The sequence below is a fragment of the Nocardia sp. NPDC058658 genome (assembly GCF_042716665.1).
In the GTDB taxonomy this organism is placed as follows: Bacteria; Actinomycetota; Actinomycetes; order Mycobacteriales; family Mycobacteriaceae; genus Nocardia.
In genome coordinates this window covers 1-56,424 of record NZ_JBHXRR010000009.1, presented here as the reverse complement: position 1 = coordinate 56,424, position 56,424 = coordinate 1, and the positions used below count along the sequence as shown (strand labels likewise).

The 56,424-nt window shown below is 66.2% G+C and carries 53 protein-coding genes and 2 tRNA genes; 27 read left to right on the top strand and 28 right to left on the bottom strand.

Translation table 11 applies throughout. The annotated features are described in order from the left end of the window. Window positions 1–63: 63 nt before the first annotated feature. Window positions 64–1,035 (top strand): hypothetical protein, encoded by a 972-nt coding sequence (locus ACFWUP_RS15545; RefSeq protein ID WP_379234688.1) that lies wholly within the window; start codon window positions 64–66, stop codon window positions 1,033–1,035. A gap of 266 nt (window positions 1,036–1,301) precedes the next feature. Here the strand turns inward: ACFWUP_RS15545 and rsmD are convergent, their stop codons facing one another. Together rsmD and ACFWUP_RS15535 are read right to left on the bottom strand one after the other, a co-directional pair. Continuing rightward, window positions 1,302–1,877: a 16S rRNA (guanine(966)-N(2))-methyltransferase RsmD gene (gene rsmD, locus ACFWUP_RS15540; RefSeq protein ID WP_379234686.1), complete on the bottom strand. Its 576-nt coding sequence runs from the start codon at window positions 1,875–1,877 to the stop codon at window positions 1,302–1,304. Continuing rightward, complete coding sequence (locus tag ACFWUP_RS15535; RefSeq protein WP_379234684.1) at window positions 1,874–5,272, bottom strand: pyruvate carboxylase; 3,399 nt, start codon at window positions 5,270–5,272, stop codon at window positions 1,874–1,876. Before ACFWUP_RS15535 ends, rsmD begins: the two co-directional genes overlap by 4 nt. A 425-nt stretch (window positions 5,273–5,697) precedes the next feature. Between ACFWUP_RS15535 and ACFWUP_RS15530 the strand changes: the two genes are divergently transcribed. Then, a complete protein-coding gene (locus tag ACFWUP_RS15530) occupies window positions 5,698–7,158 on the top strand; it encodes a short-chain fatty acyl-CoA regulator family protein (RefSeq protein ID WP_379234683.1) in 1,461 nt (486 codons plus the stop codon). Here ACFWUP_RS15530 and recG read toward each other — a convergent pair. Beyond that, window positions 7,155–9,410: an ATP-dependent DNA helicase RecG gene (recG, locus tag ACFWUP_RS15525; protein ID WP_379234682.1), complete on the bottom strand. Its 2,256-nt coding sequence runs from the start codon at window positions 9,408–9,410 to the stop codon at window positions 7,155–7,157. The two genes, ACFWUP_RS15530 and recG, sit on opposite strands and share 4 nt — an antisense overlap. Next, the gene (locus tag ACFWUP_RS15520) at window positions 9,410–11,887 is read right to left on the bottom strand and encodes a DAK2 domain-containing protein (RefSeq protein ID WP_379234995.1); all 2,478 of its coding nucleotides are present in this window, start codon (window positions 11,885–11,887) and stop codon (window positions 9,410–9,412) included. Before ACFWUP_RS15520 ends, recG begins: the two co-directional genes overlap by 1 nt. Window positions 11,888–12,381: 494 nt before the next feature. On the opposite strand from ACFWUP_RS15520, the gene rpmB reads away from it, so the two are divergent. The 3 genes from rpmB (at window position 12,382) to ACFWUP_RS15505 (ending at window position 14,268) form a co-directional block, all read left to right on the top strand. Beyond that, window positions 12,382–12,573 (top strand): 50S ribosomal protein L28, encoded by a 192-nt coding sequence (rpmB, locus tag ACFWUP_RS15515; protein WP_011210730.1) that lies wholly within the window; start codon window positions 12,382–12,384, stop codon window positions 12,571–12,573. A gap of 84 nt (window positions 12,574–12,657) precedes the next feature. After that, window positions 12,658–13,272, top strand: a complete 615-nt coding sequence (locus ACFWUP_RS15510; RefSeq protein ID WP_379234681.1) for a GNAT family N-acetyltransferase — start codon at window positions 12,658–12,660, stop codon at window positions 13,270–13,272. A gap of 207 nt (window positions 13,273–13,479) precedes the next feature. Continuing rightward, a complete protein-coding gene (locus tag ACFWUP_RS15505; protein WP_379234680.1) occupies window positions 13,480–14,268 on the top strand; it encodes an enoyl-CoA hydratase/isomerase family protein in 789 nt (262 codons plus the stop codon). Between the two features lie 187 nt (window positions 14,269–14,455). Here ACFWUP_RS15505 and ACFWUP_RS15500 read toward each other — a convergent pair whose 3' ends face one another. The 3 genes from ACFWUP_RS15500 to ACFWUP_RS15490 are packed head-to-tail and all read right to left on the bottom strand — an operon-like array spanning window position 14,456 to window position 16,456. Continuing rightward, the gene (locus ACFWUP_RS15500; protein ID WP_379234679.1) at window positions 14,456–14,707 is read right to left on the bottom strand and encodes a hypothetical protein; all 252 of its coding nucleotides are present in this window, start codon (window positions 14,705–14,707) and stop codon (window positions 14,456–14,458) included. A 49-nt stretch (window positions 14,708–14,756) separates the two neighbouring features. Then, window positions 14,757–15,440: a uracil-DNA glycosylase gene (locus ACFWUP_RS15495; protein WP_379234678.1), complete on the bottom strand. Its 684-nt coding sequence runs from the start codon at window positions 15,438–15,440 to the stop codon at window positions 14,757–14,759. 11 nt (window positions 15,441–15,451) lie between these two features. Next, window positions 15,452–16,456 (bottom strand): thiamine-phosphate kinase, encoded by a 1,005-nt coding sequence (locus ACFWUP_RS15490; protein ID WP_379234993.1) that lies wholly within the window; start codon window positions 16,454–16,456, stop codon window positions 15,452–15,454. A 119-nt stretch (window positions 16,457–16,575) separates the two neighbouring features. Here ACFWUP_RS15490 and ACFWUP_RS15485 point away from each other — a divergent pair, with 119 nt between their 5' ends. Then, window positions 16,576–17,424, top strand: coding sequence for a DUF3515 domain-containing protein (locus ACFWUP_RS15485; RefSeq protein WP_379234677.1), 849 nt, complete (start codon window positions 16,576–16,578; stop codon window positions 17,422–17,424). Between the two features lie 66 nt (window positions 17,425–17,490). Here the strand turns inward: ACFWUP_RS15485 and ACFWUP_RS15480 are convergent, their stop codons facing one another. Both ACFWUP_RS15480 and ACFWUP_RS15475 read right to left on the bottom strand, forming a co-directional pair. After that, a complete protein-coding gene (locus tag ACFWUP_RS15480) occupies window positions 17,491–18,582 on the bottom strand; it encodes a D-alanine--D-alanine ligase family protein (protein ID WP_379234676.1) in 1,092 nt (363 codons plus the stop codon). 44 nt (window positions 18,583–18,626) lie between these two features. Next, entirely contained in the window at window positions 18,627–19,622 is a 996-nt protein-coding gene (locus ACFWUP_RS15475; protein ID WP_379234675.1) for an NAD(P)H-dependent glycerol-3-phosphate dehydrogenase, read from the bottom strand. 31 nt (window positions 19,623–19,653) lie between these two features. On the opposite strand from ACFWUP_RS15475, the gene cofC reads away from it, so the two are divergent. From cofC to ACFWUP_RS15460, 3 genes are all read left to right on the top strand, one after another. Then, complete coding sequence (cofC, locus tag ACFWUP_RS15470; protein ID WP_379234674.1) at window positions 19,654–20,328, top strand: 2-phospho-L-lactate guanylyltransferase; 675 nt, start codon at window positions 19,654–19,656, stop codon at window positions 20,326–20,328. Between the two features lie 72 nt (window positions 20,329–20,400). Further along, the gene (locus ACFWUP_RS15465) at window positions 20,401–22,569 is read left to right on the top strand and encodes an RNA degradosome polyphosphate kinase (RefSeq protein WP_379234672.1); all 2,169 of its coding nucleotides are present in this window, start codon (window positions 20,401–20,403) and stop codon (window positions 22,567–22,569) included. Between the two features lie 17 nt (window positions 22,570–22,586). Continuing rightward, window positions 22,587–23,507 (top strand): NUDIX domain-containing protein, encoded by a 921-nt coding sequence (locus ACFWUP_RS15460; protein ID WP_379234670.1) that lies wholly within the window; start codon window positions 22,587–22,589, stop codon window positions 23,505–23,507. A 121-nt stretch (window positions 23,508–23,628) separates the two neighbouring features. On the opposite strand, the gene ACFWUP_RS15455 is transcribed toward ACFWUP_RS15460, so the two are convergent. From ACFWUP_RS15455 to leuC, 3 genes are all read right to left on the bottom strand, one after another. Continuing rightward, the gene (locus ACFWUP_RS15455) at window positions 23,629–24,273 is read right to left on the bottom strand and encodes an HU family DNA-binding protein (RefSeq protein WP_379234668.1); all 645 of its coding nucleotides are present in this window, start codon (window positions 24,271–24,273) and stop codon (window positions 23,629–23,631) included. A gap of 156 nt (window positions 24,274–24,429) precedes the next feature. Further along, window positions 24,430–25,038, bottom strand: coding sequence for a 3-isopropylmalate dehydratase small subunit (gene leuD / locus ACFWUP_RS15450; RefSeq protein WP_379234666.1), 609 nt, complete (start codon window positions 25,036–25,038; stop codon window positions 24,430–24,432). 37 nt (window positions 25,039–25,075) lie between these two features. Further along, window positions 25,076–26,500 carry a 3-isopropylmalate dehydratase large subunit gene (leuC, locus tag ACFWUP_RS15445; RefSeq protein WP_379234664.1) on the bottom strand — a complete coding sequence of 475 codons (1,425 nt, stop codon included), beginning with the start codon at window positions 26,498–26,500 and terminating at the stop codon, window positions 25,076–25,078. Between the two features lie 63 nt (window positions 26,501–26,563). Between leuC and ACFWUP_RS15440 the strand changes: the two genes are divergently transcribed. Then, complete coding sequence (locus ACFWUP_RS15440) at window positions 26,564–27,265, top strand: IclR family transcriptional regulator (protein WP_379234662.1); 702 nt, start codon at window positions 26,564–26,566, stop codon at window positions 27,263–27,265. A 50-nt stretch (window positions 27,266–27,315) separates the two neighbouring features. Here the strand turns inward: ACFWUP_RS15440 and ACFWUP_RS15435 are convergent. The 4 genes from ACFWUP_RS15435 to ACFWUP_RS15420 all read right to left on the bottom strand — a co-directional run bounded on the left by ACFWUP_RS15435 (window position 27,316) and on the right by ACFWUP_RS15420 (window position 29,948). Then, window positions 27,316–27,388, bottom strand: a tRNA-Glu gene (locus ACFWUP_RS15435). Between the two features lie 27 nt (window positions 27,389–27,415). Next, window positions 27,416–27,487: transfer RNA gene (locus tag ACFWUP_RS15430), tRNA-Gln, on the bottom strand. Between the two features lie 190 nt (window positions 27,488–27,677). Beyond that, complete coding sequence (gene gltX, locus ACFWUP_RS15425) at window positions 27,678–29,153, bottom strand: glutamate--tRNA ligase (RefSeq protein ID WP_379234660.1); 1,476 nt, start codon at window positions 29,151–29,153, stop codon at window positions 27,678–27,680. A gap of 21 nt (window positions 29,154–29,174) precedes the next feature. Next, entirely contained in the window at window positions 29,175–29,948 is a 774-nt protein-coding gene (locus tag ACFWUP_RS15420; protein ID WP_379234658.1) for a fumarylacetoacetate hydrolase family protein, read from the bottom strand. 336 nt (window positions 29,949–30,284) lie between these two features. On the opposite strand from ACFWUP_RS15420, the gene ACFWUP_RS15415 reads away from it, so the two are divergent. Then, window positions 30,285–31,418, top strand: a complete 1,134-nt coding sequence (locus tag ACFWUP_RS15415; protein WP_379234991.1) for an MFS transporter — start codon at window positions 30,285–30,287, stop codon at window positions 31,416–31,418. 103 nt (window positions 31,419–31,521) lie between these two features. Then, window positions 31,522–33,921 carry a protein kinase gene (locus ACFWUP_RS15410; RefSeq protein WP_379234656.1) on the top strand — a complete coding sequence of 800 codons (2,400 nt, stop codon included), beginning with the start codon at window positions 31,522–31,524 and terminating at the stop codon, window positions 33,919–33,921. Window positions 33,922–33,950: 29 nt separating this feature from the next. Here ACFWUP_RS15410 and ACFWUP_RS15405 read toward each other — a convergent pair whose 3' ends face one another. Both ACFWUP_RS15405 and serA read right to left on the bottom strand, forming a co-directional pair. Then, on the bottom strand, window positions 33,951–34,958 hold the full coding sequence (locus ACFWUP_RS15405; protein ID WP_379234654.1) for a 3-isopropylmalate dehydrogenase: 1,008 nt from the start codon (window positions 34,956–34,958) through the stop codon (window positions 33,951–33,953). A 400-nt stretch (window positions 34,959–35,358) separates the two neighbouring features. After that, window positions 35,359–36,957, bottom strand: a complete 1,599-nt coding sequence (gene serA, locus ACFWUP_RS15400; protein ID WP_379234652.1) for a phosphoglycerate dehydrogenase — start codon at window positions 36,955–36,957, stop codon at window positions 35,359–35,361. A gap of 131 nt (window positions 36,958–37,088) precedes the next feature. Here serA and ACFWUP_RS15395 point away from each other — a divergent pair, with 131 nt between their 5' ends. Beyond that, complete coding sequence (locus tag ACFWUP_RS15395; protein ID WP_379234650.1) at window positions 37,089–37,892, top strand: DNA polymerase beta superfamily protein; 804 nt, start codon at window positions 37,089–37,091, stop codon at window positions 37,890–37,892. A 73-nt stretch (window positions 37,893–37,965) separates the two neighbouring features. On the opposite strand, the gene ACFWUP_RS15390 is transcribed toward ACFWUP_RS15395, so the two are convergent. Continuing rightward, window positions 37,966–38,169, bottom strand: a complete 204-nt coding sequence (locus tag ACFWUP_RS15390) for a cold-shock protein (protein ID WP_056812000.1) — start codon at window positions 38,167–38,169, stop codon at window positions 37,966–37,968. Window positions 38,170–38,589: 420 nt separating this feature from the next. On the opposite strand from ACFWUP_RS15390, the gene ACFWUP_RS15385 reads away from it, so the two are divergent. Together ACFWUP_RS15385 and ACFWUP_RS15380 are read left to right on the top strand one after the other, a co-directional pair. Continuing rightward, window positions 38,590–39,372: an MHYT domain-containing protein gene (locus tag ACFWUP_RS15385; RefSeq protein ID WP_379234648.1), complete on the top strand. Its 783-nt coding sequence runs from the start codon at window positions 38,590–38,592 to the stop codon at window positions 39,370–39,372. 87 nt (window positions 39,373–39,459) lie between these two features. Further along, window positions 39,460–39,726 carry a hypothetical protein gene (locus ACFWUP_RS15380; protein WP_379234646.1) on the top strand — a complete coding sequence of 89 codons (267 nt, stop codon included), beginning with the start codon at window positions 39,460–39,462 and terminating at the stop codon, window positions 39,724–39,726. Here the strand turns inward: ACFWUP_RS15380 and ACFWUP_RS15375 are convergent, their stop codons facing one another. Beyond that, on the bottom strand, window positions 39,727–39,930 hold the full coding sequence (locus tag ACFWUP_RS15375; protein ID WP_379234644.1) for a cold-shock protein: 204 nt from the start codon (window positions 39,928–39,930) through the stop codon (window positions 39,727–39,729). 174 nt (window positions 39,931–40,104) lie between these two features. Between ACFWUP_RS15375 and ACFWUP_RS15370 the strand changes: the two genes are divergently transcribed. Both ACFWUP_RS15370 and ACFWUP_RS15365 read left to right on the top strand, forming a co-directional pair. Beyond that, a complete protein-coding gene (locus tag ACFWUP_RS15370; RefSeq protein ID WP_379234642.1) occupies window positions 40,105–41,400 on the top strand; it encodes a hypothetical protein in 1,296 nt (431 codons plus the stop codon). An 89-nt stretch (window positions 41,401–41,489) separates the two neighbouring features. Beyond that, window positions 41,490–42,131 (top strand): hypothetical protein, encoded by a 642-nt coding sequence (locus ACFWUP_RS15365; protein ID WP_379234641.1) that lies wholly within the window; start codon window positions 41,490–41,492, stop codon window positions 42,129–42,131. Here ACFWUP_RS15365 and ACFWUP_RS15360 read toward each other — a convergent pair. Next, entirely contained in the window at window positions 42,128–43,018 is an 891-nt protein-coding gene (locus ACFWUP_RS15360; RefSeq protein WP_379234639.1) for a LysR family transcriptional regulator, read from the bottom strand. The genes ACFWUP_RS15365 and ACFWUP_RS15360 overlap by 4 nt on opposite strands. 151 nt (window positions 43,019–43,169) lie before the next feature. Between ACFWUP_RS15360 and ACFWUP_RS15355 the strand changes: the two genes are divergently transcribed. Then, window positions 43,170–44,318: an alpha/beta hydrolase fold domain-containing protein gene (locus tag ACFWUP_RS15355; protein ID WP_379234637.1), complete on the top strand. Its 1,149-nt coding sequence runs from the start codon at window positions 43,170–43,172 to the stop codon at window positions 44,316–44,318. 58 nt (window positions 44,319–44,376) lie between these two features. Beyond that, entirely contained in the window at window positions 44,377–45,519 is a 1,143-nt protein-coding gene (locus tag ACFWUP_RS15350; protein ID WP_379234635.1) for an epoxide hydrolase family protein, read from the top strand. A gap of 10 nt (window positions 45,520–45,529) precedes the next feature. Here ACFWUP_RS15350 and ACFWUP_RS15345 read toward each other — a convergent pair whose 3' ends face one another. Beyond that, entirely contained in the window at window positions 45,530–46,114 is a 585-nt protein-coding gene (locus tag ACFWUP_RS15345; RefSeq protein ID WP_379234633.1) for a CAP domain-containing protein, read from the bottom strand. A 195-nt stretch (window positions 46,115–46,309) separates the two neighbouring features. Between ACFWUP_RS15345 and ACFWUP_RS15340 the strand changes: the two genes are divergently transcribed. From ACFWUP_RS15340 to ACFWUP_RS15325, 4 genes are all read left to right on the top strand, one after another. Then, on the top strand, window positions 46,310–46,825 hold the full coding sequence (locus ACFWUP_RS15340) for a hypothetical protein (protein ID WP_379234631.1): 516 nt from the start codon (window positions 46,310–46,312) through the stop codon (window positions 46,823–46,825). Between the two features lie 219 nt (window positions 46,826–47,044). Then, a complete protein-coding gene (locus ACFWUP_RS15335; protein ID WP_379234629.1) occupies window positions 47,045–47,416 on the top strand; it encodes a hypothetical protein in 372 nt (123 codons plus the stop codon). Next, on the top strand, window positions 47,403–47,885 hold the full coding sequence (locus ACFWUP_RS15330; RefSeq protein WP_379234628.1) for a helix-turn-helix domain-containing protein: 483 nt from the start codon (window positions 47,403–47,405) through the stop codon (window positions 47,883–47,885). The genes ACFWUP_RS15335 and ACFWUP_RS15330 overlap by 14 nt, the downstream gene beginning before the upstream one ends. A 2-nt stretch (window positions 47,886–47,887) precedes the next feature. Beyond that, on the top strand, window positions 47,888–48,310 hold the full coding sequence (locus ACFWUP_RS15325) for a DUF6941 family protein (protein WP_379234626.1): 423 nt from the start codon (window positions 47,888–47,890) through the stop codon (window positions 48,308–48,310). Between the two features lie 39 nt (window positions 48,311–48,349). Here ACFWUP_RS15325 and ACFWUP_RS15320 read toward each other — a convergent pair whose 3' ends face one another. Then, window positions 48,350–48,517 carry a hypothetical protein gene (locus tag ACFWUP_RS15320; protein WP_379234624.1) on the bottom strand — a complete coding sequence of 56 codons (168 nt, stop codon included), beginning with the start codon at window positions 48,515–48,517 and terminating at the stop codon, window positions 48,350–48,352. Window positions 48,518–48,667: 150 nt separating this feature from the next. Here ACFWUP_RS15320 and ACFWUP_RS15315 point away from each other — a divergent pair, with 150 nt between their 5' ends. After that, window positions 48,668–49,186 carry a hemerythrin domain-containing protein gene (locus ACFWUP_RS15315; RefSeq protein WP_379234622.1) on the top strand — a complete coding sequence of 173 codons (519 nt, stop codon included), beginning with the start codon at window positions 48,668–48,670 and terminating at the stop codon, window positions 49,184–49,186. On the opposite strand, the gene ACFWUP_RS15310 is transcribed toward ACFWUP_RS15315, so the two are convergent. The 5 genes from ACFWUP_RS15310 to ACFWUP_RS15290 form a co-directional block, all read right to left on the bottom strand. Then, window positions 49,096–49,689, bottom strand: coding sequence for an ATP phosphoribosyltransferase regulatory subunit (locus tag ACFWUP_RS15310; protein WP_379234620.1), 594 nt, complete (start codon window positions 49,687–49,689; stop codon window positions 49,096–49,098). The two genes, ACFWUP_RS15315 and ACFWUP_RS15310, sit on opposite strands and share 91 nt — an antisense overlap. A 26-nt stretch (window positions 49,690–49,715) precedes the next feature. After that, window positions 49,716–50,519, bottom strand: a complete 804-nt coding sequence (locus ACFWUP_RS15305; protein WP_379234618.1) for an ESX secretion-associated protein EspG — start codon at window positions 50,517–50,519, stop codon at window positions 49,716–49,718. Next, a complete protein-coding gene (locus ACFWUP_RS15300) occupies window positions 50,497–51,693 on the bottom strand; it encodes a WXG100 family type VII secretion target (protein ID WP_379234616.1) in 1,197 nt (398 codons plus the stop codon). The genes ACFWUP_RS15305 and ACFWUP_RS15300 overlap by 23 nt, the downstream gene beginning before the upstream one ends. A 39-nt stretch (window positions 51,694–51,732) precedes the next feature. Then, window positions 51,733–52,134 carry a hypothetical protein gene (locus tag ACFWUP_RS15295; protein WP_379234614.1) on the bottom strand — a complete coding sequence of 134 codons (402 nt, stop codon included), beginning with the start codon at window positions 52,132–52,134 and terminating at the stop codon, window positions 51,733–51,735. Window positions 52,135–52,237: 103 nt separating this feature from the next. Continuing rightward, a complete protein-coding gene (locus ACFWUP_RS15290; RefSeq protein WP_379234989.1) occupies window positions 52,238–52,786 on the bottom strand; it encodes a DUF3558 domain-containing protein in 549 nt (182 codons plus the stop codon). An 800-nt stretch (window positions 52,787–53,586) separates the two neighbouring features. Between ACFWUP_RS15290 and ACFWUP_RS15285 the strand changes: the two genes are divergently transcribed. Genes ACFWUP_RS15285 through ACFWUP_RS15275 form a run of 3 tightly spaced genes read left to right on the top strand, consistent with a single transcriptional unit; the run spans window position 53,587 to window position 55,280 of the window. Beyond that, entirely contained in the window at window positions 53,587–53,763 is a 177-nt protein-coding gene (locus ACFWUP_RS15285; protein ID WP_379234612.1) for a hypothetical protein, read from the top strand. After that, window positions 53,760–54,050, top strand: a complete 291-nt coding sequence (locus tag ACFWUP_RS15280) for a type VII secretion target (protein WP_379234610.1) — start codon at window positions 53,760–53,762, stop codon at window positions 54,048–54,050. Before ACFWUP_RS15285 ends, ACFWUP_RS15280 begins: the two co-directional genes overlap by 4 nt. A 12-nt stretch (window positions 54,051–54,062) precedes the next feature. Beyond that, entirely contained in the window at window positions 54,063–55,280 is a 1,218-nt protein-coding gene (locus ACFWUP_RS15275; protein ID WP_379234608.1) for a DUF6973 domain-containing protein, read from the top strand. The last annotated feature ends 1,144 nt before the right edge of the window (window positions 55,281–56,424 follow it).

Genomic DNA, 56,424 nt, shown 5'->3' with positions numbered 1-56,424 from the left:
ACCGATGAACGAACTGACGTGGCGCGAACTAGAGATGTCAGACCCATCCATGACACTTGAATTATGGATATCGACGAACCGTTCGTATCTGCGGTGCAGAAAGCCGTGACGCCTCGCGAAGCCGACGTGTTGGTGGCGCGCACGGCAATCCTGGCGGCGCTCGCCGATGCGACAGAACCGGTCCTGCTGACCGACTTCGAGGACCGATGGCTAGCCGCAGTCGGCGTTCGGAGGCCAAATGAGCGCTCCACCTTCACGGGCCAGCCGGCGGCAGAAGGAAGGCTGCTCGCGCCGCCGGACCCGTCAGATCCGCATCTGACAGTGTTCCGTGGTCGCCACGCCATTCGCCAAGCGGTGGCGCAGCTTCTCGCCGAAGGCATCCTTGCCCGTAGTGCGGGAAACCAGTACGACCATCAGCCAGAGCTAATCCCGATCACCATCCCAGGCATGGGCACGACCGTGCCGGTGACCGTCCATTCTCCGGATATCGGCAGTGGCAGCGGCAGCGTACCGCGATACATGGCAGTGAGGCCTTCACCCACCGACGGCAGTGACACGCTTCTCCCTGTCGATGAGCTGCTGGCCGACCTGGACGAGATTCTCGGAGTACGCGGCAAAGAACTGGTGCGGGAGAGCCGACATGCTCTCCAGCGCGGTCTGTATCTCGCGTCGTCCAGCCTGCTGGCGGCAGCGTCAGAGGCGGCGTGGTTCAACCTCGCACGGATGGTGCCCTCACCACCGAGTGCGCTCACGAAAAAGGTCGAGGAAGGACGCGAAGTTGCCGCGGTGATCCAGCTGACCAGTGCTGTGATGCGCGAGAGGAGGATCACCAGCACCGTCCGGATCACAGAGGTCGTCGCTCAAGCACACAATTTACGTGATGTCCGGAACTACGCTCTCCATCCCGTAGAGCCGCATGACGCCGACCGCGAGACCTGGAAGACGGAGGTCGGCGCGACGCTACTCACCATTTCTGCGCGGCGCTACTTCGTGAAGCTTTCCGAGCTCGGGAATCGCCTCTCGGAGTCCGCTTGAATCACGAGGGCAGCTTCGCGGCCAGGCCGGTCGCGAGGGCCATCAATGGTAGCGAACAGCGCCCACGCGGCGTTCGCGGTGCCCCGCTTTTCACGGTCTGATCAGCGTGTCCGTCTCGTGTTGGACATCCGTAGGCATTTGTGCGGCCCACATCAATGTCGCCAGCCTTTGGAGGTCGGCTATTATTGCCAGGTCATTGGTCGGCCGTGGTGTTGACGGACGCCGCACCGCTGATCCGGCCCGGCGAAGCTGGATGCCGGGACTATCTAGGTTTCTCGACACGCTGCAGCACCGAACTCTGCCAGTTCGACCCTGGTCTCCCCGTACTTGCGGGTCTTCAAGGCTACATAACCTGCGGGCCAGGTGATTTCGGGTGAGCGACTCGATCGCTCCACCACCACCAGCGCTTCGGGGGCGAGCCATCCGTTGGTCGCCAGGGCGGTGAGGTCGGCGATGACGTCTTCGGTGCTCACGTCGTAGGGCGGATCCGAAAACACCACGTCGTAGGCCTTGGGCGCGGTCTGTTTCAGCACCGAGGAGACGCTGCCGAGGCGCAATTCCGCGCCGGGCAGGCCGAGTTCGGCGATATTGGCGCGCACCACATCGGCCGCCTTGCGGTCGGATTCGACGAGCAGTGCGTGCTGAGCCCCGCGCGAGAGCGCCTCCAAGCCGAGCGCACCCGAGCCCGCGTACAGGTCGAGGACCAGCGTCCCGTCCAGATCCAGGCGGGAGTCGATCGCGCTGAACAGTGCCTCGCGCACGCGATCGGAGGTAGGCCGGGTGCCCGCGGGCGGCACCTTCAAGCGCCGCCCGCCCGCCACACCCGCGACGATGCGTGTCATTCCGACTCGCGGGCGACCAGTTCCACCAACAGGTCGCCGCCCTCGACCTGGGCCACCTTGGTGGTCGCGATCCGGCCGACCACGCCGGCGCGCGGCGCGGTGATGGCCGCTTCCATCTTCATCGCCTCGATGGTGCCGACGGTGTCACCGGCGTGGATCTCGTCGCCCTCGGACACCGCAAGGGTCACCACACCGGCGAACGGCGCCGCGATGTGGCCGGGGTTGTTCTTGTCGGCCTTCTCGGCCGCGGGCACCTCGGAGGCGACGGACCGGTCGCGCACCGCGACCGGGCGCAGTTGCCCGTTCATGATGCACATGACCGTGCGCATGCCCTTCTCGTCGGGCTCGGAGATCGCCTCGAGGCCGATGAGCAGGGTGACGCCCCTCTCCAGCTGCACGCGGTGTTCTTCGCCACGACGAAGGCCGTAGAAGAACTGGTTCTCCGACAACCCCGTCGTGTCGCCGTACTTCTCCCGGTGGGCGTTGAACTCGGAGGTCGGTCCGGGGAACAGCAGCCGGTTGAGAGTTTCGCGCCGCTCGGCGGACGAGCCGTCGAGCAACTTCTGGTCGGCCGGGCTGAGCGGGGTCTCGGGCTTGGGTTCGTTGCGTCCGGCCAGTGCCTTGCTCCGGAACGGCTCGGGCCAGCCGCCCGCGGGGGTGCCGAGTTCGCCGCGCAGGAAGCCGATCACCGAGTCGGGGATGTCGTAGCGGCCCGGATCGGCGGCGAAGTCCTCGATATCGACGCCGGTGCCGACCAGGGCAAGGGCGAGGTCACCGACGACCTTGGACGAAGGGGTCACCTTGATCAGGCGACCCAGCAGCCGGTCGGCGGCCGCGTATTTGGCCTCGACCTCTTCGAACCGGTCGCCCAGGCCGAGCGCGATCGCCTGCTGACGCAGGTTCGACAGCTGACCACCGGGGATCTCGTGGGTGTACACACGACCGGTCGGCGCGGGCAGACCCGACTCGAACGGTGCGTAGACCTTGCGCAGCGCCTCCCAGTACGGCTCGAGATCGCACACGTTCTGCAGGTTCAGACCGGTGTCACGGTCGGTATGCGCGGTGGCCGCCACGATCGCCGACAGCGCGGGCTGGCTCGTGGTGCCCGCCATCGCCGCGGACGCACCGTCGACGGCGTCGGCACCGGCCTGCCAGGCCGCCAGGTAGGTGGCGAGCTGTCCGCCGGGGGTGTCGTGGGTGTGCACGTGCACCGGCAGATCGAAGTTACTGCGAAGGGCCGTAACGAGTTTCGCGGCGGCGGGGGCACGCAGCAGACCGGCCATGTCCTTGATGGCCAGCACGTGGGCGCCCGCGTCGACGATCTGTTCGGCCAGTTTCAGGTAGTAGTCGAGGGTGTAGAGCTGTTCGTTCGGGTCGAGGAGGTCGCCGGTGTAGCTGAGCGCGACTTCGGCTATGGCGGTACCGGTTTCGCGAACCGCGTCGATCGCCGGGCGCATCTGATCGACATTGTTGAGCGCGTCGAAGATGCGGAAGATGTCGATGCCGGTGGTGGCAGCCTCGGAAACGAAAGCGCGCGTTACCTGTTCGGGGTAGGGCGTGTAGCCGACGGTGTTGCGACCGCGCAGCAGCATCTGCAGGCAGATGTTCGGCACGGCTTCGCGCAAGGCGGCCAAGCGTTCCCACGGGTCCTCGTGCAGGAAGCGCAGTGCCACATCGTAAGTCGCGCCACCCCACGCCTCGATCGAGAGCAGCTCGGGAGTCAGTCGCGCGACGTGCCCGGCCACACCGAGCAGACCGTTGGTGCGCACGCGGGTCGCCAGCAGCGACTGGTGCGCGTCACGGAACGTGGTATCGGTGACGCCGAGCGCCTTCTGCTCACGCAGGGACTTCGCGAAACCGTCCGGACCGAGGGTGAGCAGGCGCTGACGCGAACCGTCCGGCGGCGGCAGCGTCAGGTCGACGGCGGGCAGCTTGTCGTAGGGGTACACCGTGGTCGGACGGTCACCGTTGGGCTTGTTGACGGTGACGTCGGCCAGATAGGTCAGGATCTTGGTGCCGCGGTCGGCCGAAGCCCGCGAGGTCAGCAGTTCGGGACGCTCGTCGATGAACGAGGTGGTCACCCGGCCCGCCTGGAAGTCGGGGTCGTCGAGCACCGACATCAGGAACGGGATGTTGGTCGTCACGCCACGGATGCGGAACTCCGCCAGCGCGCGCTGGGCGCGGGCAGCGGCGGCGGGCAGGTCGCGACCACGGCAGGTGAGCTTCACCAGCATCGAGTCGAAGTAGGCGCCGATCTCCGCACCCAGGTTCGCGCCGCCGTCGAGGCGGATGCCCGCGCCGCCGGGGGTGCGGTAGGCGGTGATGCGGCCGGTGTCGGGGCGGAACCCGTTGGCCGGGTCCTCGGTGGTGATGCGGCACTGCAGGGCGGCGCCACGAATTTGCACCGTCTCCTGGCTCAGGCCGAGGTCGGCGAGGGTCTCGCCCGCCGCAATGCGCAGCTGCGACTGGACCAGGTCGACGTCGGTGATCTCCTCGGTGACCGTGTGCTCCACCTGGATGCGCGGGTTCATCTCGATGAACACGTGGTTGCCGCGCTCGTCGAGGAGGAATTCGACGGTGCCCGCGTTGATGTAGCCGATCTGGCGGGCGAACGCCACCGCGTCGGCACAGATGCGCTCGCGCAGTTCCTGCGAGAGGTTCGGCGCGGGCGCGAGCTCGATCACCTTTTGGTGGCGGCGCTGCAGCGAACAGTCCCGCTCGAACAGATGCATCACATTGCCGTGCTGGTCGGCCAGGATCTGTACCTCGATATGGCGCGGGTTCACCACGGCCTGCTCGAGGAACACCGTCGGGTCACCGAACGCCGACTCCGCTTCACGCGACGCGGCTTCGATCGACTCCCGCAGCTGCTCCGGCGCGGCGACCCGGCGCATGCCACGACCACCACCACCGGCGACGGCCTTGACGAAGATCGGGTATTCGAGTTCGGCTGAAGCGGCGAGCAATTCGTCGATATCAGCCGACGGCGCGCTCGACTTCAGTGTGGGCAGCCCGGCCGCCTTGGCCGCGGCGATGGCCGTGGCCTTGTTGCCCGCCATCTCCAGGATCTCGGCGGTGGGGCCGATGAAGGTGATGCCCTCGGCGGCACAGGCCGCGGCGAGGTCGGGGTTCTCGGACAGGAAGCCGTAGCCGGGGTAGATCGCGTCGGCGCCGGCACTCTTGGCGGCCTCGATGATCGCCTCGATCGACAGGTACGCGCGAACCGGATGGCCCTCTTCGCCGATCTGGTAGGACTCGGCCGCCTTGAGGCGATGCACGGAGTTGCGGTCCTCGTACGGGAACACCGCGACCGTTCCGATGCCGAGTTCGTAGGCCGCGCGGAAGGCACGGATAGCGATCTCACCACGATTTGCGACCAAGACTTTCGAGAACATTGGCCTACGGTACCCGGCCACGAACCGGCGCCGGACACGCAAGGTGGGTTCGCCGCATTGTTCACACCGCACACCCACCCACCTGCGAAGTTACGTTCACCCAGCCGTCACATCTCACCGCGGCGAGCGGCCCGCGGTGCGGGTGGCCGACCATGTGACCGGTTTCGCCTCGGCGATCGGGCGAACTCCCGACTGCGATCTCTACCGAAACAGCGGTAACCGGCGTATTTTCATGAGCGGCCCCCTTTGGCTGTGAGATTTCCCGGTGTGCGCGACACACCGGGACGTAACCATGCCGCTCAGGGCACTCTTCGCACATTACGCACGAGTAGCATCGCGTAAAATCCCTTGCAGCACTGGACATTTCCACGCCCATTCGCGACGTTCAGCGAATATTGCGAACAGGTCGCGTTAGGATCTTCGTCGTGCGGAAGATGTACGCGGGGGCCAGGCTACGAAGGCTGCGCGAAGAACGGCGAATGACCCAGGCAGCGCTCGCGAAGTCGCTTGACCTCTCACCGAGCTATCTCAATCAGCTGGAACGCGACCAGCGTCCGCTCACCATTCCCGTTCTGCTGAAACTCAACTCGACCTTCGACCTCGACGTGCAGTTCTTCGCCGCCGATTCCGACGCGCGGCTGGTCTCGGACCTGCACGAGGTGCTGGTGGAAGCCGCGGGCGGCGGCGACACCGCGCCGATCACCGAGGTCGAGGAACTGGCGACGCGGCTGCCCGAGGTGGCGCGGATCGTGATCGCGATGCACCGGCGGCTGCGCGCGGCAACCGATCAGCTCGACCTGTTGTCCTCGCGGGTCGACACCCCGACCGGCGCACCGGGCACCCCCATGCCGTACGAGGATGTGCGCGACTTCTTCTACGACCATCGCAACCACATCTCGACCCTCGATCACGCGGCCGAGCAGTTGTTCGAGGAATCCGGGCTGAGTATCGGTTCGCTGGATCGTCAGCTCGCCCGGATCGCCGAGGAACGGGCCGGTGTGACTGTGCTCGTGCGTGGCGACGGCGCGGATCCGACGATCCCGAAACGCCATTACGACCCCGACACCCGAACCCTCACCCTCGCCAGACGGCTGCGGCCGGGTCAGCGGGCTTTCCAGATCGCGACCACCCTCGGACTGCTGCTCTACGGGCGCGAGATCGACAATGTCCTCGCCGAATCCCGGGCCCTCACAGGCGAATCCCGAACTTTGGCGCGGGTGGGCCTCGCCAACTATTTCGCGGGCGCGCTGATCCTGCCGTACGGGCGGTTCCTGCGGTCGGCCGAAGAACTGCGCTACGACGTCGACCTGCTCGCGCTGCGTTTCGAAGTCGGGTTCGAGACCATCTGCCATCGGCTGGCGACGCTGCAACGACAGGGGCAGCGCGGGGTGCCGTTCTTCCTCGTCCGCACCGACCGGGCCGGGAACATCTCGAAACGCCAGTCGGCCACCGCTTTTCACTTCTCCCGCGTGGGCGGCAGCTGCCCGCTCTGGGTGACCCACGAAGCCTTCGCCCAACCGGGGCGCATCCTCACCCAGATCTCGGAGATGCCCGACGGGCGCCGCTACCTGTGGATCGCGCGCACCACTCCGCCCGCGCCACTCGGCCACGGGACGGCGTCGAAGAACTTCGTCATCGCGCTCGGCTGCGATCTCGAATACGCCGACCGGCTGGTGTATTCGCAGGGTCTCCAGTTGGAGGACCCGCAGGTCGCGGTGCCGATCGGGCCCGGATGCAAGGTGTGCGAGCGGCCCTCGTGCCCGCAGCGCGCGTTTCCGCAGATCGGGCGACCGCTGGCCGTGGTCGAGCACACCAGCACCGACCTGCCGTACCCGCGTCTGCCGCACTCCGCCGCGAACGCCGTCACCCGCGCGGTGCCGACCTAGCTCTTGGCCAGGTACTCGATCCGTTCGCCGTCGACGGCAGCGTGCATCATGCCCGCGAGGCCGGGGTGGTTGACCAGGCCGGGGTCTTCGGCGACGACGTGTCGGGCGAGTTCCTGTGCGGCGGTGATCACTTCCAGGTCGTCGAGCAGCGAGAGCAGGCGCAGCGAGCGAGCGGTGCCGGACTGGGCCGAACCGAGGACGTCACCTTCGCGGCGCTGACGTAGATCGAGCACCGAGAGTTCGAAGCCGTCGGTGGTCGCGGCGACCGCCTCGAGGCGCGCCATCGCGGTCCCGCCGGGCGCGGCATCGGTGACCAGCAGGCACAGGCCGGGATGCTTACCTCGGCCGATGCGTCCGCGAAGCTGGTGCAGCTGACTCACACCGAACCGGTCGGCGTCGACGATCACCATGATGGTCGCGTTCGGCACGTCGACACCGACCTCGACAACGGTGGTGCAGACCAGGACGTCGATAGCGCCGTCATTGAATTGGCGCATCACCTGGTCTTTTTCGTCGGACGGGAGCCGGCCGTGCAGCAGACCGACGCGGACTCCTGCCAGGGGACCCGCGCTCAGCGTCTCGTACATCTCGACGGCGGCCGCGGTGGTGGGGGGCTCCTTCTCCTTCTTACCCTTGGCCGGTGGTGCGTCGGGATCCTCGCCGATGCGCGAGCACACCACATAGGCCTGCCGACCCTGGCCGACCTCTTCGACGATGCGCTCCCAGGCGCGATCCACCCAGCCCGGATGTAGTTTGCGCGGAACGACTTTCGACACGATCGGCGAGCGGCCCTTGGGAAGCTGGGTGAGCGTGGAGGTTTCGAGGTCGCCGAGGGTGGTCATCGCGATGGTGCGCGGGATCGGGGTCGCGGTCATCACCAGCAGGTGCGGGCTGATGCCGTCTTTCGCCTTGGCGCGCAGGGCATCTCGCTGTTCGACACCGAAGCGGTGCTGTTCGTCGACCACGACGAGGCCGAGGTCGTAGAACTCGACGGCGTCCTGGATCAGAGCGTGCGTGCCGATGACGATTCCCGCCTCGCCGGTCATCGCATCCAGCAGGGCTGCCTTCTTCGCCGCCGTCGACATCGAGCCGGTGAGCAGTACGACCTTCGTCGAGTTCTCGGCGGCGCCGAGTTCGCCCGCGTTACCGAGGTCGCCGAGCATGGCGCGTAGTGACCGATAGTGCTGGGCGGCAAGGACTTCGGTCGGTGCGAGCAGTGCGCACTGGCGGCCGGAGTCCACTACTTGGAGCATGGCGTTCAGTGCCACGATCGTCTTGCCGGAGCCGACCTCACCCTGGAGCAGGCGGTGCATAGGGCGGGTGCGCGAGAGGTCCTGCGAGATTTCCTCCAGAACCTGCTGCTGGCCCTCGGTGAGCTCGAACGGCAGGCGCTCGTCGAAGGCGGCGGCGATGCCGTTCGTCGAGGGTGGGCACGCGGGGGCGGTGCGGCCCTCGACCTCGTGGCGGCGTTCGGCCAGCACCAGCTGCAAGGCGAGCGCTTCGTCGAAACGCAGTCTGTCCCTGGCTTTTTCGATGTCGAGTTTGTGTTCGGGCAGGTGGACCAGGCGCAGCGCGTCCGAGACCGGGAGGAGTTGGCGTTCCTCGCGCAGGTCGGCGGGCAGCGGGTCTTCGATGGGGTCGAGCTGGTCGAGGACCTGGCGGATGCAAGCGAGGAGGTCCCAGCTCTGCACCTTCGCGGTCGCCGGATACACGGGCACGAATTCGCGCTCGAAGAACGAGGCATCCACTCCCCCCGCACCTTTCGCGCTCTGCGCCAGGCCGCGCAGGGCACCGCTGCCGCGGACCGAGGTGAGTTCCTCCACGCCGGCTTCCGGCTTGTCGGGCAGGATCAGGTAGTCGGGGTGCGAGAGGTTCCAGCGGTCGGGGCGCCACCAGTGCACGGTGCCCGACATCATCGCTCGCACACCTTCTTTCACCAGATAGCGCACCTTGTCGCCGTTGAAGAAGGTGACCTCCATCGGACGCTGCGCGCCGGTGTCGAGCTGCACCTTCAGCAGCGAGCCGCGGCGGTTCTTCATCGGGCGCAGTTCGGTTTTCGTGACGCGACCGATCACGGTGATGTGCGCGCCCTCCTCGGGCTCCTCCTCGGTGAGGGGCTGTCCCTGGGTGGCGTAGCGCGCCGGATAGTGGCGCAGCAGGTCCTCGACGGTGGTCATGTCGAACGCCTCGGTCAGCCGGTCGGCCGCCTTCACACCGAGCACGTGGTCGAGCCGGTCACTCAACGTCGCCATTACTCGACCCCTATCTGCACCAGATCAGCTTGCTGTCCACCGGAATACACGACCACCTCGACGCCGGGGAAACCGGCCGTCACATGCTCGGCGAGCACCTGCGCCAACTCGGGGCCGCTGTCGGCGCCCATCAGCAAGGTCACCAATTCCCCACCGAGACCGAGCATTCGGTCCAGCAGGATGCGTCCCGCGCCGACCACATCGGGGTCGATCACCACCACATCGTGGCCGACCAGACCCAATCCGTCACCGGGTGAACACATTCCGACCATCGTCAACGCCCGCACCCGCGCCGCCCGCAATGCCCCCCACCGCGTGGTCGCCGCCGCCTCCGACATCGCGAACGCGTCGTCCACCGCGATCCGCCCCCGGTCGTGCACCGCCAGCGCCGCGAGGCCCTGCACCATCGACGAACTCGGCAGCAGCAGCACGTCACGCGAGTCGTCACGCGCGGCCACACCGACCGCGACGAGTTCCTGCGCGGGCAATGCCCCGTTGGGCAGGACCAGCACTTCTCGGTTCGGCATCGCGCGGATCGCGCGCAGCAGGGTGCTCGTATCGACCTGCCGATCGCCCCGCAGCACGGTTGCCCCGGCATCCTCGAACAGTCGCGCGGCGGCCGCGCCCGCGGCCACCGCCAGGACGCCACGATCGGCGAGGACATCGTGATCGCCCGGGTCGCCGCCGGCGACGCGGTGGTCCCGGCCGTCGGACACTTCCTCGGTTGCCTGCGCACGATCTCGGCACCCCGGGCGCGCTGGTTGATCACCGGCGCCGCTGACGTGTGGCACGCGTCGGCTGTCTGCGCCGCCCGCGTGCGGTGCGGAGTTTTCGCGCGCGCCGTCCCGGCCCTCAGCGTCCTGGGTGGTGAGCCCGTCGATGTGGAGCTCGTGGTGGCCGCCGAGTGGCGCTGTCACCGCGAAACTCTCGATTCGGATAGCCGTCACTGTCCCGACCGCGAGCCCCGCCTCGATCGCGGCCCCCGCGTCCCGGCAGTGCACGTGGGCCGACCAGGTGCCCGCACCGTCACCTACCACGACGACCGAGTCGCCGAGCACGGCCAGCCGATCTCGCAGTCGACCGGCGGCGGCATCGTCGGTGCCGGAGATCACGTACATGACCTCGAAGTGCGGATCGGCCGTCTGTTCCCGGCGATCGTGGTCGACCTCGGGATTCCGGCCGCCCCGGTCGGCCGCGTCAGGGTAGCGGCGGGCGCTGGTCGCCACGTCGTGATGGATGTCACCGGGCCGCTTACCGGTGTTTCGCCGCGAGGCGTCTTCGACCAGGAATTCGGGCGCGTGGCCGGTCACGCCGTCCGGTGCGCCTGCCCATGGGCGTGATTCTCCGTCAGCTCTACCGCCTGCGGAGTCGGTGTCGACGGTGCGCCTGTCAGCTACACCGCCCGCCTGCTGGATCGCACTGGTGGACCTGTCAGCTACATCGCCCGCCGGGTGGGTGTCATTGGTGTGCCTGTCAGCTCGGGTGTTCGCGTCGCCGGAACGGCGGTGTGGGCCGTGGGCCGCGCGTTCCCCCCTGGTGTACCTGACTCGCTCCGGCGGTTCACCGCAGACTTCCGCCACGAGGCAGTCGAGCAGCACCAGTAGTCCCCGCGCCCCCGCGTCGACCACGCCCGCCGCGCGGAGCACACCCAACTGGGTCGGTGTCTCGCTCAAGGCGCGTGCGGCACCGTCGGCGGCGGCTCGGGCAACGGTCACCAGGGACTGGTCGGCGGACTCGGCGGCCGCCACCGCAGCCCGGTCCAGAACCGTCAGGATCGTGCCCTCGACCGGCGCACTCAGCCCGGTTCGCACGAGCACCGCCGACCGCCGCAGCGCCTCCCGCAGCCGCTCCCCGGTCAACGGGCCGGTCACCACAGCTTCGGCGACCCCGCGCAGCACCTGCGACAGGATGATCCCCGAGTTCCCGCGCGCACCAGCCGTCGCGCCACGCGCCAAGGCTTGGGCGATGAAGTGCGGCGACGGCTCGTCGGTGACGGCCAGGTCGGCACCCTCGGTTGCCGCACGGTGATCATCGACACAGGGTTCGTCGGCGCGGTGGGCGTCACCACCGTCGGCCTCGACACCGTCGAACTCGACACCGTCGGCCTCGGCACGGTCGAACTCGGCACCATCGAACTCGGCACGATCAGCGTCAGCATCAGCGTCGGCGAGGACTCCCAGCTTTGCGATGGTGACGTCTCGGCCATCCGCCTCCCGGTCTCCCGGCGATGCGAAGGCTCGGGCATCCCCCACCACCTGGTCTCCCGACGCGACAACTCCCGCGGATCGGGCGTCCGTCACCGCACGCTCGGCAGTCGCCACGGCCGCGCGCATGGTGGCGAGGAGGTTGGTGCCGGTGTCGGAGTCGGCGATGGGGAAGACGTTGAGCGCGTCGATCTCGGCGCGGCGCAGTTCCAGGTCGGTGCGGCAATTGCGCGCCCAGACCAGCAGGTCGGGACCGTCGAGGGACTCTCGCACGTACGCCACCGCCACCTCGCTCCCCGTTCTGCGTGCCCGCGCGCCGAGCACGCCCGCCAGATTAGCGGCAGCGACCGACAGCACCCCAATGCGCAACCGCCCCGGCCTGCGACAACCACTGGAGATGCTGTGGGCATGGTCGGGGCTGCGCACCCCGGCGATGGCGTGGGGCCGCGGGCGAGGTCCGATCTGCGACAACCGCGGGCTGGGGTGTGGGTCTGCGGGCGAGGTCCCAGCCTGCGCACGACCGCCGTACAGGCCCGGGTATGCTGTCCTCGGACGGGCCTTCATCCGGGCTGTGTTCGGCGATTCGACCGGGGTGCCCGGTTTGGAACTTCGAGGCCCGGCCCGCTAGTCTTGCAGGGTTGCCTCGTGCGGCCCACGTGGGTCTGCACTGGCCGACGTCAGTCGGCAAGGCATTTTGACGACATCAGTTTCCGGTTCAACGGGCATTCGTGCGCCGTGACCGCTTATGACATGAAGGAGCTCGCGACATGGCTGCCGTTTGCGACGTCTGCGCCAAGGGCCCCGGTTTCGGGAAGTCGGTCTCGCACTCGCACCGGCGCACCAACCGTCGCTGGAACCCGAACATCCAGACCGTGCGTGCGCAGGTTGCCCCTGGCAACACCCGCCGGATGAACGTGTGCACCTCCTGCCTGAAGGCGGGCAAGGTCGTCCGCGGCTGATTTTCAGCCCGTACATTCTGCCGACGACGCCCCGGCACCCCTCGTGGGTGATCCGGGGTTTTGTCGTTCCAGCACAGGCCCGTCGTGTCTGACTGGCGGATCGCGCCGCTGACGGCGAACCGGGTCACCGAACTCGCCGCCTGCCACATCGCCAGCTGGCGCGAGGTCTACGGAACCCTCGTCCCCGCCCACATCCTCGACGGCTTCGACCTGGACCGCTCCGCGATCACCTGGGAACGCCGCCGCGCCGAGGGCACCCATCGCCTGCCGGTCGCGCTGGTCGACGACCGCCTGATCGGCTTCGCCTCAGCCACCGATTCGCCCATATCCGGGCAGCGAGGCGATACGGACGCACACCTGTCGGCGCTCACCGATATCGCCACCTCCGGGCAGCGCGCCGACGCGGGCGCGGGCCAGTTGTTCACCGATTCGTCCTGTCGGCAAGCGCGCGCAGGCAGGCCCGCCGCCGAGACCGAGCTGGAGGCCCTGTACGTCCGCAGCGCCTGGCACGGCACCGGTGTCGCCGACGCGCTGATCGAGGCAGCCGCCCCCGGATCGCCCTGCACCCTCTGGGTCTTCGCCGACTACCCCCGCGCCCACGCCTTCTACCGCAGGCACGGCTTCACCGACACCGGCATCCACCGCGCCGACCCGTTCACCCTGCTCCCCGAACAACTGTGGCGCCGCGACCCGGGCTAGATCCCCCGCGCCGCCCACAATGCGCGGCCAACGATGCTCCGCACCGGCGTAATCGACCACAACGCCTCCGAATAGTCAGAAAACTGATTCTCGAGCGTCGTTTTGTACTATTACGCCGGGTTCAGTTCGCCGCGAGCCGGCGCATACCCGCGCCCGCGTCACTGCCCACGACCGTCGCGCGCCGGAGCCCCGTTTAAGGTGACGCCCATGAGTACCACCGAACCGGTCCCCGCCGCCGAGGTCATCGACGGCGTGCTGCAGCTGACCATCGCCACCTCCGCCGCGGGCACCTCGATGGATTTCGACCTGATCAACGCGGGCACCGCGGCCCTGCACGCCCTCGACCCGTCGGTCGGCGCGATCCTGCTCACCGGCGCGGGCGCGAATTTCTGCGCGGGCGGCAATGTCCGCGACTTCGCCGGTGCCGACGACCGCGGCGCCTACCTGCACGACAAGGCCACCGAACTCCACGATTTCGTCCGCGCGCTGGCGGCCACACCCGTCCCCGTGGTCGCGGCCGTGCAGGGCTGGGCGGCGGGCGCGGGCATGAGCCTGGTCTGCGCCGCCGATATCGCCATCGGCGGCCCCTCGACGAAACTGCGCCCCGCCTACCCTGGCATCGGCCTTTCCCCCGACGGCGGCATGTCCTGGCTGCTCCCCCGCATCGTCGGCCTGAGCCGCGCCCGCGAGATCCTGCTCACCGATGCCGTCCTCGGCGCCGAAGAGGCTGTCCGCCTTGGCATCCTGAGCCGCACCGTCGAAGACGAGAACATCCGCACCGAAGCCCTGCGCGTCGCGCACAGCTTCGTCACCGGCCCCCGCGCCACCTACACGGCCATGAAAAAGCTGCTGGCCCAGTCGCCGACAGCGACCTTGGACCAGCAGCTCGACGCCGAACGCGACAGCATCGCCGCCGCCGCGAACAGCACAACCGGCTACGAAGGTGTAGACGCCTTCGTAGCCAAGCGAAAGCCGAACTACGTCAACCTCGCTTAGAGGTCACCCACTCCCGCGAGTGGAACCAACTCACCCGACGCGACCAACGCCACACCGGGACTGAACCACCACGGATTTTCGGCCGCCTCGCATCCGAAGGGCGAGACGGAACGCCGCAGGCGCAGTATCGCCCTTCGGATGTGAGGCCCTCAGGGCCGAAAATCCCGCGGCGCCAGCCGCTAATGACTCAGCACGCAGCGCCGAGCGCGCTGAAGGTGTTCTGCAGCAGGCAGGTCACCTTCGCGTTCACGCCGGAGGAGATCGTGGAGCTGCCGGTGGAGGTCCATTCCTCGCCGACCTGGGTGGTGGTGACCGGCGCGGCCTGCTCGGTGTAGGGCTCGAGCTGCAGGCCCGCGGCGGAGGCCGAGCCCGCACCCGCGGTGATGGCGGCGGCTACGGCGGCGGTCGCCAGCGCGGCGCGAATGGTAGTGATGTGCATCGGGTTGTGCTCCTTCATCATTTTCTTCTGGTGCGGGCGACGCCCCGGGTCAGGGCAGCCGCCAGTCGACGGGGTCGGCGCCGAGTTCGTCGAGCAGTTCGTTGACCCGGGAGAACGGTCGCGAACCGAAGAACCCGCGCGAGGCGGAAAGTGGTGAGGGGTGGGCCGATTCGACGTAGGGCACCTCGGCGTCGACCAGCGTGGGCTTGAGCGAGCGGGCGTCGTTGCCCCACAGCACGGCGACGAGCGGTTCGTCACGGGCGACCAGCGCCCGGATCGCCTGCTCGGTGACCGCTTCCCAGCCTTTACCGCGATGGGAGGCGGGCGCGCCGGGGGTGACGGTGAGTACTCGGTTCAGCAGCAGCACACCCTGATCCGACCAGGGGCTCAGGTCACCACAGGTCGGCGTATCGAAGCCGAGGTCTTTGCTGTATTCGGCGAAGATGTTGGACAGGCTGCGCGGAACCGGCGAAACCTGCGGCGTGACAGAGAAACTCAGCCCCATCGCGTGGCCGGGCGTCGGGTACGGGTCCTGGCCGACGATGAGCACGCGCACCTTCTCGAACGGGCGCTGGAACGCGCGCAGCACGTTCTCCCCCTCGGGAAGATAGCCGCGGCCCGCGGCATTCTCCTCGCGTAGGAACTCGCCCATTTCGCTGATGCGGTCGGTGACCGGCTCCAGTGCCCGGGCCCAGCCCGGATCGATGATCTCCGACAGTGGTTTGGCACCCATGACCGCACAACCTATCGTTCGTCGTCGGTGGGCGTGGCGTCCGCCCCACGGAACGATTCCCAGCCGGTGCCGCCGGTGGGCGCCACACCGTCGACGGTGACGCCGCTGCCTGCGGTGACGACCCCGATCGGGCGCCAGCCGGCGGGCAGCGCGAGGTCGGCGGGCCAGGTTCCGGCGAAGGCGTGATCTTCACCACCGGCCAGAATCCATTGGGCCGCATCGGCATCGAGCCGTTTCGCGACGGCGGAGAGTTCGGGGTCGATGAGTGCCGAGCGGTGGACGTCGATCGCGACGTTCGACGCGGCGGCGAGATGTCCGAGATCGGCGAGCAACCCGTCGGAGATGTCGGTGAGCGCGGTCGGGGTGTGGCTACCGAACGCGTCGATCACCGCCGCGTAGGGCGGCTGCGGAACACGATGTGTCGCAAGGGCGTAGGTGAACTCGGGGTCGGAAAGGTCTGCGTCGCTGGTCAATACGGCCAGCCCGGCACCGGACCAGCCGAGTTCGCCTACGACCGCGACGATGTCGCCGACCACCGCGCCCGAGCGGGTGATCGCGGACTGTCCGCCGAGATCGCCGAACGCCGTCACCGAGACGACCAGTTGTTCGCTGTGCACCAGATCGCCGCCCGCGATGGAACCTCCAGCGCGACTCGCCTCGATCCACATCCCGTCGGCGATCCCCTCGATCACCGGGACGGGGGTGTCGGCCGGGCAGCCGAGGGCGACCACGAACGCCGTCGGCCGCGCCCCCATCGCGACCACGTCGGCGGCGTTCTGCGCGATGGCCTTGCGGCCGATGTCGACGGGCGAGGACCAGTCGAGCCGGAAGTGCCTGCCTTCGACGAGCATGTCGGTGCTCACCACGAACCGCCCGTCGGGCGCGGCGATCAGCGCGGCGTCGTCACCGGGTCCGAGCAGCACGTGCGCGGCCTGTTCACGACCGGCGTTGATCCGGTCGATCAGGGCGAATTCCCCCAGCTCACGCACCGTTTGTGGACGGCTGTCCTCGCTGATGACCGACCCCTTCCCACTGTGCTGCCGACCGACGAAATCGCTCCGACGGTACCCTTTCGGAGGCGATCGGGCATCACCGACGATGCACGCGAACCCGCGAACGGAAGGACCACTCAGCTATGGCGGACTCGACACCGGAGGATCGCGACGAGGCGACCACCCCCGAGAACTCCGCCACTGCCGAGGCGAAACCGTCGATCGACAAGCAGACCCCGGCCGCGGCAGCCGACACCGAGGGCAAATCGTCCAGCGACAAGCCCTCGTCCGCTGCGAACGCGGATGCCGTTGCGCAGTCGGCCGATGCACCTTCAACGGATTCCGAGCCGTCGGGCGATGCCGCCACAGACGCGAACACCACCTCGACCACCGGCGATATCGAACACGCGACCGCTGACGCTGATCCGGAATCCGACGACTCGGACGACGCCGCCGATTTCGAGTCGCATCACTCGCCCGCGCTGATCGCCACCGCGGTCGCCCTCCCCGTCGTCCTGATCGTCTCTGTACTGGTCGCAGCCTTCATCGCCCTACGCGCCCCCGTAGAACGCGGCCCGCTCGCTCTCAGCACCATCCCGGCCCCCGCCGCCGACGGCCCCGCCTGCCAAGCCCTCCTCCCGGCCTTGCCCGCCGACCTCGGCGACTACACCAAGTCCACCCTCGCCGAACCCGCCCCGCCGGCCACCCGCGCCTGGCAGCTCCCCGAGGGCGGTGACCCGATCACCTTGCGCTGCGGCCTGGACCGCCCCCTCGAATTCAACCGCGCGTCCCCGCTGACGGTGATCGACGGCGTGAAGTGGTTCCAGATCCGCGACGAGGCCGCCCAGACCGGCACCTGGTTCGCCGTCGACCGCGAGACCTACATCGCGCTGACCGTCCCCGACGGCTCCGGCACCAGCGCGGTCCAGACCGTCTCCGACACCATCAACGCGAATCTTCCTGCCCGCGAACCGACTCCAGGCGAACTCTGAGCTAACCAGCTGTCGCCGTGGGGCTTTCGAGCACATCGAAGCCGAAAGCCCTGCGGCCGAACAGAACTAGCGCAGCCCGGTCCCGCGGGCGACCGCCGTCTCGATCAGCGTCGACACCAGCGTCGGGTAGTCGATCCCGGTGGCTTCCCACATCCGCGGGTACTGCGAGATCGGCGTGAACCCGGGCATCGTGTTGATCTCGTTGATCACCGGCCCGTTCTCGGTGACGAAGAAGTCGACCCGGGCCAGCCCTTGGCAGTCCAGCGCACGGAACGCCCGCACCGACAGTTCGCGGATCTCGTCGGCGACATCGTCGTCGAGCTTGGCGGGCACATCGAATTCGCACACGTCGTCGAGGTATTTGGTGGCGAAGTCGTAGAACTCGGGTGCGGCGGCGTCGGCGTCGGGCATCCGGATCTCGGAGACCACACTGCCCCGCACCGTACCGTCGGCGAATTCCAGTACGCCGCACTCGACTTCGCGTCCGACGATGCCCGCTTCGATGATCACCTTCGGGTCGTGCGCACGGGCGGTGTCGATGGCCGCGGGCAGCTCGGCCCAGTCGGTGATCTTGGTGATGCCGATCGAGGAACCACCGCGCGCGGGCTTCACGAAGGCGGGCAGCCCGATCCGCGCACGGTCGGCATCCGAGAGCGTTTCGACGCCCGGCCGCAGCACGACTTGAATGCCCACGGGTAAGGATTCGGCCGCCAGCAATTTCTTGGTGAACTCTTTGTCCATGCCCGCCGCACTGGCGAGCACGCCCGCGCCGACATAGGGAATCCCGGCCAGTTCGAGCATCCCCTGCAGGGTGCCGTCCTCGCCGAAGGGACCGTGCAGGATCGGAAACACCACGTCGACATTGCCGAGCACAGCGTTGGAGTCGAGGGCGACCAGCGCACCGGACCGACTCGGGTCAGCGGCCAAGGTGAGGGCGGTCCCCGACGCGTCGACCTGCGGCTGCACCCCGTGACTCAGCGCCAGTTCGCCGATCCCGTCGGCCAGCACCCAGCCGCCGGAGGGGGTGATCCCGATCGGCACCACCTCGTAGCGCGCCGGATCGAGGTTGCGCAGCACGCTGCTCGCCGACACGCACGAGACGGCGTGCTCGCTGCTGCGCCCGCCGAAGACCACAGCTACCCTGATCCGTTCCGTCATGAACGTCACCGTAGTAGGTTCGCGCCGCCGTGGGGTATTCGCCCTTATTCGGGCTTGATCCGCCTGCCGAGCAGGCTGCCGACCGCCTCGCTCACCGATAGCCCCTCATGGCACACCCTGTGCACCGCGTCGGTGAGCGGCATCTCCACCCCGTGCTCGGCGGCAAGGGCCCGCACCGATGTGCACGACTTCACACCTTCGGCCACCTGCCCATTGGTCGCTTCCTGCGCGGCGGCCATCGTTCCGCCCGTGCCGAGCGCGAAGCCGAAGGACCGGTTGCGCGACAGCGGTGAGGTGCAGGTAGCCACCAGATCGCCCACCCCGGCCAGTCCCGCGAGGGTCACCGGTTGCGCCCCGAGCGCGACACCGAGCCTGATCACCTCGGCGAGGCCGCGCGTGATCAGGCTGGCCACCGTGTTGTCGCCAAGGCCCATGCCCGAGGCGATGCCGCACGCGAGCGCGATGACGTTCTTGCACGCACCACCGATCTCACAGCCGATCACATCGGTGTTGGTGTAGGGCCGGAAATATCCGGTGGCGCACGCCCGTTGCGCCACACCGGCGCGCTCGGTGTCGGAGCACGCGATCACCGTCGCCGCAGGCTGACGTTCCACGATCTCGTGCGCCAGGTTCGGACCCGACAGCACCGCGATCCGGCTCGGCTCGGCACCGGTGACCTCCGCGATCACCTGACTCATCCGCAGCAGCGTCCCGGTCTCGATCCCCTTGGCCAGACTCAGCAGGGTGGCATCGGACCCGATATCGCCCTTCCACAGATCGAGATTGCCCCGCAACGACTGCGAGGGCACCGCAAGCACCACCAGATCCGCCCCGTCGAGGGCGACCCGATGGTCATCGGTGCCACGCACCGGCGGCAACTGCACCCCGGGCAGGTAGAACGGATTGCGATGCTCGGTATCGAGCGCCTGCGCCACCTCGGCCCTTCTGGCCCAGATCGTGACGTCGGTCCCCGCATCGGCCAACACCTTCGCGAACGCCGTACCCCACGACCCCGCACCCATTACCGCCGCCCTCGTCATCAGCCCAATATGCCATGCAAGGATCGAAGCCATGCACACTGTGCACGCCGTGATGGCGGTCAAACACATCGACCGGGCCAAGAGCAGGCTCGCGAGCCTGCTCAGCACCGAGCAGCGCGCCCGGCTCGTGCTGGCCATGTTCACCGACACCGTGGTGGCCGCCACCGCTGTTCCCGCGCTGGCCTCGCTCACGGTGGTCACCCCGGATCCGCTGATCGCCGCCCGGGCCCGCGAGCTCGGCGCGCACGTGCTCGACGAACCGACGGCCGGTGCCGATCCACTCAATACCGCGCTCGCCGCAGGCGCCGCGGACGTGCGCGATCGCTACGGTCCCGGCCACCTGCTCGCCCTGCAGGCCGATCTGCCCGCCCTGCGCGCGTCCGAATTGGCCGACGTGCTGACCGTCGCCCCGGTGGGTGCCCGTTCGGTGGTGATCGATCACACGGGCACCGGCACCGCGGCATTGCTGGTTCGTGATTCAGCACAACCGCTCTCTCCCCGCTTCGGCGCCGAATCCGCGCGCGCCCACCGCGACGCGGGCGCCGTGGAACTGGGCGGTCACTGGCCTGGCCTGCGCTGCGACGTCGACACCCCCGAGGATCTCGACGCCGTTCGCGCGCTGGGCGTCGGTGAATTCACCACCTCGACGCTGCGCGCGTTCGGATTCTCATCGCACAGAAGTGATCCCGTTCGCACCGTGTGCTAGCCGATCGCCGCCGACAGACCGATTGGGATGAAACGTGCAATGTCGTGATGCGCAAGGCCCCTTCCTCGAGGGATGATTGATTCCGTGAGCGACACGGAAACCATCAAGCAACTGCCCCCGATTTCCCCGCCACCTGCGGCCGCCATCGCCTCGGGCGGTGATGCGAGCACGCAGCGGTTGCCCCGAGATCGCTACCTCAATCGCGAGCTGAGCTGGCTCGACTTCAACGCCCGCGTCCTGGCCTTGGCCGAGGACGCCTCGCTGCCGTTGCTGGAGCGGGCCAAGTTCCTCGCGATCTTCGCGTCCAATCTCGACGAGTTCTACATGGTGCGGGTTGCCGGTTTGAAACGCCGTGCCGAAACCGGGCTCTCGGTGCGCTCGGCCGACGGTCGCTCACCGTCGGAGCAGCTGGAGATGATCACCGCCCGCGCCCAGGAACTCGCCGAACGCCACGCCAACGTCTTCATCGACGACGTGAATCCGGCGCTGGCCGCCGAGGGCATCGACATCATCGGCTGGAGCAATCTCGACGACAATGAGCGCGAGCGCCTTTCGAACTACTTCACCGACCAGGTGTTCCCGGTCCTCACGCCCCTGGCCGTCGACCCCGCGCACCCGTTCCCGTACATCTCCGGCCTGAGCCTGAACCTGGCCGTGACCGTGCGCGACACCGGCACCGGCGGCGAGCACTTCGCCCGCGTGAAGGTGCCCGACAACGTCGACCGCTTCGTGCGCGTCCGCCGCACCGGCGCCCCCTCGGCGATCGCGGCGTTCCTGCCGATGGAAGACCTCATCGCCGCCCACCTGGACCTGTTGTTCCCCGGTCTGACCGTGGTGGAGACGCATTCGTTCCGGATCACCCGCAACGCCGACTTCGAGGTCGACGAGGACCGCGACGAAGACCTGCTGCAGGCCATGGAGCGCGAACTCGCCCGCCGCCGTTTCGGCAAGCCGGTGCGCCTCGAGGTCTCCGACGACATGACCGAGCACATGCTGGAGTTGCTACTACGTGAGTTAGAGGTCGATCCCGCCGATGTGATCCAGGTGCCCGGTCTGCTCGACCTTTCCTGCCTGTGGCAGGTGTACGGCGTCGACCGCCCCGAACTCAAGGACGCGCCCTACGTTCCGGCCACCCCGGCGGCGTTCGGCGAGCGCGAGACCCCGCGCAATGTCTTCGCCGCGCTGCGCGAGGGCGACGTGCTGGTGCACCACCCCTATGACTCCTTCTCCACCAGCGTGCAGCGCTTCATCGAACAGGCCGCCGCCGATCCGCAGGTGCTCGCGATCAAGCAGACGCTCTACCGCACCTCCGGTGACTCCCCCATCATCAACTCGCTGATCGATGCCGCCGAGGCGGGCAAGCAGGTCGTCGCGCTGGTCGAGATCAAGGCCCGCTTCGACGAGCAGGCCAACATCAAGTGGGCGCGCGAGCTGGAACAGGCAGGCGTGCACGTGGTCTACGGCCTCGTCGGCCTGAAGACCCACTGCAAGACCTGCCTGGTGGTGCGCCGCGAGGGTTCCACGATCCGCCGCTACTGCCACATCGGCACCGGCAACTACAACCCCAAGACCGCACGCCTCTACGAGGACGTCGGGTTGTTCACTGCCGCACCGGAAATCGGCGCTGATCTCACCGACCTGTTCAACTCGCTGACCGGCTACTCCCGCAAAGACGACTACCGCAACCTGATGGTCGCCCCACTCGGCGTGCGCGCGGGCATCATCGAGCGGATCGATCGCGAAATCGAGCTGGCCGGACAGGGTTTGGACGCCCGCATCCGGATCAAGGCCAACGCGATCGTCGACGAGCAGATCATCGACGCCCTCTACCGCGCCTCCCAGGCGGGCGTGCCGGTTCAGATCGTGGTGCGCGGCATCTGCGGACTGCGGGCCGGAGTGCCAGGGCTGAGCGAGAACATCGAGGTGCGTTCGATCCTCGGCCGGTTCCTCGAGCACTCCCGACTCATCGAATTCGGTGCGCAGCAACAGACCTGGATCGGCAGCGCCGACATGATGCACCGTAACCTCGACCGCCGCGTCGAAGTGATGGTGCAGGTGAAGGATCCCAAGCTGGTAACCCAGCTCGCGCAGGTGTTCGACTCCGCGCTCGATCCGGCGACCCGCTGCTGGATCCTGCTCCCGGACGGGACCTGGCAGGCCAGTCCGACCGATGTCGAGGCCGACCAGGTGCGTGATCACCAGGCCTTCCTCATGCGTCAGCGTCGCCCCGATCAGCCGTGAGCGCACAGGACGCGTCGTTGCGCGATCCGCGGGTGCGGCCCAATATCCATGCGGCAGGGGCGGTTCTGTGGCGCGCGGGGGCCGACGGCCCGGAGATCGGTGTCATCCACCGGCCCAAATACGGTGACTGGTCGCTGCCCAAAGGCAAGCTCGATCCCGGCGAGACGCCGGCGGTCGCGGCGGTGCGCGAGGTAGGCGAGGAAACCGGCCTACCGTGCACGCTGGGGCGCTATCTCGGCCACGTCACCTATCCGATCCCGGGGCACCGTCAGCTCAAGCGGGTGGACTACTGGGCCGCGGAGTCCGCCGAGGGCGACTTCGCCGTCAACGACGAGGTCGACCAGTTGCGCTGGTTCCCGCTGGCGCAGGTGATGGACCAGCTGTCGTATCCGATGGATCGCCAGATCGTGCGGATCTTCGCCCGGCTGCCCGCCCGCACCAGCACGGTGCTGCTGGTGCGCCACGCCAAGGCGGGCAAGCGCAACCACTTCGACGGACCCGACGACCTACGACCACTCGAGGCCGCAGGGGAACAGCAGGCGAAGGGTTTGACACCGAATCTGTTGGCGTTCGGCGCATCCGAGATCTATTCCGCCGATCCACTGCGCTGCATCCAAACCGTGACCCCCTTGGCAGAACAGCTCGACGCCGAAATCAATTGCGAGCCAATGTTTTCCGAGAAAGGTTACGATTCAGCGAAAAGCGCGGCGCGGCAACGATTTCTGTCGTTGGTAACAGATCGGGGTGTGCCGGTGGTGTGTAGTCAGGGCGGGGTGATTCCGGATCTGACGCAGTGGCTCGCCGAGCGGGGCGGCCTCACGCTGCCCTCGGCGCGCAATCGCAAGGGCAGCGTGTGGGCATTGTCGTTCGTCGGGGACCGATTGGTCGCCGCGGACCATATGGACCGTGCGCTGTCGACGGCAATCGTCACCACCTGAAGTCGCGCGGACTACCGCGAAACAGCCGAAACGGCCCCGGGATTCCCGGGGCCGTTCTCGGTCCAGTGGTGGGTGATGCGGTTAAGTGCACATTCCCCGACCTGATCCCGCTGCGGCAGGATCAACGAGCACGACGGGCGGCAGTCTTCTTGGCAGCAGTCTTCTTTGCAGGAGCCTTCTTCGCAGCAGTGGTCTTCTTGGCCGCCGTGGTCTTGGCGGCCGTGACCTTCTTGGCAGGCGCCTTCTTGGCCGCCGTCACTTTCTTTGCCGCCGTGGTCTTCTTGGCCGCCGTCTTCGCCGCCGTGGTCTTCTTGGCGGCAGGAGCCTTGGTGGCGGCCTTGCGGGCCGTGGTCTTGGCCGGACCCTTCGAGGGCGTCGCCTTCTTGGCCGCGGTCTTCTTCGCCGCGGTCTTCTTGGCTGCCGCCTTCTTCGCCGCCACCGGGGCATTCGCGCCGCGCTTGACGGCAGGCCCGGAGGCGGTCAGCTTCTGCTTGCCCGCGATGACCGCCTTGAACTGCGCGCCCGGTCGGAAGGCAGGCACCGAAGTGGCCTTCACCTTCACGGTTTCACCGGTGCGCGGGTTACGGGCGACCCGGGGAGCACGCTTGCGCTGTTCGAACACACCGAATCCGGTGATGGTGACGCTTTGACCCTTGTGCACGGCACGGACGATGGTGTCGACAACATTCTCGACAGCCGCGGTAGCCGTCCGCCTGTCCGTACCCAACTTTTCGGTCAGAACGTCGATCAGTTCCGCCTTGTTCATTGAATCCTCCGCAGACTAATGGCCCGTCGTCGGACCGACTAGGTACCACGGTAAACCCAGTTTGAGCAAGAGTCTATGTGCCACGCCAAAATTCATGTGGTTTAGCACACGTCCAGCTACCACCGCCCGGGATGCGCGCCTAAGCGCCCCAGCTGATTACGCCGGTGAAATAGGCTCCGGGAGCGTCACGGGTTTCCATGACGGCCTTCCCTTTTCGAACTCGCCGATCTCGTCGGCGCGGCGCAGCGTGAGGCCGACATCGTCCAAACCCTCCAGCAGACGCCAGCGGGTGTAGTCGTCAATATCGAACGGCAACACGACGGTTCCCGCTGTGACGGTGCGCGCGGACAGGTCGACAACCAATTCGATGCCGGGCTGTTCCTCGATCAGCTTCCAGAGCATTTCGACATCGTTCTGTGACATCTGCGCGGCCAACAGCCCGCCCTTACCCGCATTTCCACGGAAGATGTCGGCGAAACGAGACGAGATGACCACCCGAAAGCCGTAGTCCGACAGCGCCCACACGGCGTGCTCACGCGAAGAACCGGTGCCGAAATCCGGGCCTGCCACCAGCACACTGCCGTGCTTGTACGGCTCGGTGTTGAGAATGAACTCGGGGTCGGCACGCCAGCCGGCGAACAAGCCGTCCTCGAAACCCGTTCGGGTCACGCGCTTCAGGTAAACGGCGGGGATGATCTGATCGGTGTCGACATTGGACCGGCGCAGCGGCACACCGATGCCTTTGTGAACGGTGAAGGCTTCCATAACGATTCCCTTTCGATCTGTAGATGATCGGTGTGACTCAGGCCAGATCGGCCGGCGAGGACAGCGTTCCGCGGACCGCCGTCGCGGCCGCGACCAGCGGCGAGACCAGGTGCGTGCGACCGCCCTTGCCCTGTCGCCCCTCGAAATTGCGGTTCGAGGTCGACGCGCAGCGCTGGCCCGGCTCGAGCTGATCGGGATTCATACCAAGGCACATCGAGCAGCCCGCCTGACGCCATTCCGCGCCCGCGGCGGTGAAAATTTCGCCGAGTCCTTCTTTTTCCGCCTGCGCGCGCACCCGCATCGAGCCAGGCACCACCAGCATTCGCACGCCCTCGGCGACCTGGCGGCCCTTCAGGACATCGGCGACGGCACGCAGATCCTCGATCCGGCCGTTGGTGCAGGAGCCGACGAAGACGGTGTCGACGCTCACCTCACGCAACGGCATCCCCGGCGTCAGGTCCATGTAGCGCAAGGCCTTCTCGGCGGATTCGCGCTCGTTCTCGTCGGCGATCTGGGCCGGGTCGGGCACATTCGCGCCCAGCGGCAGACCCTGACCGGGGTTGGTGCCCCAGGTGACGAACGGGGTGAGCGTGCTCGCATCGATGTGGACCTCGGCGTCGAATTCGGCGCCCTCGTCGGTGACCAGCGCGTCCCAGGAGGCCACTGCGGCATCCCAGTCGGCTCCCTGCGGCGCGTGCGGGCGGCCCTTCAGGAAGTCGTAGGTGGTCTCGTCGGGACCGATCATGCCCGCGCGTGCGCCCGCTTCGATGGACATGTTGCAGATGGTCATCCGCGCTTCCATCGACAGCTTGCGAATCGCCTCGCCGCGGTATTCGAGGACATAGCCCTGGCCGCCGCCGGTGCCGATCTCGGCGATCACAGCGAGGATCAGGTCCTTGCTCGTGACGCCGGGCGCCAATTCGCCGTCGACGGTGATGGCCATCGTCTTGAACGGACGCAGCGACAACGTCTGAGTGGCGAGCACGTGCTCGACCTCACTAGTGCCGATGCCCATCGCGAGTGCGCCGAACGCGCCGTGGGTGGAGGTGTGGCTGTCGCCGCAGACGACGGTCATGCCGGGCTGGGTGAGTCCCAGCTGCGGACCGACCACGTGCACGATGCCCTGTTCCACATCGCCCATCGAGTGCAGCCGCACGCCGAATTCGGCGCAGTTGCGACGCAGCGTCTCCACCTGGGTGCGCGAGACGAGGTCGGCGATCGGCTTGTCGATATCGGCCGTGGGGACGTTGTGGTCCTCGGTGGCGATGGTGAGATCGGTGCGGCGCACCGGACGGCCTGCCGCGCGTAGCCCGTCGAAGGCCTGCGGGCTGGTCACCTCGTGCACGAGGTGCAGATCGATGTAGATCAGATCGGGTTCGCGGGAAGAACCATCGCCTTCGCCCTTGGCGACGACGTGGGATTCCCACACCTTCTCGGCCAGTGTGCGAGCGCGCTCGGCCATTGCTTGATCACCTTTCGACGGGCATACTTGGTATCTCAGCATTTGAGACGTTAGTATCGTTCTATGAGACAGCATAGCGGTATCGGTGTTCTCGACAAAGCCGTGGCGGTGCTCTACGCCGTCGCCGACGAGCCCTGCGGTCTCAACGACCTGTGCACCCGCACCGGCCTGCCACGCGCCACCGCGCATCGGCTGGCGGTCGGGCTGGAAACGCATCGGCTGCTGGCCCGTGACGGCAACGGATTGTGGCGTCCGGGGCCCGCGCTCACCGAGTTGTCGGCGGGGGCCGCCGATCCACTGGTGGAGGCCGCGGCTGCCATTCTGCCCCGCCTGCGTGAGATCACCGGCGAGAGCGTCCAGCTGTACTGCCGCGACGGGCATGCCCGCGTCTGCATCGCCGCGCTGGAGCCGCCCGTCGGCCTGCGTGACACGGTGCCGATCGGTTCGCGACTGCCGCTCACCGCTGGTTCGGCGGCGAAGGTGTTGCTGGCGTGGGCCGATCCCGAGCTGCAGCGCACCGTCCTCGCCGACGCGGTGTTCGGCGATCGCGCGCTGGCCGAGGTGCGCAAGCGCGGCTGGGCGCAGAGTGCCGCAGAACGGGCGCAAGGGGTGGCGAGCGTCTCGGCGCCGGTGCGCGACGCGGGCGGTGTGATCGTGGCCGCAGTGTCGGTGTCGGGCCCGATCGATCGGATGGGTCGCAGGCCGGGCGCGCGCTGGGCGGCTGATCTGGTCGCGGCTGCCGAGGCATTGCACAAGCGGCTGTAAACGCAAGAAGGCCCCCGGTCGGATTCGACCGGGGGCCTTACTCGGCTTTGTAGCCCCGACGGGATTCGAACCCGCGCTACCGCCTTGAGAGGGCGGCGTCCTAGGCCGCTAGACGACGGGGCCAGGACGATCTCACAATGTGAAACCTTGCTGGGGTACCAGGACTCGAACCTAGAATGGCTGTACCAGAAACAGCTGTGTTGCCAATTACACCATACCCCAAAGACCGAAACGCCCAACCTTGCAATCTCCACCGAGTGGTTGTCGGTGTTGCGAGGCCGTGTTCCGCGGCGATGAGAAGATTACCAAACACTAGGGGGTAAACTACAAATCGCCTGGTCAGAAGCCGCTTTTCGGCCGTTTTCGAGCTTCGGAGCGGATGCGACGCGATGGCCGCACCCGCCCTCCACAGCTACTGCGCGGCAGGCACCCAACCACGGGCGGCCCGCAGCCGATCCAGCGAAGCCTCGCGGCCGAGCAATTCCATCGACTCGTACAGCGGCGGACTGATGTGCGAGCCCGTCACCGCCACCCGCACCGGCGCGAAGGCCTTGCGCGGCTTGAGCCCCAGATCGTCGATCAGCGCCTTTTTCAGCGCCTCCTCCAGTGCGGGGGTGGTCCACGCGCCCAGCGGCTCCACAGCGGCGATTGCGGCGTCAAGCACAGGGTCGGCGTCGGCACCGAGGTTCTTGGTGCCCGCGGCCTGGTCGATCGCGAACTCCTCGGGGGCGACGAACAGGAATTTCAACAGGTCCCACGCGTCACCGAGAACCACGATCCGGGTCTGCACCAGTTCGGCGGCGACCAGGAAGGTCTTCTCGTCGATATCGGCCCCGATGTGGCCCTGCGCGGTGAGGTATTCGCGCAACCGCTCGCCGAAATCGGCGGGCTCGAGAAGGCGGATCTGCTCGGCATTGATGGCGTCGGCCTTCTTCTGATCGAAGCGCGCCGGATTCGAATTCACCGTCGAAATATCGAACGCCGCGACCATTTCCGCCATGGAGAACACATCGCGGTCCTCGCCGATACTCCAGCCGAGCAGAGCGAGGTAATTCAGCAAACCCTCGGGGATGAATCCGCGGTCGCGATGCAGGAACAGATTCGATTCCGGGTCACGCTTGGACAGCTTTTTGTTGCCCTGGCCCATCACGAACGGCAGATGGCCGAACTCGGGCGTGAACTCGGCAACCCCGATACGCTGCAGCGCGGCATACAGCGCCAACTGACGCGGCGTCGAAGACAGCAGATCCTCGCCGCGCAACACATGGGTGATCCGCATCATCGCGTCGTCGACCGGATTCACCAGTGTGTAGAGCGGGTCACCATTGCCGCGGGTGAGCGCGAAATCGGGGATGGTTCCGGCTTTGAACGTGGTTTCTCCGCGCACCAGATCGTTCCACGCGAGATCTTCATCGGGCATCCGCAAACGGATGACAGCCGGGCGACCCTCGGCTTTGTACGCCGCGATCTGCTCGGCACTGAGGTCGCGATCGAAATTGTCGTAACCGAGTTTCGGATCGCGGCCGATGGCGCGATGACGGGCTTCGACTTCCTCCGGCGTGGAGAACGCCTCGTAGGCCTCGCCGGCTTCCAGCAACCGGCGCACCACGTCGAGGTGCTGATCGCGGCGCAGCGACTGGCGGTAGGGCTCATACGGTCCGCCGACCTCGGGGCCCTCGTCCCACTGCAGTCCCAGCCAGCGCAGCGCGTCGAGCAGCGCGCGGTAGGAATCCTCGGAATCGCGTGCGGCGTCGGTGTCTTCGATGCGGAACACGAATTTTCCGCCGTGGTGGCGCGCGAACGCCCAGTTGAACAGCGCCGTGCGCACCAGGCCGACGTGCGGCGTGCCGGTCGGCGACGGGCAGAAACGGACCCGTACTTCAGTCATGACTCTCTTCTTTCGCTGGTTTCAGCGCTTGGTGGCAACAGGATTGGTGAGGGTGCCGATGCCCTCGACGGTGACCGACACGCTCTGCCCGGCCTGCAGCGGACCGACGCCTTCCGGTGTGCCCGTGAGGATCACGTCACCGGGCAGCAGGGTCATCACCGAGCTGATCCACTCGATGATCTTCGGAATGTCGTGCAGGAACAGCGAAGTGCGGCTGCGCTGGCGGACCTCGCCGTCGACCTCGGTGGTGATCTCCAGATCGGTTGGGTCCAGCGCGGTTTCGATCCACGGGCCGAGCGGGCAGAAGGTGTCGTAGCCCTTTGCCCTGGTCCACTGACCGTCGTGGCGCTGCTGGTCACGGGCGGTCACGTCGTTGGCGACGGTGTAGCCGAGGATCACTTCGGAGGCCTTGGCCGCGACCACGTCCTTGCACGGACGGCCGATCACCACGGCCAGCTCGCCCTCGTAGTCGACCTGAGAAGAGCTGGGCGGCAGGATGATCGAGGCGTTCGGGCCGACGATCGAGGTGTTGGGCTTGATGAAGATCACCGGATCCACCGGTGCCTCGCCACCCATTTCGGCCGCGTGGGCGGCGTAGTTCTTGCCGATGCAGATCACTTTGCTCGCCAGGATCGGCGCCAGCAGGCGGATGTCGGCCAGCGGCCAGCTCCGTCCGGTGAACGTCGGCGCGCCGAACGGATGTTCGGCGATCTCTTTGGCGACGGCATCGGCGCCGTCGCCGTCGATGCTGACGAAAGCGACTCCATCGGGACTGGCAACTCGACCTAAGCGCATGCTCCGGAGTCTATCGAGACGTGGCTACCTGCCCGAACGCGCCCGTGATGCGACATGCGGTGGTCGATACCGTCGCACGGAAGGTGCGAGCGAACTCACACCGATGTGATTCGAAGCCGCTGCCCGCCTACGGGATTCGCGCGCGTTCGAGTGTGACCCGTCAGACACCTCGCCCGTCGGGGACATCCACGGGTCATCGGTGTAGCGTGAGCATCGATGCTCATACTATGAGACATCAGTCTCAGATACTGAGATGCAATCGTGCAATTCAGCGAGGTGAGAATCGTGACTGACGCGGCCGAAGTGACGCAGATTCGTGACGGCAGACGCTGGTTGATGCTCGGGCTCGGCGTTTTCGCGCAGACCTCGAGCTCGATCTTCATCCACGGCACTCCGTTCCTGCTGCCCGCGCTCACCGCTCGTGGCGATTCCCTCGCGTCCGCCGGCGCCCTGGTGGCATTACCGACCGTTGGTCTGGTCTGCACCCTGATCGCTTGGGGGTATGTGGTCGACCGGATCGGCGAACGCGTCGTACTGGTGGCGGGTGCGCTGCTGATGTGCGTGGCGGGTGTCGCCGCGGCTCTGGTGGACAACCCTGTCGCGTTCGCCGCGCTGCTGTTCGTCGGCGGTATCGGCGCTGCCAGCTCCAACGGCGCCAGTGGCCGGTTGATCGTCGGCTGGTTCCCACCGGATCGACGCGGCGTGGCCATGGGAATCCGCCAGGCTTCCCAGCCCCTCGGGGTCGGCATCGGTGCGATGACCATCCCGTGGGTGGCCGAGCATCACGGCATCCCCGCCGCCCTGCTGGTCCCCGCACTCATGGCAGGCGCCGCCGCGATCGGCTGCCTGATCGGTGTCGTCGACCCGCCGCGCCCACCCACCAAGGCCGCCGATCGCGCGAACCCCTACCGCGGCGACTCCACCCTGTGGCGCATACACGGCGTCTCGATCCTGCTCGTCATCCCCCAGGGCACGCTGTGGACCTTCGGCTTGCTGTGGTTGCACCTCGACCTCGGCTGGTCACTGGCCGCCGCGGGGGCCCTGATGACGGTGACCCAATTCCTCGGCGCCGCAGGAAGAATCGGCGCCGGAGCATGGTCCGATCGCGTCGGCTCCCGCCTGACTCCCCTGCGCCAGGTAGCCATCGCCGCCGCCGTCACCATGGCCGCCCTCGCCGTCACCGCCTGGACCGACTGGTGGTGGGCAGCCATCCCCCTGATGGTCGCCGCCTCGGTGATCTCGGTGTCCGACAACGGTTTAGCCTTCACCGCCGTCGCCGAAATCGCGGGCCCCTTCTGGTCCGGGCGAGGCCTCGGCATCCAGAACACCGGCCAAAACCTCGCAATAGCCGCCGTCCCACCACTTTTCGGCGCCGTCATCACCGCAACCGGCTTCCCCGTCGTGTACGCCCTCGCCGCTGTCGCCGCGCTGGCAGCGGTGCCCCTGGTTCCAGGAGAACCACGAAAATAGTGGGGCAATTGTGAACGCTGACGCGATCTCCCGCGATACACCGTCACAACACAGATCGACCGGAACCTCACGGTCGCGGCACCGGGAGGTCAGAATTCTCAGCATGCAAGAGCTCGCGCCGGAACAGCTGTTCGCCGGATACGTGATCCAACGCGTCCTCGGTCGGGGCGGAATGGGCGTCGTGTACTTGGCGCGCCATCCTCGGCTGCCCCGGTTGACCGCGTTGAAGCTGCTCAATCGCGACATCTTCGACGAGAGCATTCAGGCGCGATTCATGCGCGAAGCCGACAATGTGTCCCAGCTCGAGCACCCGAACATCGTCGGCGTGTACGACCAGGGCCGCGAGAACGGCCAACTGTGGATCTCGATGCAGTACGTGGCAGGCGGTGATGCGGCCGAGTTGGCCAGGGCAGGCACGGTGCCCGCCGAGCGGGCGGTGCGGATCGTCGCGGAGGCGGGCAAGGGGCTCGATTACGCGCACTCCCACGGGGTGCTGCACCGCGACGTCAAACCGGCCAACATCTTGCTCGCCACCGCCCTGCCCGGCCACGACGAGCGCGTCCTGCTCGCCGACTTCGGCATCGCGAAGTCGTTGGCCGACACCAGGGGTCTCACCTCCACCGGCACAGTCCTGGCGAGCCTGCCCTACGCGGCACCGGAGCAGTTCGACAACACGGTCGAAGCAGACGAGCGCGCGGACGTCTATTCCTTGGGCTGCACGCTGTTTCAGTTGTTGACCGGCGTACTGCCGTACCGGGGCACCACGCCGATGCAGTTGCTCCACGGCCACCTGAGCGCACCCATCCCCAGCGCCAGGCAAGTCGCCTACGAACTGGGGGCACGCGAGCTGCCCGCCGGCCTCGACCACGTGATCGCCACCGCCCTCGCCAAGGACCGCGACCGCCGCTACCAGACCTGCGGCGAACTGGCCTACGCCGCCCAAGCCGCAGTCGCGGACTACGGCCGCCGGATGGGCGCCACCGGATACCGCCCCGCCATCGACGCGAACAACCTGCCCCCCGACCCGCGTCCGACAACGACCTCCGCCACTACCCGGCCCTCGGCCAACCCGGCGACGGGAACCCAGACCCGGGCCACCCCTCACCCACAGCCGAACCCCACCGGCGCCCCGTCCACCCAGACCTCGGCCACCCCCGTCCGCCCGACAACGAACCCAGGAGCCCGGGTCCAGCCGACCGCCCACCCGGCGACCCCCATCCCATCCACGTCCGACCCCGCTATCCCTGTCCACCCAGGCACCAACCCCGGCACGTCGATCCCCGCTGGTACGAACCCCGCCCGATCCACCTGGCCCGACACCGACCCCGATCGCACCCGGCCGATGCATGACACCGGCAGGACGCAGATCCCCAGCGGCACAACACCGATGACCGACCCCAGGGCGCAACAACACTTCATCCCGCAGCCCTACCGACCCGAAACCCCTGCGCCCGTTGCCGATCCGCATCGTGGGTCCGCGCGTCGACCACTCCTCGCGGGGCTCGGTGTCCTCGCCGTACTGCTGATGGTCGCCGCGGCAGTGTTGTTCATCCCGCGAGATCACGGTTCCGCTTCCGACACACCGAATTCCGCGATCGCGCCCACCTCCACGACGCCCACCACTCCCGTAACCCGCATCAGCGCAACGGTTTCCGTCGGCAAGACCCCGACAGCCGTCGTCCTCGATGCCGCGACGAAGACCGTGTATGTCACCAATTCCGACCTGAATTCGGTCACCGCGATCGACACCGAGAGCCACACCGTCACCGCCGTCATCCAGGTCGGCAAAACCCCGGTCGGCCTGGCACTCGACGCCGACGCCCACACCCTCTACACCGCAGACATCGGCAGCCACAGCGTGTCCGCCATCGACACGAAAACCCATGCGGTAGTGACTATTCCGGTCGGCAAGACAACGGCCAGGGTGGTGGTCGACGACGTCGCGCACATCGTGTACGCGGTGAACCCCGACGACAACCAGGTCACCGTGATCGACGGCGGCACCAAGCGCGTGGTCGCCACCATCGCGATGCCCGCGTACCCGTGGGGAATGGCCGTCGACCCCGCGGCCCACCGCCTCTACGTCGCCGCGATCAACGCGGGACAGGTCGTCGTCGTCGACACCGATTCCCGGCAGGTGATCGCCAAGGTCGACACCGCCCCCGCGCCGGGCCGGATAGCAGTCGACCCGACCACCCAGTCGGCCTACGTCACCCACGAGAAGAGCGACCTGGTGTCGATGATCGACCTGACCACCCACCAGATGATCAGGATTCCCGTGGGCGCCAAGCCCATCGGCATCACCGTCGACCCGACGATCCACACCGTCTACGCCACGAACATCGACGACGGCACCATCTCCGTCATCGACACCCGAAACTGCACCGTCATCAACACGATCGAAGCGGGCAGTGGCATCTCGGCCGTCGCGATCGACCCCGAGACCCACACCCTCTATGCCACCAACGAATCCGACAGCACCCTGCTGATCCTTGAAGCCTGAGACTCAGCGATCGGCGCCAGGCTGAGCGATCAGACGATGGCGGCGATGCGGTCGCCGATCTCCACGGTGGAGGCGGTGCCGGTGCGTGAGGCCAGGTCCTTGGCGACGGCGGATTCGATACGGGCCGCGCCTTCGGTGTTGCCGAGGTGGTTGAGCAGCAACGAGACCGAGAGGATGGCGGCGGTGGGGTCGGCCTTGGACTGGCCCGCGATGTCGGGGGCGCTGCCGTGGACCGGCTCGAACATCGACGGGTTCACGCCCGAGGCGTCGATATTGCCCGAGGCGGCCAGGCCGATGCCACCGCTCACGGCGGCGGCGAGGTCGGTGATGATGTCGCCGAACAGGTTGTCGGTGACGATCACGTCGAAGCGGCCCGGGTCGGTCACCATGTGGATGGTGGCGGCGTCGATGTGCTGGTAAGCCGTTGTCACATCGGGGAATTCGACCGCGACCTCGTCGACGGTGCGCTGCCACAGCGAGCCGGCGAAGGTGAGCACATTGTTCTTGTGCACCAGGGTGAGGTGCTTGCGGCGGGCCTGCGCGGTCGCGAAGGCGTAGCGCACCACCCGCTCGATCCCGAAGCGAGTGTTGTTGGAGACCTCGGTCGCCACCTCGTGCGGGGTGCCGACGCGAATCGCACCACCGGTACCGGTGTACGGCCCTTCGGTCCCCTCACGCACGACCACGAAATCGATGTCGGGATTACCGGCGAGCGGGCTGGTGGCGCCGGGCAGCAACTTCGACGGGCGCAGGTTCACATGGTGATCCAGCGCGAACCGAGTCTTCAGCAGCAGCCCACGCTCGAGCACACCGCTGGGCACCGACGGATCCCCGATCGCGCCGAGCAGGATCGCGTCGTGCAGCTTGAGCTCGGGCAGCACCGACTCGGGCAGAATCTCCCCGGTCCGGTGATACCGCGCCGCACCCAGGTCGTACTCGGTCTTCTCGACACCCGGCACCACCACGTCGAGCACCTTGAGCGCCTCGGCGATGACCTCGGGACCGATGCCGTCACCAGCAATGACTGCAAGCTTCATCAACTAACTCCGTTCAAAGAAGAGCGTGCCGCCACCCGCCACGCAACGAGACCAGCACACCCAGCCGACCACACCGTCAACCCCAGCCCCACCGCGACCGCACGACCACCAGTCAACCCAGATCCGCCATGACCGCACGACCCAAACCGCGACCGCACGACCACCAGTCAAACCCAGATCCGCCATGACCGCACGACCCAACCCCCACCTGCGACCCATAGGGAGCAGCGGCCACGAAGTGGCCGGTCGCGGCCGGGTCGCCGGTTAGCGCTCGAAGCGATGCGCCGCAGGCGCAAGTCTCGAGCGCTAACCGGCGGCCCCTCGGGGCCGCGACTCGAGCGCGCCAGCGCTCCAATAAACACAGCGTCAAACTATCCGGAACGCCAGCGCTTCGAGTCCCTTAAACCAGATCGACCAGCACAACCTTCGACGCACCAACAGCCTCAGCGATTGCGGTCTGCACCGCAGCCGGAACCTCGGCGTTGACGCGCAGCACCACAGTGGCACCTTCAGCATCCACGTCCTGGCTCAACTGCGCGGCCAGGATGTCGATCTCGGCCTCACCCAACAGCGTGCCGATCTTGCCCAGCGCACCCGGCTTGTCGCTGTAGTTCAGCACCGCCAGGTTCAGACCCTCGGCGCGCATGTCGTAGTTGCGCCCGTTGATGTTGACGATCTTCTCGACCAGATTCGGCTCGGTCAGCGTCCCCGCCACGTTCAGCGTCGATCCGTCGCCGAACACGGCGCGCAGGTCGACAACGCTGCGGTGAGTCGGGCTCTCCGAAGCCGTGGTGACGGTAGCGGTGATCCCACGCTCCTTGGCCAGCGCAGGCGCATTGACGAAGGTGACCTGATCCTCGACCAGCGCCGAGAACACCCCGCGCAGCGCGGACAGCTCCAGCACAGCCACGTCCTGCGAGGACAGCTCGCCACGAACCTGCACCTCGACACTGACCGGCAGCTCGTTGGCGATGGCACCCAGCAGCGCACCCTGCTTACGCACGACGTCGAGCCACGGCGCGACCTCGTCGTTCACGGCACCACCGGTGACGTTCACCGCGCCGGGCACGAACTCACCGGCCAGCGCCAGCAGCACCGACTTGGCGACATCGGTGCCCGCGCGGTCCTGCGCCTCCGAGGTGGAAGCACCGAGGTGCGGGGTCACGACGACCTGCGGGAGGTCGAACAGCGGCGAGTCGGTGCACGGCTCGGTCTCGAACACGTCCAGGCCCGCGGCACGCACGTGGCCGGACTTGATCGCGTCGGCGAGTGCCTGCTCGTCGATCAGCCCACCGCGCGCGGCGTTGACGATGATGACGCCCGGCTTGGTCTTGGCCAGGGTCGTCGCGTTGAGCATGCCCTTGGTCTCGGGGGTCTTGGGCAGGTGGATGGAGATGAAGTCGGCGCGCTCGAGCACCTCGTCCAGGGTCAGCAGCTCGATGCCGAGCTGGGCGGCGCGCGCGGGCGAGGTGTAGGGGTCGTAGGCCACGATCTTGGTCTCGAAGGCGGCCAGACGCTGCGCGAACAGCTGTCCGATGCGGCCGAGGCCGATCACGCCGACGGTCTTGCCCAGGATCTCGACACCGTTGAACTTGCTGCGCTGCCAGGTCTTCTCGCGCAGGGTGGCATCGGCGGCCGGGATCTGGCGCGCGGCCGAGAGCAGCAGCGTGACGGCGTGCTCGGCGGCGGTGTGGATGTTGGAGGTCGGCGCGTTGACGACCATCACGCCACGCTCGGTAGCGGCGGGCACGTCGACATTGTCGAGGCCGACACCGGCACGAGCCACGATCTGCAGCTTCTTGCCTGCCTCGAGCACCTCGGCGTCGACGGTGGTGGCCGAGCGCACGAGAATCGCGTCGGCGTCGGGGACCGCGGCGAGCAGCGCCGGACGGTCGGGACCGTCGACCCAGCGAACCTCGACACCGTCACCGAGTGCGTCGACGGTCGACTGGGCGAGCTTGTCGGCGATCAGAACTACAGGACGGCCTGCTTGGCTCACTGTGGGGTACTCCTGGGGAAGAATGGGTCGGCATTACCGCGGCCCAGAATAGTCGCCGGGCTTCGGCTGCCCTTACCCCCCTGCCCGAAAACCGGGTGAACCCTGGGCACAGTGCCCTTTACCATCACGTCATGTCCCTACGCACCGTCCCCGACTCGATGGATCCGGCCGTGGTCGCCGACGTCGACGCAGCGCTCGACCGGGTGGCGGCCGAGCACAACGTCACCGTCCGCCTCGCCATCGAAAGTGGAAGTCGCGCTTGGGGTTTCCCCTCGCCCGATTCCGATTACGACTGCCGTTTCGTCTACGTGGCGGGCCTGGAGACCTACCTGTCCCCGTGGCGCACCCGCGATGTGATCGAGACGCCGCTGATCGGCCTGCTCGACGTGAACGGCTGGGACCTGGCGAAGGCGTTGCGCCTGCTGGTGGCGGGCAACGCGGTGCTCGTCGAATGGTTGATGTCGCCGATCGTCTACCGCGGCGACGACGCGTTTCGCACCCGATTGCGCGAGGTGGCGACGGAGGTGGCCGATCGCGACCGGATCGCGCGGCACTACCTGCACCTCGGCGCGCGCCAGTGGGCCCTGTTCGAGAACAAGGGCGGCCTGAAGAAGGTGTTCTACTCGCTGCGTCCGGCGATGGCGTTGCGTTGGCTGCGCGAGCACCCCGGTGCCGCGGTGGCGCCGATGCACCTGCCGACGCTGATGACCGAGTGCGAACTACCCGCCGATCTGGTCGCGGCGATCGCCGAACTGACCGAGCTCAAGTCCCGAACGAGAGAGATGGGTTCGGCGGCCCCGCCCGCGCTGATCGCGGCGTTCATCGTCGACGAATTCGCCCGTGCGACAATGGAGTTCGACTCGCGCGGCCCGCGTGACCTGACCTCGGCCCGAGCGATCACCGACGAGTTCTTCCGGGCCGAAGCCCTGCGATAACTACCCCCACATAGCAGAAACTCCGCACCAACAGGTGCGGAGCTTCACATTCGTACGCTAGTTCAGCGCAGAATCAGATGGCGCGAACGTCCTGAGCCTGGGGGCCCTTCTGACCCTGCCCGACCTCGAACTCCACGCGCTGGCCCTCTTCGAGGGACTTGAAGCCGGAGCCGCCGATCGCGGAGTAATGCACGAAGACGTCCGGGCCGCCTCCGTCTTGGGCGATGAAGCCGAAGCCCTTTTCGCCGTTGAACCACTTAACAACACCCTGTGCCATTTCAAAAACCTTCTGTAGATGAGCTAGGTCCTAATAGTCCGGCCCTGGTCTCGATGTCCACTGTGCCATGAATCTGCGAATTCCTCCACATCGCACTGTGCAAAGTGTGCGAACTGTGAGCAAGGCAACCCCTGGAGATGCTGCCAGCTGGTGCTGTCACAGAAGGTGACCCAGCCTGCAATTGAGGTGGATGCTGGGCGTATGCCGAGGTAGTTGCTCCGTGGATGCCGGATTTGCTGGGACCACACACCAAACCGACTGGCACGCTTCACCATCGAGAACACTATGTATTAGTGACGCATCATCGTCAGCAGCCCTTTACATTTTCCAGAAACCCAGTACGGCAAATTCCCTACCAGCGTACTTTCCGAGTTCGTGGGGGATCGCACGCCTCACGGAAAATCACGCTAGGAGCTGACGGTGCTGGATATCAACCATTTCACTTACGGCTGGGTGACGCCCCTGCTGGCCTATGTCATGTCGGTCATCGGGTCGATGCTGGCGCTGCGTTGCATGGTTCGCTCGCGCGCTTCCGGCATGCACGGCGGCTGGCTCACCGCGGCCGCGATCGCACTCGGTGGCACGGGTATCTGGGTCATGCATTTCATCGCGATGCTCGGTTTTTCGGTGCACGGCGTGACCATCCGCTACAACGTTCCCGTCACCTTGTTCAGCGCGGCCGTCGCCATGGGTGTGGTGTGGCTCGGGTTGTCCATCGTGGTGCGCCGCAGCTGGGACAGCGCCGCGCTGCCGGTGGGCGGCACGATCACCGGTCTCGGCGTGGGCGCCATGCACTACGCGGGCATGTACGCGATGAAGACCGACGCCGAGATCATCTACGACCCCGTCGTGGTCGCGGCGTCACTGGCCATCGCGGTGGTCGCCTCGATCGCGGCGCTGTGGTTCGCCCTGCACATCCACGGCTTCCTCGCCACCATCGGCGCCGCCCTGCTGATGGGCGTGGCCGTCACCGGCATGCACTACACCGGCATGTTCTCGATGAGCGCGCACACCAGCGCCCACGTGGCCCATGCCACCGGCGCCACCGCCGCCCAGCTGCTCACGCCGCTGATCATCGGCATCAGCATGGTGACCATGATCCTGTTGATGCAGGTCGGGATCACCGAAGCCGAGGACCCCAACCTCACCCGCCCGGTCCACAACCAGAACGCCAGCCGTTTCTGGCCCAGCGGCCAGAACTGAAAACCTGTCAGACCCCGCTGCCACAATGAGGAGGTAGAGAACACCGGCACGAGCTGCGGCTATGCCGATTCACGGGGGAGTTTTCAGATGATCGTCATCGCCGTCACCATCACCTGCGCGGTGCTGGGCGCGCTCAGCCTGTTCGCCGCCACCGTCGCCGAGACCAGGGCGAATCGCGCATTGCACGACTCCCGGTCCTGCTTCGTCGGCGACGGCAACCCCACGAGCTCCTTCTTCGCGCACCGCGCCCGGCACGACCGGCTACACCGCCTCAACAATCAGCTGCTGATCGTGAGCGCGGTCGTCTCGCTGGCGGCCACGGGATTCGCCGTCTACGCGGTGGCGGTCCTGTGATCAGCCTGCCTGCACGTCGTGTGCTTCGGGTCCGCGGCGCGTCTCGGTGACGGTGTATTCCACGCGCTGACCGTCACGCAGTGTGCGAAACCCCTCGCCGACCAGTTCGGTGTACTCGACGAACACCTCGGGTCCACCGGCGTCGGGGGTGATGAATCCGAAACCCTTGCCGCTGTCGAACCAGGCAACGACCCCGCTTGGCATCAACCGACCTTCCGACTCCTGTGCCTGCCAACCTGATTCGCCAATCGTCGCATGCCGACACCCGCGACACGTACGGCATTCGGTTTCCAGGAGCCGATCGGCCGGTGACCACGTGGATATGCTCGCCCGACACGGTCCGCCCGGACCTGGTCAGCCGCGAGAACGGGGATTGGAGTGCAGCCTTCGACCGTTCGCTGCGCAGTCGAGGCCGTCACGGTTTTCGTGGCCACGACGGTCGCGGTGCTCGCGATCATGCTGCCGATCAGTTTCGCGTCGCTGTCGGTGTCGCTGCACGTCGACCTGCTGGTGTTCAACGTGCCGAGGGCGATGACCGGGGCAGCGTTCGTCGCGGTGATCACCGCCGCCGTCACCGTGGCGATCGGCAGCGTGCGAACGGCTCGCTGGACCGCGTTGCTCGCCCTGTTCGGCATCCTGGTGAACCACCTGGCCTTGATCCCGGACAGTACCGACGGACACCTCGACGGGTTGTCGCTGCCCACCCTGAACTTCATCGACGCGCTGCTGGCCGGGGTGGTGGTCGGCGCGCTGGCGGTCGCGGTCTGGAACGAACCGCTGCTGCGCACCGTCTACCTGTTCGGCGCGCTCGGCGGCACCCTCCTCGGCGATCTGACCCAATCCCCCACCGACCCGAAGTCCGACGGATTCAGCGGCGCGCTCGGCGGCACCCTGCCCCTGTGGTTCATCGCCGCCAGCGTGCTCGCGCTCGGCTATTTCGCGCTCACCACCGCGGCCCCGCCCCGTTCGACCACCGAAACCGCCATCCCCCTGACGCCGGTGTTCGCCGCGATGGTCTCTTTCACCACGACCATCATCACCGCGCTCGCCGTGGCGTCCCACAAGACCAGCGCGTCGTACCTGATCATCGCCACGATCGTGGTCATCGCGACCGCGCTCGCCGCCGCGATGATCCTGCCCGGCCGCGACGGCATCCTGCTCGTGCTGATGAGCAGTCTCGCGGTGACGGGCAGCCTCGTCATCACGCTGCCGCGCTCGGGCTGGGTCGACATCGCCGCCCTCGCCGCCATCGCCGTCGGCCTCCGGATCGGCATGCGCCGCCCTCATCCCCTGCTGGCCGCTACGACCGTGCTCGCCCTGGCCTGCTTCGTCCTCGCCGCCGAGGTCTTCACCCCACCCGCCACCCTCACCGCCGCGCTCGGCTGTCTCGCCCTCGGCGCCGTCGCCGGCTATTGCCTCGGCACCGCGGTCCCGCTGAGCCCCGCATGCGGAACCGTCGGCCTGGCAATCCTTTTCGTCCCCTCGATCGGTGTTGCCCTGAGCGACAGCGACTTCGGCAACCTCGCCTATTCGTCGTCCTGGTACCGCACCACCGACGTAGATCGTGGCATCGGTCCCGGCCTCGTCGCGATCGCCGTCGCCCTCGGCTGCGCACTCGCCGTCCTGGCCCTGCTCCACCACCGCTCCACACCCCCCGAAGCCGTCACCCCCTAGCCGGTTCCGTCACCCCTCCTTATCGAATTTCTCACCCCGGAACTTCGAGACCATGCCTGCCGCAGATGTTTTCGGGGTATACCCACATCATGAGTTTCCCGGTGTCCTTCGGGTTCGCCCAGGTCGGTCTGCTGGCCCTGATCGCCCTGGCCGTCGCCCTGCTGGTCATGGCCGCGCTCGCCCGTCGCCGCGGCCCGAAAGCTGTTCTCGGCCGCGCGATCCCAGGCGCAGCGATCCTCCTGGTCGCGGTCGTCCTCCTGTGGATCGCCACCCTCCTGCAGACCTACCTCGGCCTCACCGGCGAAATCAAAGCCGCTCACGTCGTCGCCAAACCCGTTGCCGGCCAAGAACACCAACTCGACCTCGTCCTCACCCAGTTCGACGAAGACGGCAACCCAGGTGAACCGACAACCCACCGCGTCGAAGGCGACCTCTGGGCCCTGCAGTCCAACATCGTCGAACTCGAACCATGGGTCAACGCCCTCGGCTTCCACTCCGGCTACAAGATCACCCGCCTGTTCGGCCAACGCCTCGACGGCAAATCCCCCGCCCAAGACCACACCTTCCTCAACGGCGGCGACCGCGACTTCTTCCAGGACATGAACGAAAACCGCTGGTACACATCCCCCTTCGTCCGCTCCGCCTACGGCAACGCCGTCATCGCCACCCCCGGCGAATACGACGTCTTCATCTCCCGAGACGCGATCAAAGTCCGCCAGACCGAGGGTTAGACCGCGGCTCGCAAGGCGCCGACACCCACGCACGAGTCGACGAAGTCCACGACCACCTGCCGCTCGTCGAGCGTGCGCGACACCACCAGCAACTCGCACCCACCGATCCCCTCGACCGGCCGGAACACCACACCCGGATCGCGGTGGAACAGCCTGGTCGAAGCGGCGGTCAACCCGATCCCACCCCCGTGCGCGACCGCCGCGACCAGTTCGCCGATGCTGTTCACCTCGGTCGCGACCCGTGCGGGTCTGCGACCACGGTCCGCCTCGGCGAGCCAGAACGCCCGAGCACAACCGTGGTCGGCCGACAACGCGACGAACGCCTCGTCGAGCAACGCACCGAACGGCACCGGCGACAGCGCCGCGAGCCGATGCCCGACGGGCAGGATCACCCAGCGCGCCTCGGTCGACACCACCGTCGTGCGGTACTGCCGCTGCCCGTCGAACGGCGCCCGCGCGAACACCACATCCACCTCACCAGCACCCAGCGCGGCGACCGACCCGACCTGCCGCAACACCACCTGCCACGCCGGGTTGCGGCCGGTGAAATCGGCGATCACGGCAGGCGAATGTTCGTACTCGGCGCCGGGCTGGAACCCGACCCGCAGCACACCGGTGAATCCGTGCGCGGTCAGCCGAGCGTGGTCGATCGTGCGGATGATGCGGTGATAGGCGGGCCGCAGTTCGGCGACCAACTGGACGCCGAGCGGTGTGAGCCCCACCGCACGCGGGTTGACGCGGTCCACCAGAGGGCCGCCGATGCGGCGTTCCTGGCTCTTCACCGACTGGCTGATCCGGGCTTGCGACAGATGCAACCGCGTGGCGGTGCGGCCGAAGTGCAATTCCTCGGCCAGTGTCAGCAGGATCTCGATATCGCGTAGTTCCATGGCGTGCTCCCTCGTCACAATCACCCTCGCACCACCCGCCCCAGCAGGGAAGTTCCGATCACGCACCACTGCGATACGCCGCACGTATAGCCGTCTACGGTGATAGCGTTCGACCACTTCCTCTCCGGCATCGAGAACGGTCGTGCCCGCCATGTTCACCCCCTCTGGCCTCGAATTACGTCATCTGCGCGCCTTCGTCGCGGTGGCCGAGGCACTGAATTTCGGGCGAGCGGCCCGCAGCCTGCATCTCACGCAGCCGTCGTTGAGCAGGCAGATCCGCCAGTTGGAACGCCTGCTCGGCACCCAGCTTTTCGCCCGCGACAGCCATTCGGTGAGCCTGACCGCCGCGGGCACCGCCCTGCTTCCGCACACCCGGGTGGTGTTGGCCGATCTCGACGCCGCGGTGTCGTCGGTGCGCGATGCCGCGGGCGAGGCGGCGGTGCTCGTGCGGCAACTGTGGGAGCCGATCGCGCGGATGTGCGAGGCCGACGCGGAATTCTCGCGGATCCGTTCGGAGCTCGAACGGATCTACGCGCACTATCCCCCACCCGATTCGGTGGAGATGCGCCCGGTGAACGCCGGTGGCGTGCCCGGCGTCGAACTGCTGCCCGCCCGGCGGACCGGGCTGACAATCGTCTATTTACACGGTGGCGGAATGGTTTTCGGCTCGGCCTACGGCTATCGCGGGCTGGCCGGTCGCTTGGCCGTGGCCGCCGACGCCACCACCATCGTCCCGGATTACCGCCTCGCCCCCGAGCACCCGTTCCCTGCCGGTCTCGACGACGCGGTGCGCGCCTACCAGTGGGTGCGCGAGCGCGGCGCCGACCCGAATGACATTGTGCTGGCGGGCGATTCGACTGGCGGCGCGTTGGTGCTGTCGACCCTGTTGCGCATGAAGGCGACCGGCGAACCGATGCCGCGAGCCGCGATCCTGTTGTGCCCCGCGGCCGGACATGTTCCGCACCAGGAGGATTCGACCGAACTCAGCTGGGAGCAACGCCTCTACCTGCGCACCACCACGGCCTACCTCGGCCCCGACCGAACCAAGTGGGACGAGCCCGCCGACGCCGATCTGACCGGCCTTCCGCGCGTGCTCGTGCAGATCGCCAGCGGCGATGTGCACGCACACAGCACCCGCACCCTGTTCGAGCGCGCCAAAGCCTGCGGCGTCGACATCACCCTGGAAACCTACGCCGCCGAGGAGCACGTCTTCCACGCATTCTGGTCGATTCTGCCCGATGCCGACGAGGCACTGGAGCGTGCAGGCACCTTCGCCAAGAGCACCGATAAGCGAAAGTGATCTCCGGGCACCGATTCTGCCCGTTGTTCGCCGATGTCGGCGGGCGCACGGTAGTTCCATGACCACTGACATCACCCCCTTCAGCCTCCATATCCCCGACTCCGACCTCGACGACCTGACCCGACGTCTCGCAGGCACCCGCCTGCTGAGCGACATCGACGACCCCGCGCCCGTCGACGTGGGCATTCCCATCCCCGCAGGCTGGGAGTACGGCGTTCCCGTCGCCTACCTGCGCCCGCTGCTGGACAAGTGGCGCGAATTCGATTGGCGCGCACAGGAACAGCGCCTCAACGCCGTCGAACAGTTCACCACCGAAATCGACGGTCAGACAGTGCACTTCGCCCACGTCCGCTCCCCCGAACCGGATGCGGTGCCACTGCTGATGCTGCACGGCTGGCCGAGCTCATTCGTCGAATTCCTCGGCGTCATACCGCAACTCACCGATCCCCGCGCCGATGACCGCGACCCGTCGTCGGCCTTCCACCTCGTGATCCCGTCCTACCCCGGCTTCCCACTGTCGGGCCCGACCCACACCAGCGGCTGGAATCCCCAGCGCATGGCCGAGGCGATGATCGCCCTGATGACTCGCCTCGGCTACGACCGTTTCGGCCTGCACGGCAACGACGCGGGCGCCATCATCGCACCCGAAATCGGCAGGCTCGCACCGGAGAACGTCATCGGCATCCACGTCGACCAGATCTTCTCCTTCCCCGTCGGCGCCCCCGGCGAATTCGACGACCTCGGCCCCGACGACTACGCCGCCCTCGAATTCGGCCAGAACTACCTCCAGCGCGCCATCCATGACAGCTCTCAGCGTGCCCAACCCCACACCGTCGCCCACGGCCTGTCCGACTCCCCCGCAGGCCAACTGGCATGGCTCGCACAACTTCTCGCACACAACGTGAGCGACGAGGATCTGCTCACCAACGCCGCCCTCTACTGGTTCACCAACACCTCGGCGTCCTCTGCCCGCTTCTACTTCGAAAGCGCGCACACCGAACCCGCCACCGAACCGACCACCGTCCCGATCGGCCTGGCCGCCTTCGGCGACGACTTCACCCCACCCCGCAAATTCGCCGACCGCGACCACCAGAACCTCGTCCACTGGCGCGAATACAGCGAGGGCGGGCACTGGGCCGCCTACCAGGTCCCGCATCTGCTCGCCGACGACATTCGCGACTTCTTCGCCAAGGTGGTGTAGCCCTGCGGAACTACAGCGCCCCGAAAACCTGCACCCACTGCGCGCCTCCGCCGACACCGATCCCGGTGTCGACCAGCGCGCAGTTCACGATATTGGCCCGATGCGCATCGCTACCCATCCACGCGGCCATCACATCCTGGGCAGTCCGCGGACCGCTCACGAGGTTCTCCGCGACAAGCCGCGCCGGCGAGTACCCCGCCGCCGCGACCCGATCGGCCGCCGCCAACCCTTCCGGCGAACTGTGCCCGAAGTACCCCCGCGCCGCCATGTCGTCAGCATGCTCCTGCGCCGCAGCCCCCAGCCGCGCATCCTCCCGCAACGCCCCACACCCCTGCCGCCCCCGCTCGGCATTCACCAACTCGAGCACCTGCGCCCGCACCGTCCCCACCTCCTGCGCAACCTGCGGCTCGGGCGCCTGCTCCGCCGACCCCGGCGGCACCTGATCAGCCGACCCCGACGACCCAGCTCCTGCCGCCCCGGCCCCCGCCGACCCGAACGGCAGAATAGGCAACGGGAAGGCCGATGCCCCCGCCGCAGGAACAACCAACGCGGCCGCCACCACACCGATACCCAAGGTTTTCCGAAGACGCTTCACTGCCCTCAGTCCTAGTCCCGACCCAGGCTGACAAGGCAATATCTGTAAAGATCCGTCCCCAAGGGTATGAGACAACCCACCATTCCCCGACCCCCAAACGATCACAATCTTCCTCCCGCCCTCGGCGATCGTGACCTCATCGGACTTGACCGACTACCGGTGTGACTATGCACCACTGGTGTATAGTCACACCGCATGACGGGCAGTTACGAGTTCACCCTGATTCTCGACCACACACCGACCGACGTCCAACTCGAAGCGCTGCACACTGCCGGACTCGATGACTCAACACTCGAACTCGGTCCACGTACCGCCGCCGTGCTGCACCTGCGGCGCGTCGACGACTCACTGGCATCGGCGATCATCAGCGCGCTCGGTCAAGTCGAGACCGCTGGTTTAGCCGTAGCCGGTGTTCGCACCGAGAACCTCGTCACCTTGAAGACGATCGCGGCCAGAACTTCGCGCACCTACGAAGGCGTCCGTCGCCTCGCTCAGGGTGAACGCGGCCCCGGAGACTTCCCCGCACCGATGAGCGGCGACGGGTACTCGCTGTACTCCTGGACCGAAGTCGCCCGATGGTTTGCCGAGCACTACGGAATTCCTGACACAACCACGCAAGACGACCGAATCATCGCCGCCGCAGACCATCTGGTTCGAGCCCGTCACCTGCTAGGCGGCGACACCGGCCGACTCGCCACCCTCGCAAGTTGACGTGAGCGTGCTCCGAAACTCGAATCTCGTCACGATCGCGCGAAAACGCGCAGAAATGGTTTAGCCTTGACTAAAGATTCAGTCGAGCGTGAAGTTGTCTGCGAGGGCAGTTGGTGTCGGATTTCGTATGCCGTCCGAGCGGACGGAACCCCGGCACCAGCGAAGGAGGTGCTGTCCTACCTCAGCGAAGGGACCTGGACAGCGGGAGAAGGAGTCGGCATGCATGAGGATGAGCAGGTCAGCACCTACGCCCGGTTCATGCACACGATGCAGTACTACGCCGAGCACGGCGAAGGCGACCGCTGCGAGTCGATGAACGGGCTCGAACACGGCATATTCGAGTTCAAAGCCGGTCGCGCCCGACTCGCCTTCTACGACACCCCCGGCGACGGGTCACACACTCCGAAATGGAAGATCCGCGACCGAGCCAGCTCGCCCTACCCCGACAGCGCGACATGGTTCATTCCCGATCTCGATCCGCAGCTCAGGCTCTGCAACGGCTGGCCGAAGAAGGGCCAACTAGCCAACCCGTGCGACATCGGATTCGCACGAAAAGTACGGATGGAGGACCTCGGCCATGACCGAAAATGACACCGAGTACGCCCGGTACGCGGGCACCGCACAGGGCGCGATCGAACTGGCGGCAGCCTCGGCAACAGCCGAAGTGTCACGACTGTTCCGCTGGCTGAGCGCGCGGTCGGGTCCGAAACAGAAGGAGATCGCAGAACTCCTGAAGGTCTCGGAAGGTCGCGTTTCTCAGGTGATCAACGGCGATGGCAACGTCACAATCGCCGCTTTGGCGAAATACGCACGCGCGTACGGCTATACCGTGACCGTGACCCTGACTCCCGCCGAGCCCGGTCTGGCTGCACACTCCCCGACCTCGACCGAGCGACGCCGCAGCGACACTCGCCCGACAACCGAGCCGGTCGCACCCGACGCGCGTACGTCCACAGCCGCATCGAACGCAGAACCCGCAGGCCATCGTTGGAAACCGATGCGGCGGCGTATTCCCGTACGTACCACTGACACCACGACATCGACTGGACGGCTGCGGTGAAGTTGACGATCCTGCTCGCGGACGCGGCGCAGGACGCGCCGAATGGCAAGGTCAGCGCGCTGGGCGCGGGCTGGACACGGATAACCGAACCCATCAGAGGATTCGTCATCCTGGGATTCGCCGAACTCGAGCGCCGCGAAGTAGACCAACCGCACAAGATCGTCATCACCCTCTGCGATGCAGTCGGCGAACCCTTCACAGGAGACCTCGGCGAGGAGGTGATCCGCGTCGAGGTCGGTGTGGACGGAGAGCACCCGGACGATTTGACTGAGCACGAATCCGTCCGAGTCCAGTTCGCAGTGCAGATCCCACCCGGAATGCCCACTCCCCCTGGCGGATACGAGTTCCAAGCCGTTTCCGACGACGATCCGTACTCGCGAGCATCGTACAGATTTCGAGTGATGGAATCACAGCCCGATCATTGAGGACGCGCAGCCGCCCCCGGATCCGGAGCCGGGGATTGCTCAGTCGAAAAGCTCTCCCGCACGGGTGGAAGTCACTGCCTGCATCAGCCAGGCGTTGAGCTGATCGAGGTCAGCGGTTTCGGCCAGCAGTTCGCGCTGGGCGCCCTGTTCGAGTAGTTCGGCGTAGAACTCTGTCTCATCGTCGCACCCGAGCCGACGGAAAGCCACGATGCTCCAGCACTGTTGCGGGGAGGTCCATGACCCGACCCCAGAGACGCTGGCGCATGGACGTGGGCGAATGAACGATGTCCCGCCTCGTCTCGTGCGGATGTACTTGATCCAGAACGCGGATCACCCGCACGACGAAAGGTCAGGCAGATGTCCGAACGCGATATGGCCATGATGTACGCAGCACACGACGCCTTCCGGCGCGATCTCCGAGCACTCGCCGCCGCCCCGGACCTGGAGCGCTGGAAGCAGTTTCGCACCCAACTCTCCGTCCACCACACCGCCGAAGACGTCGTGCTCTGGCCGAGCCTGCGCCGCCGCGGCGTGGACGCGAAGCTGGTCGAGGCGATGGCCGCCGAACACGACCGGATCGATCCGCTTCTCGCCCAGGCGAACCGAGCCTTCGACACCGCAGGCCCGGAGGCCGCCCGACCCACGCTCGTGGCACTGTCCGGACTCTTGCACAACCACCTCCAGCACGAAGAGCAAGAAACCCTGCCCTTGATCAACGATCGAGAATGGTCACAGCTCGACCGAGAGATGCGCCGCCGCATAGGAATTCGCGGCATCCGCTCCTACTACTCGTGGCTGCTGCGGGATGTCGAGGGCGAACGCCGCCGCTCAGCACTGTCCACCATCCCCGCCCCACTCCGGCTGATGATCTCGTAATCGCGCGCGGTTTTCGGTTCGGGCAGCGTGCGGAACAGCAACCAACTCAGGGCGGGCATCAGGATCAGTGGGGTCAGCGCGGTTCGCAGGGAGGTTGCGTCGGCGATGCCGCCGATCAGAGGCGTGGCCAGCCCGCCGATGCTTACCGCGAGGCCAAGGGTGATGCCGCTGGCGGTGCCGACGCGGGAGGGCAGATAGTCCTGGCCGAGGGTGACGTGGTTGTTTCCGTAGAAGCGGGTGAGGGGAACGGTGAGATCGAATCGCAGTCCCAGGTCGACCAGCTCACGCAGCGGGGTCTCGGCCGCGAGCGGGTCCGACAATCCACGGCGAAGCACCTGGAAGATCAGCTTCTCGTTGTCGCCGCCCTGACCGCCCTGCAAACGGCTGATGTCCTCGAGGACTGGCTTCTCGATCCGCCGGAACCCGAAAGTTCGGTAGGTGCTGGTGATCTCGCGCAACACGTGGTCCCGAATCGCGACGTCGGAGGGCAGAAGGTCCCTCATTCCGCGGGCGGGAGTGTTGTCGGCTTTCACCATGCGACAGTCTCTTCTTCCCGAAGTCGTCGCTGCGCCCGTTCGATCCACCCCGCGAATCCGACAGTCAGATCATCCGCGACCGCTGGTCGGACAGCAATCCGGCCGTTGGCACGTCGTTGCAGGTAGCGCCCGTCATCGGTGAGGTCGACCCACTGTGTGGTGAACCAGGGCTCAGGACGGTCCAGAATATGACCGACCAGCAGTCGCGCCTGACCGCTACCGTCGATCGGGCGTCGGGTCAACGCTTCGTATTCTTCGCGAGGGCTGCGCCGTGCGTACGACTGGTGCACCGCGCTGGACTCGAGGTCGATGGCGTCGACGGAAATTGGTGCCTGCCGCCCGGGTTTGCACCGTGGCACCCGCCCAGCGAGATGCTTCGGCAGGTGCTCGGATGGAAAGAGCCGACCATGGATCGGACCATCGACCCCGTTGACGATCGCCTGCGCCAACACCACACCGTGCGGACCGTTCTGCGCACCGACGATGCGATACTCGCGCATCGACCCCGGATTGGTAGCTGTGGAGCCGCCACGTATTTCGATTCGACACTGTCCGAATGTCAACGTGTGCAACGCCAACCGGATCAGTTCGCTGTCGTCCTGGTCGAGTGCGGCCAGGACACGGGCACGATGTGCCTCATACTCGTCGACATAGCGAAAACGGCTCTGATAGTGCAGCGGACGCGGGTACCGATCGATACCGTCGCTATACCAGAGTGCTGCGAAATCATCTGACTCCCAAACCCATTCAGCCATCGAGGGTTTGTACTCCTGTTCAGTTCTGCGGTCGTGGTGCATCCGGCGGCGTGCTCGCCGATGGCGCATCACCGCCGATGACCCCGCCTGCGATCGTGTTCGGCATCTCGCCCAACAGTTCCTCGGTGTTCTCCGCGGTGATCAGGTAGTCCGGAATCTGGTGGGTGTCATCGTCTTCTCCGCCCTTGCCGCGTCCGGCACCAGGCGCGCCCATCATCCCAGGCATTCCCGAGCGACCCGCACCCGACGACGCGGACCCGACACCGGCAACGCCAGTCGGCGTCCCCGCGGTCGGCGAACCAGCGACCGCGCGACCCGGAACAGGTGCCGCCACAGCCGAACCCGGCGAGCCACCGCCACCACCGGCTCCGCCGCCGCCAGGTGATCCAGTCGACGGAGCGGCCGCAGCCGGAGCAGTCGCCGCCGGCGCGGTGGCGCCCTCCGGTGCCGTGCTGCTCGGTGCGGTCTCGTCGTCTCCACCGTCCTCGTCGTCGGCGGAGCCGTCGTCGTCAGCGGAATCGTCTTCGGCTGCGGTGGAGTCCTCGGGTTCCTCCTCAACCGCTGGGTCCTCAGCGGTCGCCGGATCAGTCGACGTGCCGGGACTGTCGTCATTATCCGTACCACCGCTGTCGGTTCCGCCACCGCCAGGTTCGTCACCACCGGTACCGTCGCCGATCGCCCCATGCAGTGGGTTCGTCGGGCTGACCGGTGTCGGCAACACCGGAATACCTTCGTCCGCAGCGGTGAACGGCTTCACATAATGTTGCGCCATCACCCGGCGCGCTGCTTCTTCTGCCTCGTCCGGATCCTTGTTGTTCCAGATATCCCAGGTGCTGGGAGAGGTGAATTCGAAGTTCTGTCCGGGGTCTGGCAGTTCATCCTTCGTAGTGGTGATCGCCTGCGCCGTCTCCCCCACCCGAGTCGCCAGCGCTTCCAGCTCCGGAGTCAGCTCTGTCGCGCGCTGGGTGTAGTTCTTGATCGCCTCACGCGACTTCTCGGCCGCCTGACCTTCCCACGCCGCGGCACTCGCACGATTCATCCGCGCGGCGAAATCAGTGACACCCTCCCGCCACTTCTGCGCGATCTGGCTGTACTGGCCCGCCGCAGCCAACGCATTGCCGGTGGGCTCCAACGGCTTGAACGCGCCATTGATCTGCGGGTGCCTGAAGTCAGCGGTGTACTCCTGCTTGTGAATCTGCTTGTCTTCGAAGACCATTCGACGCCCTGCTGTCGCTCGTGGATCAGGTGGCGGGCGCTAGACGCGCTCGGCCGGGGTGTCGCCGCCGCCAGGGGTTCCGGGCGCAGGTGCTGCGGCGAGAAGTTCTTTGTAGTGGGAGGCGAACTCGGCGTCGGTCTCCTGGTAGCGCTGGGCGATCAGACGATGCAGTTCCTGCAGGTCATCGACGATCTTGTAGTGCTGCTCGAGGATTGCGTGGACGCTGTTGTCCGACCCCTGGCCCTTCTCGCGGAACCGCCGGACCATGGTCTGCGCAGAAACCAACTCCGCGACCGCTTCACCGAGCCCCCACACCTCACGCTCTGAAATAGCGGTCGCGGTTCGCTGGAGCTCACGGATCAAGTCCTTGAAGGACTGGCATTCTCGCTCGATGTAGACGAACTCCTCGGCGTCCACCCGTACGCCCCCACCGAAGCGCATCGTCAGCCGACCCTCCTGCGCCTCAGTTAGCAAGTCCTGCAACGGTCTATCGCCACTCACGGTCAGCTTCCCCCTCGTCAATTTCCGAGTAAATGTGGCGGCGTCATGCCCCGGCAGGAAGCAACGGAACCACCTTCTCCGCCAGTCCACGAGCCAATTCGCACGTGTCCAGGTGACCGGTCAACTCGTTCGAATCAGGATTATCCAGCGAGAACTCGAGGCCGCCGCCCTGCATTGCGACCGTCAAGGTGCACAACGCCCGAGGGTTCTTGTTGTCAGATCGACTAGCGGCCACCGCCGACCGCCCGGCGATCGTGTACTCACCCCGAACGGTCAGTTTCGGGTTGTCCAGCACCTGCTCAACAGTTAGATTCGTGGTGGTGATCCCCGCAGCGTAGCCATCGGAAACTACCCAGCTACAGCCCCGCCACTTGGTCCCACCAGCCCCGTCGAAATCCGCGTTGTTGTTCGAACTGGCCTTGTGCAAACCTTCCGAATCCAACACCGACTCCGGAATGTCCTTGCACGGGTCGAACCCAGCAGGCACGTCAGCTGCAAGCTCCTGCCCGGCTGTGGTGGTCGCAACCCCTTCTGCCTGACCCCCGGTCGAGCTCCCACACCCAGCTAGCAGCAGGACCGCCCCCACAGCCATAAACCCAGCCCGACTACGACGCACCCCACACCTCCTCGACATCAAAATGAGCCAATCCGGGGAGTCCCCCGACCCTTCAAGCTGCCACGCTACTCACGGCCACAACATCGGGCAATCGAACTCCGCAGACGCCCGACCCCGTCCGCCGACTACCGCAGCTAGCCAAGATCCCGCACCTCGCAAGGCACCGATCCCGACTCATCGCACAGAAGCCGATCGACTTCAGCTCGAAGTTTTGGCGGTCGGCAACTGCGAATTGACCGACACAGTCGAAAAGTTGCGACCAGAAAATCACCGGGATACAAATCCCCGCAGGCGGGCCGTGGTCGAGCACTTCGAGAACACGGAGAAGTACATGCGGCAACGAAACACGCTGCGCAACGAGGACGCGTAGACCCTTTGGATCCCAGCTTCTGAATTTGCACACGCCGGAGGCCGTACACAGCTCTCATCCGCCGCGCGGCATTGTAATAAGGATCCGACTCAAGGTCACTCATCGACACGCCCGACGGCAGCATTCTCACGGATACTAATTCTTATTCTTCGATTCGCTGACATTCGGCTCCGTCAGTTGCGTAGGCAACCGTGACCAACCAGAGGGCCCGATGACATGGAAGCGCTAGTTGCCTCCTACTAATACATGTTTTGACGGGCACTGTCCAAGGCGGTATCGTCTGGACAAAGCAATCATCGATGGGGGTAAGACTTCAGTGCTGAATGATCACCAGGCCAGCAGCATCCAACGAATCAATGATCAGTTTTCCGAGGTCCGCGGATCGTCTCGCGCGAAGGATGGCAGCGTGATCATCGAGACCGACCTCGGTGGCCGAATTACCGACCTATGGATCGCGGACTGGGCGATGGAACAACATGGCCCCCAGCGACTGGCAGAACTCATAATGGATAAGCATCGCGTCGCACTCGGTAGCGCTTTCGACGAAGCGTCCCGAATTTTTGAGACTGAGGATCGACGGTGAGCAATCTCAACATAAAGCCAGCCGAGATGCGTGACCTCGCTCGACATCTCCGATCCCACGCTAGCACGATGTCCGCAAGGCAACCAATCGCGAACCTCAGCCGCGATATGGCGCGTGAGAAGATGCAAGATTCCAATCTCGCTGTAAAAGTCGAAGAATCGCTTAAAGCGCTAGATTCCGTAATAAAGTTTCATGTCCGCCGCCTGAACGAACACGGCGATTTACTCGAAAAGGCTGCCGCTGCTTATGAGCAGGGCGACCAAGCCTGGGCCGATGGCTTTAAGTAGCAAGGGGGCGACGTGCCAAAACCATTAAAAGTGTCAACCGTATTAGGTTGGGATATCAGATACCTCAGCCAATGCGCCACGATCATGCTCGAAACTGCAACAGCGGTCGACACCGAAGCGGCTGCGGCAGGAAGGAGAAATGAGCAGTCCGAGCCGTTCTTTGAAGGGCCTGCAGGCAATTCTTCGCGAAGTCGCGGTGCGAACGATAAGCTTGATGCTTTGACCACGTCCGACGTTCTTGAGGAAATGTCCAAGAGCCTGAAACTGTACTTCGGGGAATTGGAATCTAATATTCAGACACTTCGCGACCAGAAGCAAGAAGCCGAGAATTCCAGGTGGGATCTCTATGTGACCGAGGACGGGCATGTAAAATCACAGATGTCCAACTGGGATGCATTCATGGACTACTACCCGTTCGGCCCGGCTGCTGTAGCCGCCAAGGAATTCTGGACTACGCGCTACGACAATCTCATCTCAGCGGCCCTCACGTGGATTCAGCGTGTCGACCAAGAGGGCGCGGAATTATACATACGAAATATTGAAGGCCTTTCAGATCGAGTAAAAGCAGCGTCAATTTCCCCGATGAGCGATCCCGAGCTTTCCAGGATCCTCAAGGAATATCAGACTGACGCATCGACTGAGCCACCCAGACTGTGGCCGGTAGGATTTATGGCAGACGTGCTCAAAGAAAACGGTATCGAAGTCACTCCGTCGCTCTATACCGCGGAGGAGATCGCTGCGATGGAACGGCTGTATTATACCCAGGGCATTGGGGCAGTAAATGAGGCGATGCAACTTCCGGATCTTGCCAGGGAAGCCGCAATAGAATATTCACCAGAGACCGAAGCGGATGGCCAGGGCGACGCGTTCAGGCATATGTATTGGAATGCATTAATGACGCAGAAGTTTGGCGAAGAGTGGACACAGACATACTCCACGGCTCATGAGAAAACTGGCGGGAATACTCCTCAACGTGAGGCAATGGACCTCTGGAATAATAAACTCGGCCAAGACATCGGAGCAGCTAATCCAAACGCAACTCCTGAGGAGTTGAAGGCCCTAGTCCGTAATGAAGTTGAGAACGGTAAAGCTGTGGTGATCACCGCGAACGACCAGGCTGGTAATCCGCTCCCGGCAGATCAAGTTCAGATCACGTGGAGCAGGTCAACGGATCCCGGATTGACTGGACCACCTTCCGGCGTGGGCGTACCGCTTCCAGGAGGCAAGTAGCATGCGAGGCACGCGGAGAGCTAATTGCACTGCATGCGGGGTTCTGCTACTTTCTTCGGTACTGATCTCTGGATGCGGATCCGATCAACCACAAGCGGGCCCGAGTTGTGCGGCTACATTTGATTTAGAATCCTCACAGGAACCTCTCGGCAAGGGCAACGGACTCCTTGCTGCCGCAAAACATGCCGCATCAGGAAATGATCTCGTATCCATGCGGGATATTACACGCGCTGCAGGCTTGCAGGATAACTGGGATCGAGTCGTCGTCATCTTCCCTGGAACCAAGGCATCGACATTGAACACGGACAGCGGAATTTCAAACGTCTGCTGGAAGAACCTACCCGACCCATATCGCGATGACACACCCCACGCGGCGTACTATCTGTTCATTCACGAGCAGAAGCCGGTTCAGGCGATCCATTGGTTCTACCCCAATGATCGCGAGCTGGATTTCATGAAGCCACGAGTCCAGGTTGTGTATCCAGAGACCAAGCTGACTCCGGTTAACACTCCTGGCGTCGAGCCATTTCTGCGCCCAATACCCTAATACTGAGTAGATATTTTCAGGCACTCAGCCATTTGGACGAAAGGCGGCACGCCACAGTCCCCTTCCGAACTCTGAATAACTCGTCATGCTCGATGGTCCAACGCTTCAAAGACGATAAACGGCGCCAGCGCAGAAGGCGTTTGAGGAAGTCGCATCGGATGTCTCGTTCGGTGATTTCGGGCAACGAGAGGTTCATCTGCTTCCAGGTGCGCAGGATCAACCGAATTGGGTGGAGCTGCTCCCAAGGCTGCGCGGCGGGGCGTAGATCTGGTCGAAGGCCGCTTCTCCGAGAACGTGGAGTACAAGCATTCGGCTCCGGTTCGGTTGGTGCGTATACGAGTTGGGGTCGCCACCACATACGTCCGAGGATGCGGCACGTGAGGTCCGCGCCGACAGCATCGACAGCGCCTTCTTTCCTTGTAGGCGCCGAATTCCCTCACGCTGCAACACTTCAGTGATCAATGTCTTCTTCTCATTGAGGTGCAGCAGCATTGACCCCAGACCCGAGTTGGCTCATGACTTCTGTAGTCGGCAGTTCCTAGCGAGCTGACCTGGGGTGATGGGTTTTATTGGTGCCTGATTGAGGCACTAACCGGG

Excerpts from the sequence above, each read along its gene's own strand:
- ACFWUP_RS15545 (WP_379234688.1), top strand. The coding sequence starts at position 64 with ATGGATATCGACGAACCGTTCGTATCTGCGGTGCAGAAAGCCGTGACG.
- rsmD (WP_379234686.1), bottom strand. The coding sequence starts at position 1,877 with ATGACACGCATCGTCGCGGGTGTGGCGGGCGGGCGGCGCTTGAAGGTG.
- ACFWUP_RS15535 (WP_379234684.1), bottom strand. The coding sequence starts at position 5,272 with ATGTTCTCGAAAGTCTTGGTCGCAAATCGTGGTGAGATCGCTATCCGT.
- recG (WP_379234682.1), bottom strand. The coding sequence starts at position 9,410 with ATGGCGACGTTGAGTGACCGGCTCGACCACGTGCTCGGTGTGAAGGCG.
- rpmB (WP_011210730.1), top strand. The coding sequence starts at position 12,382 with ATGGCTGCCGTTTGCGACGTCTGCGCCAAGGGCCCCGGTTTCGGGAAG.
- ACFWUP_RS15505 (WP_379234680.1), top strand. The coding sequence starts at position 13,480 with ATGAGTACCACCGAACCGGTCCCCGCCGCCGAGGTCATCGACGGCGTG.
- ACFWUP_RS15500 (WP_379234679.1), bottom strand. The coding sequence starts at position 14,707 with ATGCACATCACTACCATTCGCGCCGCGCTGGCGACCGCCGCCGTAGCC.
- ACFWUP_RS15495 (WP_379234678.1), bottom strand. The coding sequence starts at position 15,440 with ATGGGTGCCAAACCACTGTCGGAGATCATCGATCCGGGCTGGGCCCGG.
- ACFWUP_RS15485 (WP_379234677.1), top strand. The coding sequence starts at position 16,576 with ATGGCGGACTCGACACCGGAGGATCGCGACGAGGCGACCACCCCCGAG.
- ACFWUP_RS15480 (WP_379234676.1), bottom strand. The coding sequence starts at position 18,582 with ATGACGGAACGGATCAGGGTAGCTGTGGTCTTCGGCGGGCGCAGCAGC.
- ACFWUP_RS15475 (WP_379234675.1), bottom strand. The coding sequence starts at position 19,622 with ATGACGAGGGCGGCGGTAATGGGTGCGGGGTCGTGGGGTACGGCGTTC.
- cofC (WP_379234674.1), top strand. The coding sequence starts at position 19,654 with ATGCACACTGTGCACGCCGTGATGGCGGTCAAACACATCGACCGGGCC.
- ACFWUP_RS15465 (WP_379234672.1), top strand. The coding sequence starts at position 20,401 with ATGATTGATTCCGTGAGCGACACGGAAACCATCAAGCAACTGCCCCCG.
- ACFWUP_RS15455 (WP_379234668.1), bottom strand. The coding sequence starts at position 24,273 with ATGAACAAGGCGGAACTGATCGACGTTCTGACCGAAAAGTTGGGTACG.
- leuD (WP_379234666.1), bottom strand. The coding sequence starts at position 25,038 with ATGGAAGCCTTCACCGTTCACAAAGGCATCGGTGTGCCGCTGCGCCGG.
- leuC (WP_379234664.1), bottom strand. The coding sequence starts at position 26,500 with ATGGCCGAGCGCGCTCGCACACTGGCCGAGAAGGTGTGGGAATCCCAC.
- ACFWUP_RS15440 (WP_379234662.1), top strand. The coding sequence starts at position 26,564 with ATGAGACAGCATAGCGGTATCGGTGTTCTCGACAAAGCCGTGGCGGTG.
- gltX (WP_379234660.1), bottom strand. The coding sequence starts at position 29,153 with ATGACTGAAGTACGGGTCCGTTTCTGCCCGTCGCCGACCGGCACGCCG.
- ACFWUP_RS15420 (WP_379234658.1), bottom strand. The coding sequence starts at position 29,948 with ATGCGCTTAGGTCGAGTTGCCAGTCCCGATGGAGTCGCTTTCGTCAGC.
- ACFWUP_RS15415 (WP_379234991.1), top strand. The coding sequence starts at position 30,285 with ATGCTCGGGCTCGGCGTTTTCGCGCAGACCTCGAGCTCGATCTTCATC.
- ACFWUP_RS15410 (WP_379234656.1), top strand. The coding sequence starts at position 31,522 with ATGCAAGAGCTCGCGCCGGAACAGCTGTTCGCCGGATACGTGATCCAA.
- ACFWUP_RS15405 (WP_379234654.1), bottom strand. The coding sequence starts at position 34,958 with ATGAAGCTTGCAGTCATTGCTGGTGACGGCATCGGTCCCGAGGTCATC.
- ACFWUP_RS15395 (WP_379234650.1), top strand. The coding sequence starts at position 37,089 with ATGTCCCTACGCACCGTCCCCGACTCGATGGATCCGGCCGTGGTCGCC.
- ACFWUP_RS15390 (WP_056812000.1), bottom strand. The coding sequence starts at position 38,169 with ATGGCACAGGGTGTTGTTAAGTGGTTCAACGGCGAAAAGGGCTTCGGC.
- ACFWUP_RS15380 (WP_379234646.1), top strand. The coding sequence starts at position 39,460 with ATGATCGTCATCGCCGTCACCATCACCTGCGCGGTGCTGGGCGCGCTC.
- ACFWUP_RS15375 (WP_379234644.1), bottom strand. The coding sequence starts at position 39,930 with ATGCCAAGCGGGGTCGTTGCCTGGTTCGACAGCGGCAAGGGTTTCGGA.
- ACFWUP_RS15365 (WP_379234641.1), top strand. The coding sequence starts at position 41,490 with ATGAGTTTCCCGGTGTCCTTCGGGTTCGCCCAGGTCGGTCTGCTGGCC.
- ACFWUP_RS15360 (WP_379234639.1), bottom strand. The coding sequence starts at position 43,018 with ATGGAACTACGCGATATCGAGATCCTGCTGACACTGGCCGAGGAATTG.
- ACFWUP_RS15355 (WP_379234637.1), top strand. The coding sequence starts at position 43,170 with ATGTTCACCCCCTCTGGCCTCGAATTACGTCATCTGCGCGCCTTCGTC.
- ACFWUP_RS15350 (WP_379234635.1), top strand. The coding sequence starts at position 44,377 with ATGACCACTGACATCACCCCCTTCAGCCTCCATATCCCCGACTCCGAC.
- ACFWUP_RS15340 (WP_379234631.1), top strand. The coding sequence starts at position 46,310 with ATGACGGGCAGTTACGAGTTCACCCTGATTCTCGACCACACACCGACC.
- ACFWUP_RS15335 (WP_379234629.1), top strand. The coding sequence starts at position 47,045 with ATGCATGAGGATGAGCAGGTCAGCACCTACGCCCGGTTCATGCACACG.
- ACFWUP_RS15330 (WP_379234628.1), top strand. The coding sequence starts at position 47,403 with ATGACCGAAAATGACACCGAGTACGCCCGGTACGCGGGCACCGCACAG.
- ACFWUP_RS15315 (WP_379234622.1), top strand. The coding sequence starts at position 48,668 with ATGTCCGAACGCGATATGGCCATGATGTACGCAGCACACGACGCCTTC.
- ACFWUP_RS15310 (WP_379234620.1), bottom strand. The coding sequence starts at position 49,689 with ATGAGGGACCTTCTGCCCTCCGACGTCGCGATTCGGGACCACGTGTTG.
- ACFWUP_RS15305 (WP_379234618.1), bottom strand. The coding sequence starts at position 50,519 with ATGCACCACGACCGCAGAACTGAACAGGAGTACAAACCCTCGATGGCT.
- ACFWUP_RS15300 (WP_379234616.1), bottom strand. The coding sequence starts at position 51,693 with ATGGTCTTCGAAGACAAGCAGATTCACAAGCAGGAGTACACCGCTGAC.
- ACFWUP_RS15295 (WP_379234614.1), bottom strand. The coding sequence starts at position 52,134 with ATGCGCTTCGGTGGGGGCGTACGGGTGGACGCCGAGGAGTTCGTCTAC.
- ACFWUP_RS15290 (WP_379234989.1), bottom strand. The coding sequence starts at position 52,786 with ATGGCTGTGGGGGCGGTCCTGCTGCTAGCTGGGTGTGGGAGCTCGACC.